Origin of the sequence: Pseudomonas sp. Irchel s3h9, assembly GCF_900187475.1 — a bacterium.
Taxonomy (GTDB): Bacteria; Pseudomonadota; Gammaproteobacteria; order Pseudomonadales; family Pseudomonadaceae; genus Aquipseudomonas; species Aquipseudomonas neuropathica.
In genome coordinates this window covers 115,343-169,684 of record NZ_FYDH01000016.1, presented here as the reverse complement: position 1 = coordinate 169,684, position 54,342 = coordinate 115,343, and the positions used below count along the sequence as shown (strand labels likewise).

Here is a 54,342-nt window from a genome sequence, read left to right as displayed (position 1 = left end):
CGAACAGCATGCTAACCCGACGGTGGACGGCACCGGCAATCTGCTGCCGTTCCACTTCTTCTTTACCCGCAAGTTGTTTTTCGTCAAAGAGGCCGACGCACTGGTTTTATGCCCCGGTGGCTTCGGCACGCTGGATGAAGCGCTGGAAGTGCTGACATTGATCCAGACCGGTAAAAGTCCATTGGTGCCGGTGGTGCTGTTGGATGCGCCAGGCGGCACGTTCTGGCAGGGCGCGATGGACTTTATCCGCCAGCAACTGGAGAGCAACCGCTACATCCTGCCGACCGACATGAAACTGATGCGACTGGTCTACAGCGTCGACGAGGCGGTGGAGCAGATCAACCAGTTCTACAGTAACTTCCACTCCAGTCGCTGGCTCAAGCGACAATTCGTGATCCGCATGAATCATAAACTCAGCGATCAAGCGCTGGAGCACATGCAGGAGGCCTTTGCCGATTTGTGCCTGAGCGATCGGTTTCATCAACAGGCCTACGCCGGCGAGGAACACGATGAAGCGCAGTTCAGCCATCTGGCGCGACTGGCCTTCGCTTTCAACGCGCGCACTCACGGGCGTCTGAGGGAGTTGATCGATTACATCAACCTGCCGGAAAACTGGGCAGATTCCCAACCGCAAACAGCGCAACGCAGCCGCGAACCGTCAAAGGCAATTTGAGGGCAAAAAAAAACGGCCCGCTATTTTCATAGCGGGCCGTTTTTATTGAATCGGTTTAATCGTCTATCCCTCGACCGCTGAACAAGCGGTTGATCATCTCCATCGAAAACCCCCGATAGGCCAGGAACCGGCCCTGTTTGGCCCGTTCTTTCGCATCAATCGGTAAATGCCCGGAGAACTTGCGTTGCCACGTCTCCTGCAATTGCTCCTGCCAACTGATACCGCTTTCGCGCAGGGCGAGTTCGATATCGGCGCGCTGCAAACCGCGCTGGCTCAGCTCTTCGCGAATCCGCAGAGGGCCATAGCCGGAACGGGCACGGTAGGAAACAAAGCTTTCAAGGTAACGGGCTTCGGAAAGCAGCCCCTCTTCCGTCAAACGGTCGAGGGCTGTTTCGATCATCTGCGCCTCAGCGCCGCGTTGACGCAGTTTGCGCGTCAACTCGACTCGACCATGCTCGCGACGTGCGAGCAGGTCCATGGCAGTTCGCCGCACCGCGACGAGGGTATCGAGTACTGCAGTGGTCATCGCTGCAATCAGATGTCAGCGTCGGCCAGGTCGTCTTCAGTCTCTTTGACTGCTGAGGCCTTGGAGTCGATCACGGCTGGAGTAAGCAGCTTGTCACGCAGTTGCTTCTCGAGCTTCGCGGCAATTTCCGGGTTGTCCGCCAGGAACTTGGCCGAGTTGGCCTTGCCCTGACCGATCTTGGTGCCTTCGTAGGCATACCAGGCGCCGGACTTCTCGACGAAACCGTGCAGCACGCCCAGGTCGATCATCTCACCGTTGAGATAAATGCCCTTGCCATAAAGAATCTGGAACTCGGCCTGACGGAATGGCGAAGCGACCTTGTTCTTCACAACCTTGACGCGGGTTTCGCTACCAACCACTTCGTCGCCTTCTTTCACCGCGCCAGTACGGCGGATGTCGAGACGGACCGAAGCGTAGAACTTCAGCGCGTTACCACCGGTAGTGGTTTCCGGGCTGCCGAACATCACGCCGATCTTCATACGGATCTGGTTGATGAAGATCACCAGGCAGTTGGCGTTCTTGATGTTACCGGTGATTTTACGCAGCGCCTGGGACATCAGACGGGCTTGCAGGCCCACGTGCATGTCACCCATTTCGCCTTCGATTTCAGCCTTTGGTACCAGAGCTGCCACGGAGTCGACGATGATCACGTCAACCGCGTTGGAACGCACCAGCATGTCGGTGATTTCCAGTGCCTGTTCGCCGGTGTCCGGCTGGGACACCAGCAGGTCGTCGACGTTGACGCCCAGCTTGCCGGCGTATTCAGGATCGAGGGCGTGTTCGGCGTCGACGAATGCGCAGGTCGCGCCGGCTTTTTGCGCCTGAGCGATCACGGACAAGGTCAGTGTGGTTTTACCGGAGGATTCAGGACCGTAGATTTCAACGATACGGCCTTTTGGCAGGCCGCCAATGCCGAGCGCGATGTCCAGACCCAGAGAGCCAGTGGAGATAGCCGGGATCGCCTGACGGTCTTGATCGCCCATACGCATCACGGCACCCTTGCCGAATTGACGTTCGATCTGACCCAGGGCCGCAGCCAAGGCTTTCTTCTTGTTGTCGTCCATTAAAGTCCTCACGTAATCAATAAGGCCTGACGGCCAACACCTGTATAAGTAGCCAGTATTATTCCACAGCGTTCGCGGATCGCCTACCCCTGATTTTCGATTTCTCGTGCCGCTAGTCGCAGGAGCCCCTCTAGCGCGGCCTTCACCGTTTGTCGGCGGACTTCATCGCGGTTGCCGGGGAAGTGCTGAACCTCAGTGATGACCGTCTCGCCAACGCCCCAGGCCAGCCACACCGTGCCGACCGGTTTGTTCGGCGAGCCGCCGTCCGGCCCGGCCACACCACTGACGGCTACGGCAAATCGCGCCAGGCTTTTGTCCTGAGCGCCACGCACCATCGCCTCGACGACCTCGCGACTGACCGCGCCCACCGTTTCGAACAACTCGGTCGGCACATTCAATTGCTGGGTTTTCTGCCGATTGGAGTACGTGACGTAGCCAGCCTCGAACCACGCCGAACTGCCCGGGATCCGCGTAATGGCTTCGGCAATTCCGCCACCGGTACAGGATTCAGCGGTGGTGACGTGGGCATTGAGCAGTTGCAGACGTCGGCCAAGGTCGGCGGCCAGTTGAGTGATCTCTTTCACGGCGTGCTCCGGATCGTGTGGAATGCCTCCACCGTACACGAGCCGGTTGCGCTTTCAATACACAGACTCATTCAAAATGTTCGGGCGCCAGCGCTCTGACATAGGCCTGACAAGCCTGCAAGGCGATCAGTCCACGGTCGCCGGTGTCGGTGATGGCGATAATTCGTTGAGCATGCGCCGGGTCAAGTCGGGCGCGTACGGTTGCATGATCCACGCCGCTGGCGCCGGCGGTGGCTGGCACGTTGCAGCCTGGGGCAACGTCGCTGGCGTCGAGAAGGACTGACAGGCGCACATCAGCAGTGGCAAGACGATCGCGCAGGCGATCCTGATCACGTTGGGCATCGCTCAGCGCTCGGTAGTGGGTTTGTTCACTGGTCGCGAGCCGTTGCTCCAGCGCCAGACGTTTATCCTGCTCAGCCTGTTGCGCAGTGGCGGCGGTCTGCGTCAGTTGATTAAGGGTTTCGGCGTTTAACCGGGCCTGCTCGGCCAGCTGTCGGCCGTAGCGCCACTCCTGAAACTGCCAGGCCGCTGCAAACGCACCAGCAGCCAGCAACACAACAGCGATCACTCGCCAGGGGATTGGCATAGCACCGCCCTCGCCCGTGCCCAGATTTCCAGGCGATCCTGTAAACCGTTCAACCCGCCGTTGATGCGACGGGTAATGGTGTTGAACTGATCGCGATCAGCCAGTTCGTTCAAGCCGTTCTGCTCCCAGAACCATGCCGCAGACTCGGCGGCCCATTGTGGCTGTTCGAGCAGTTCGGGCAGGGACAACAGACGCTCATCGCCGAACAGGCCAACGCTGCACTGGCGATAGTTGCTGCGGCCAGTGATCTGGATCAGCCCGCGCCCTCGGTATTTTTGCCCGTCGCCGTCAGCCTCTGGTGTGTTGCCCAGACGCAAGGCCAACGTACCGGTGTCGTATTTGCTCAGGTATTGGTTGTTGCCCAGTTCGCGCACGTAGCGCAATTGCCCGGACTCGTGACCGACTTGCGCAAGGAACGCCGCGACGCGTTTGGGCGAGTCGATATGACGGCGCGCCATCGCGCTGTTGAGTGCAGAAACAAAAACGCCCGCTTGGGAGCGGGCGTTAGGCATGATGTCGATAAGGTTGTTTTCAGTTATTTGCATAATGCTTGATCCTCCCTGGATATTGCCCCGATTAAATCACGGTTGACGGTTAATGCCTGTCAGCCATTTTTTTGCCAGAGTTTTCAGGGTGCTCTGCTCTACGGCCTCTCCAAGTGCTCCCCCGGGGGACTGCACTTGACCGCCCGATAAAAGCCACTCCTGATATTCAAGCCAGTCACGATTGGTTGGATCGGGTGGGATGAACGCGAAATCCTCCGTGCGCAGCACACCGCAAGCGGTCAACTGATAGGTCATGAATTCTCTCCTAGATTTCTGCGTCTGCTGTCCATTCCAGTTGCAAGGTTTGCCCAGGGGCACTTCCTACAGGCGTGACAGTTGCGAATGAGATACTGCGATCCGTTACACCTTGCAATGTAGTGCCAGTGCACGCCTTGCTAATTGTTTGATTCCAGACTTGATTGCTGCTGTCAGCCGGGCAATACGCGGTCACGGTGGGCTGAACTCTTTTCTGCACCAGAAAACCGATGGTCATACCGTATTGCCCCATGTTGCCTGACGGTACTTGGGTGAACGTCGAAATACAGGTGCTGGTTCCGTTGTTTGCCTTGACCGGTATTCCGCTCGCAAAAGACTTTTCGTAGTAGCGCTGACATAGCATCAGTTCTTCGACAATTGGTCGAACTTCGAAAGGCGTGGAAACAGGTCCCTCCTCTAGCTGCACAAGGGTCAGATCGACCGTCTGCAAAGCATTCAAAGGCAGGTCGAAAGACAATGTCAGGCAATCGCTGGCCCCTTGCATCTTTCCGGAAATGGCAGGCACTTGAAACGTTGCTGTATGTCGGCTCCACGTTGTACTTAGCTGAAAGACGTCAACAACCCTCACAACCGCGGCCGATCCTCCCACACCGAATTGTTGGGCGATGGCGACTTGTAATGGCCGCGCGGCATCGGATCGCGCCCAGAACGTCAATGTTGCAGTCCTACCGGCGAGTGTTCTGACCGATTCGATACTTTGTGAAATCCTGTGAGTCGTTGCCCCTGCGCCTGCCGCAGTTTGTTGCCAGCGCAAGAAGCAGGCAGGTTCACCAGGAACCTCCCCTTGGCCGAGTGGAAACGTCTGGCGAGTGATGCTTACCCCGGCGTTGCCGTTCCAGTCGCAACGAAAACGGTCCGCCACATAACCACCGATATTAGGAGCCTGATTGCTCGCCCCACGTTGCCAGATTCGGAAGTCGCCATTAATGAGCAAATTCCTGCGATACACCTGCACAGGGAATTGTTGCATCGGGTCGGGTCTGGACAACTGCCGGATCGCTTGAGCCAATTGGTCGGTCTGCTGCTCATCCGGGCTCAACCCCGCTGCGGTAATCGCGCTGAGAATTTCCTGGGTGACACTGTTGCCCCAGCTCGCTGGGATCAATGATCCCGGTGTTCCAGCGATGGCATCTTCATCGACAAACTTGCCGTCAACCAAGCCTGAGCCGGGGACACTTCTTGGGTAATCCATGTATATCTATCCTTGATTGAAGGGCGAAGCGCTCAGCCATTTGCCCGTAGCAAACCGTCAAGCCAGTCAGGTTCGAACGGGCGCGAGCGGGCATCCGGGAAGTCCGGCTGATTGGGCCAGTCGCGCAGTGCTTGCCGGTAGACCAGAAGCTCTTTGAACTCCTCGGTACGCAGGGTTGTGCCCTCGCCCATTTCCAGTTCTTCGGCATCGCGAAGGACTAGCCACTGAGTCAGCTCCAACGCCTTGTCGCGCCACATTCGTTCTTGCGCGTCACTGGACGGTTCCGCCAAAAAAAACCGCTCCGGTCGTCCTTCACTATTCAACGACAGAACCGTACCTTTCGGAGCATTCGATACCAGCCCGCAGTACTCACCTTCGCTGAGTGCAAACGCGTCGGAAGGAATACTCACTCCGTGTACATCCGAATGATAAAAACCAGAAGTTGCCGGCGAAAAATAATACATAGTCAGTACCCTATTCCTATGATTCGGGCGGAAATGGAAGAGTTGGAATAATCAGGACAGCGCACATTGATGCCCACTTTCCTACTTACTGTTGAAGTATCGTTCCACGTCAAGAAGGTTGCCGTTGAACCACCTTCATGGGTGGCGACCGCGAGAAACATCGCATTGGGAAATGCGAGTGGCCATAAATTCAGGTCACCACAATTGTTGTTGCCTGACTGACTGGCGCTGCCGTTAATCCACTGGATGATCAACCCTCCCATCCAAGAGGGAAAAACGATGTAGCCTGAAATGCCCAGATTTACCTTGAATCCAAGTCTAAGTTTTTTCGGAGTCACAATAGACGCGTCGCTAACGCCAGCATTGACCTCTGCCTGAGAAGCAACTCTTGCTATGCCTACGATGGACTCTGTCGCCTGTTGGATTTTCTTCGCAATGGATTGGACTACGCGCAACGGTGTCATTAACTTGGTGGTACTGGCACCAGACTCCGCGTCTTCTTGACTGGCCAGGCTTTCACTGTATTTCTTCGAGATCAGCGTATTAATTGCTGCTCTTAACTGAGTGTTATCGGCTTCGTCCGCGACTGCTCCCGAGGTTCTGATGACTTCAAGAATTTCCTGCGTAACGCTATTTCCCCAACTCGCTGGAATCAACGATCCCGGCCTACCACTCAGCGGGTCTTCATCGACAAACCGACCGTTTACAAGACCGGCACTGGGCACACTATTTGGGTAATCCATTAAATTTCTCCCGTTTTTTAAACAAGCCACTCTGGCCCTGAAGGCCGCCAATCTGCTGTCAACAAACGCGCATCGTTGCAGACCCTCCACGCCATAGCCTTCAAGCTCTGACAGGCAGCCGAATACCGACAGCACCAGGCCGTCTACGAGGCTTTAATCAATTGAGTTGCGCTTATGAGATTGGTGAAACAACCTGTTCGGCAGGCGTCGCGGGCTATTCACTCGCTTTTGAGTTCGTGTCGATGAGCGCGGAACATGTCCACCTGCCAACTACCAACCGAGCGACCGACATCAACCCCACGCCCCTCATCGCACACTCTGATGAGCTCACCTCGACCCTCCGGCCCGCGAAAGGTCCTCTGTGACCGCATTGCCCCATACCGCCGGAATCAAAGACCCCGGCGTTCCCGCCACCAGGTTTTCATCAACAAAACGGCCATCGACCAGACCGACGCTGGGGACGCTTACTGGGATAATCCATAGGTTGCTCGTTCCTTTGAAATGACAAATGACCGGCGCCGGCACAACGATCTCTGTGGACCTGTTCACGGTCTGTTTTCTGAAAAAAAGCCCACACGGGTGCGGGCGTTGAGTATTTTTTAATATTTCGACAACATCTTTCGGCCTTAAATAATGGAAGGTAGATTTTCAACACTTCACGATACTTTCAGCATAAGCAAAGCAGGTACTACCGGACGATGTGTTCGTACTGGAAAAAGCTCCGACCCAGGCCAATCCCGTAGGGTCTGTATATAAATAAGCAACTCAGTGAAGCTATTAGAGTCCAGCGTGCAAGCTCTGCCTATTTCGCTCTCATCCCGATGGCGCTCAAACAGCCACTGAACGCGCTGTATTTCTGCATTTCGCCATATCCTCTCAGCTTTACACAACTCAGAAAATTCGAAGTCACCGTTTTTAACCCACCCCTTACCATTCCAAATATGAAACTCTGTCGGTCGAGGCTCCAAGGTAAATTCAGACGGCAACTCACCTAGGATATCCAGTTCGACACGATCTCCATTATCCGTTCGATATGCAATGCCGTGATATTCAGGAACAATTTTCCACTGCCCCCCCTCTCGAACCGCACACTCGCGAACTCTGACAGACGGTGGGGGGTCAAGATAAGCATTTGCCGGAATAAGCCAGACACCCTCCTCCATCGGAGAAACATCAGCCTGACTTGAAAACAAAAACTTCCCTGTGGCGGGATCACAGTTATAAATAATTTTCATAAAAGCCCCTAGTATTTGATACAAGCAAGTAGCGCTATATTTCGCGGGCGAGTCTCCGCGCCTCCAACACTCGAGGTCGAAAAATTATAAGGCCCACTATAGAAATCATCCGTAGAAGTAATCCCACCTCCGGAATTAAAATCGTTTGCCTGATAAGCCGTGACGGTATGCGAATGACTTTGAATCGCATGAGCCTGACTGCTCCCAAATTGGCGACCACTATCCACAGCACGACCATCGTCCCAGCAACGCAAAAATTCACCGCGCAAATCCGGAAGCTTGAACGTACTTGTTCCATCACCCGTTCCATAAGTTGTGCCAACAGCAGAAAACAAAGAGGCGTACGCAACTCTATTGACCGATGCGCCATTTGCTTTCAACCAACCAGCGGGAGCCCCAGGCATTGCGAAATAAGCAACCATACCAGGTGGAGCCAATATGAGTGCTTGCCCGACCTCAAGCGCATCAGTAATCCCATACCCACCTAAAGTGACAGGTTTGTTCTTCATTATCGTAAAGTCAACAAACAACTTAACAGCCGAAACCAATTGATCCTCTTTAACCTCATCAGGTGTTAATCCTGCAGCTTTAACTACATTCAAAATCTCCTGTGTCACTAAGTTCCCCCAACCTGCCGGAATCAATGATCCCGGCGTACCCTTCTCCGGATCCTCATCAACAAACCGCCCATTAACCAAACCAGCACTCGCAACACTTTTTGGGTAATCCATATCTACTCCTAACCCACTATTCTTACACCATCAAAGATCGATCTACAGCGACAACTTCAAGAAAACGAACAACCAAAAGAAAATACCGCGCACACCCACTTTCCTTTTGACACCGTTTTCAACTTCCGTTGAAGGAAAAAACAATCTCCACTCACTTCCGTCATCACTCGCAATCCGTTCACCAGCCCAGAACCGGGCACACTCTTCGGATAATCCATCCCCTCATCCCTCCCTAGTCATAATTGATGTGCACCTTGGTATGCGCCGGTGCGCTGCGGTGAATCAGGCATTCCAGCGCCGAACCCGGGTTGACGCCAAAGCGCTCACCCCAATAGCTCGCGCCGAAACGCCGACCCAGCAACAAGCGCCCGCCGGTGTTGAGCGTCCACATGAACTGCGCTTCCCAGGTGCCCCAATGCGCCGAGCCGAAACGCGAACGGCCCATGCGCGGGGCTTCGAGTTCGGTGATGGTGGCGTTGGGGTAACCCTGGCTTTTGGCGATTTCGAGGTAATAGCCGACGGCCTGGCTGCCGACCGCGAGCAAGCGACGGCGGACGGCGAGGCGGCGGTCGTCGAACAGTGGCGTGGCGCCCAGGCACGGGTCGGGCAGGTTCATCACCCGCTCCCAGTCCGGCACCAGTTCGCTGACGCCGGCCGGGTCCATTTCGTTGAGCAGGTCGGCGGCGCGGGCATCGAGGCGGGCCAGTTCGACGGCGACGCCTTGCAGCACTTCTTCGAGTTCCGGCACGCGTTCCGGGTCCCACGCCGGGCCACTGGGCAGCAAGGCGCGCAGTTGCGCCTGATATTGCGCGGCGGTTCTTATGCCCCCCATACGCAGCCTCCGAAGGTGAGCAGTTCGCTTTGCCCGGCAGGCACGTCAGCGGCCGGCGCGGTCAGGGTGTGATCGTACTCACCACCGGCGCTGCTGATGGCTTCGCGGATATGGCTGATCAGCAACGGCACACCCAGATCGGCCTCACGGTTGTGCAGGTCGCGCAATTGCGCTTCAACGGCGGCACGCACGGCGGTGGTGTCCGGATTGACGCTCTTGAAGCGATACACCACCGGCACCTGAATCGGCCGCTGCACGTGCACTTCCGCAGTCACCGGACGCAGCGGTTCGATGTAGTCCTGAACCTCCGCCAATTGCTCATCGTTGGGCACCGGTTGCGGGTCTTCATCACGCATGATGAACACCGTCACCGTGCCCGGCCCGAGCAGGCCGCCACGACACCAGGCGCGCGTTACGCCCGGCACTTCCAGTGCCCAGGTCTCGTAGTCACTGGCCGAGCCGCCATGGGGAATAACGCGGTAGGAACGGATCACCCGCGAACGCAGCGACTCCAGACTTTCCCGCGCCACGCCGCCGCTGAGTCCCGGTGCCAGCACGACAAAGCTGTTGCCGACCACACCGGCAATCGGCTGCACCGGTGTCAGCGCCAGACCGGCGTCGGCATTGCCCAGACTGCCGGCATCGAGCGCGGCGATCGTGGTGGTGTTGCTGCCATTGACGGTCGTGCGTGCGGTGGTGACTTTGTAGGTGCGGCCATCGCTCGCTTGGAGCAGCGTGTCGACATCCAGCACGGCACCGGCCGTGGCGGTAAAGCTGACGCTGCCGGTGGCGACTTGCGCGGGTTTGCGCGGCTGGTTCAAACGCAGTGCGGCGATGCGCTCCAGGGTCGACTCATCAGCCTTGTCGGGCAGGATCTGCTCGGCAATCCAGTCGAGATAACCGTACAGACCATAAGCCGCACCACCGAGGGTACGGGCCAGCACTTGCGCATCGGACTGGCGCAGCGAATCGCCGGCCAGGTCGCTTTGGGTGCGCTTGATCAGCACCGGCAGCGAAGGGGTTTCAAACGGCATAGATCACCTGCCAACTGTTATCGGGGTTGATGTCCAGACGTTCGCCGTCGGCCAAGGTCAGGACCGTGCGCAGGTTCAGGCGCTGGGCGTCGAGGCTTTCGCTGATAATGTCGATGGCGCTGCAGTGGCCGTCGTCGATCAGCCATTGCAAGGCTTCGCGGGCATAGAACTCGGCGTCCATCTGCGTTTGTCGGGTCAGCTTGACCCGGCGCAACAGCCACAGCCGCGAGCCGATGCGATCGTCGGCGACGGTGGGAAAGGTATCGCCCCACCAGCCGAAACGTTCTTCGTCGTCGAGGGCGTCGTCATCGGCGGCGCGGCGCCAGGTGAACAGGCTGATGAGTACGGCGCGGGTCAGCGCGGCGTGGAGGTTCGGGCTGATCAGCATCACTTGCCTCCTGCCGGCGCGCCGGTCTGGCCGCTGCCGGCCTGTACGCCGACGTGCACGTGTTTGATCTGGCTGATGCCGCCGGCCAACTGATCGCCGGTGGAAACGATCTTGCCGGTCTGGTTGATCACCGGCGTATCGAAGTTCACCGCGCTGCTGGCGCGGATGTTCAGCGTGGCGGTTTCGATGTCGATGATCCGCCCGCGTTTGAAATGAATCTTGTCGCCCTCGTCGGTGTAGATCGCCACTTCGCCCGACGCCAGCGATTGCAGGCGATAGCGGCGGTCGGCGATGACCAGCGCGATGGCGTGGGAGCGGTCGCCACCGAGAAAAGTGACGACACCTTCGGCGCCGGCCAGCGGGTTACTGGTGAAGCCGTAGGGTTCGAAATGCTCCATGTCGTCGTTCACTTCGCCGGCGGTGAGGCGCATTTGCAGCGATTGCAGCTTGGATGCCGAATTGGCGAGCACGACAGTGCCGCGCGCCAGCAGGCGTGTCAGTAGGCTCATGGGGTGTCCTTCAAAGAGGCGGCCACGACGCGATCAACTGTAGGAGTGAGCCTGCTCGCGATGGCGGTGGGTCAGGCACTGTGATGTTGAGGCTGCCGACGCTATCGCGAGCAGGCTCACTCCTACAGGGTTCGGTGTCAGGCCGGGGATTTTTTCGGTGGCATTGGATTGGCGTCGAAGGTATGCGGCGGCGCCACTTGCAGCGTGGTCACCGAGCCTTGCGCCGACAGCGAATACGTGACTTTGGAAATCAGCATGTCGCCATCAAATCCAAGCACCGGATCCGTGACCTTGACCAGCGTGTTGTGGCGCCACAGATCGCCGTTGGACTGGCGCCAGCCCTGCACCTGATAAGTGGTGGTCTGCGCCCGCCCCATACGGGTGGCGCACTCCCACTGGGCGCGTTGCTGGGCCAGTTCGAACGTCAGCGCGGTGCCCTCGTTGATGATCGTGGTGCGTCGACGTTTGAAGCTCAGATCGGTCGCGCTGGATTCAACCTCGCTTACCGCCGCCCCGCTCTTCTTGTCCGAACCTTTCTGCTGGCCGATCACCCGGTATTCGGAAAACACCTGGCTCTGATCCATCGACGCGTTGGCGGACAAAATATTCTTGCCCAGCTCCAGCGCATCACTGGCCCGCCCACCGCTGCCCGGCTTGGCCAGCACCAGCCGACCCTGCTCGTCATCGGTGGAAAACACCCGCAGCAGCGAGAGCAAACGGTCGATCGACTGAAACACCGTTTCTCCCGGCACAATCGTGTGTTTGGTCAGCCGCGCGGTCTCGGGGATTTCATTGACCACCATCAGCCCGTACTCCATCGCCAGCGCCTGAACAATGCTCAGCAGCGGTTGTTCCTGCCACTGGTTCGGCGTGTTCCTGGCAGCGCAATCGACCAGATCCTGAGTCTTGGAACTGCCCTCGATGCTCAGGCTGATCTGGCGTCCGTCATAGCGAATCGGGGCCTTGAACACATAGCCGGTGAGCACCAGGTCCTGGCCGATTTTCACTTCGCAGGGGTCACCCGGTTTGATCCGCTGATCCACCGTCTGCCCTGGCCACTGCCAGGTGATGTCGAGTTTGAAGGTGCGGAACTGGCGCTCCAGATCAGCGGTGATTTCCACGCTTTTCCAGCCGCCGTATTCCATGTTGTTGACGGTCAGCGTGACATGGTTGTCCATTACGTCCATGACTACTCCCGAGAGACTTTCACGTCGTTGGGTGGCAGGTACAACGGGTTGGTCGCTCCGTTACGCTGGACCACTTCGGTCACCCGTGTCGCATCACTGAATTGTTTGTAAGCCACTACCAGTGCCGGCAAACTTTCCTGAAACGACTTGGTGACCAGACGCACCCCCGATGACGCTACGGCTTTGAGGTGCGCCACCAGAGCATCCTGCACGTCGCTGATAGCCTGATAGTGCGCTGGACCGGCTTTGTTTTTGGCCATTTGGAGCGCCTCGACCAAGTCCTTTTGAAGCGCCTGCAAATCGTCGGTAGCCGGCACTTCCTGTCGAGAGATCGGCTGCTTCGACTGCTGATCCAAGGAAGGGGTCGACAGCAACTTCACCGGTTTCGCCGCCACCGGCATTGAGGCAACCCATTGCGCCACTTTGACAATCAGAGTGTCCTGCACCAGATCGGCCATGGCTTGCGCCGCCGCATTGGTGTCCTTGCCCGTGGTGATCTTCGGCGCATCAGCCTTGCGGATCGCTTCGAGTTGTTGGGACACGTCGGCAATCACGCCACGGTAGCCCTCCTTCGCGAACGCCTTGAGCTCCTTGATATCGCCGAGCAACCCCTTGAACTCCGCCGCCACTTCCTTGGGCAACTCCTTGACGGCTCTGACCAGTTCAGTGATTTCCTTGTATTGCGCGATCAGTGGTTTCAGCTGTTCCTTAATCACATCGAACACCCCGGTCAGGCTGTTTCGCAGATTGTTAATGCCAATCCGTGCCGCTTGAATCCGGACAATGACCTCTTCGAAACGCGACACTGCTGACCCCAGCAAAGTGTCAGCCTTGGCCAACAGGACTTTTTGCGTACTGACGGTGGCAGTCGGAAACGGCAACGGCCGGTCGGGGTAGAACTTCAGGCTGAACGTCACCAGCCCGCCGTCCTGGCGGGTATGGGTCATGTCGCATTCACCGACCTTGACTTGCAGGCGCCCGAGCCACGGGTGCACCAGTTCACCATTGCCCGCTTCCAATGCCTTGAGCAGCTTGTCGCGCTGCTCCAGGCAATCGGCGCCGATGATGAATGCCGTGATTTCGTAAGTCTTGGCCTGCTGGCCCAGATCCTCGAAATACGGCAGGTCGCGTTGCGGGTATTCATGCAACTGACCTTTGCGACCGACCGGGGTTTTCGCCTGATCGATCCAGAAGCCGACACCACGAAAGGATGCCGGCAACAAACGGTCACGCCAGTTCATTGGAACCTCCTGCCGACAGCGAGCGATAGCCGATGCGCGAAGACAGCGCCAGCCCTGGTTGATTGGTTTGCGGTTGATCGGTACGCAGCCCTGCCGGCGCATTTTCGAAGCGCACGGTCAGGCCGCCTTCGAGTTGCGTGCGGTTGTTGATTGCGCTTTGTTGAATCAGTGCGCCAGAACTCTGTGGCAACGAACCACTTTGCAGTGCACCGTTGGCTGCTTGCGGTGTTGCTCCGAAGAACGCGGGTGCCAGTTCGCCTTTGCCTTCGGCATTGGTCTGGCGTTGCGCTTCGGTGAACGTTTCAACCTTGCCGGTGACCTTGGCGATCAGTCCGGCAAAGCCGCCGTCGAACAGCTCTTTGATCGGCGCAAGCACGGTTTGCAGTTTTTGCCACAACTCGCCGAACCACTCGGTGATCGGCCCCCAGTTCTTGATGATCTGCCCCAACGGCGTCCATTCGAACATGTTGTGCAAAAACTCGAGTACCGGTGCGGCCAACGCCTGCACCACGCCCCACAGCGCCGAAAAGACTTCGCTGATCGGTTGCCAGTACATCGCGATCTGTTCCAGCGGCGACCATTCGAACAGGCTCTGGAAGAAGCTTTTGATCTGCTGCGCCGAGGTTTGCAATGCGGCCCAGATCGGTTCGAAGAACGTGACGATGCTGCCCCAGTTGTTGACGATCATCCCCAGTGGGGAATAGTCGAACAACGTGCCGAAGAAGTCCTTGATCGCTTGCGCCGCAGGTTGCAGCGCCGCCCAGATCGAGGCGAAGAACCCGGTGATCGATCCCCAGTTGTTGATGATCATCCCCAACGGTGTCCAGTCGAACAGACCTTTGAGGAACGTCATCACCGGCACACTCAAGGCCTTGAGCAAGTCCCAGATTGCCGAAAACAGACCGGTCAGCGGCGCCCAGTTTTCCAGGATCATGCCGGCGGGCGTCCACGAGAACACCGATTTGAAAAAGTCGATCACTGGCGCGGTGACCGCTTTGACCTTGTCCCAGATCCCGGAGAAAAATCCCTCGATCGGTGACCACAGCGCCGCCAGCGCATCCAGCGGTCGCCAATCGAGGATCGAGCGCAACGTCGCCATCGCACTCACACCGATGTTTTTCACGCCCTCCCACATGCCTTTGAAGAAAGCGCTGATCGGCGTCCAGTTGGCATAAATCAAACCGGCTGCCACTGCGATACCCATGGCGATCAACATGATCGGATTGGTCTTGAGCACCATGCTCATGACGTCCATCACCTGGGTCATGCCGGTAACGGCGGTTTGCATGGCAGAGAAGGCAATCGCCCCCGCCGCCAGGCCTTCGACCAGTTTCGGGTTGTCGGCGAGCAGGCTGCCGACCTGGGTCAGCATCGGTTCCAGCCCGACCACCAATGCGCCCACCGCCGGCACCAGTGCGGCATCGACGGCTGCGGAAACCTTTTCCATCGATGCACTGAACACGTTCATGTTTTGCGCAGCGACTTTCGGCGTAGCGGGCAGGTCGACGGTTTTTGCCGTGTCGCTGACTTCGGTCAATTTGCCCTGAAACGCCGCCGCCGATTTGATCCCGTCCACGAACGGCGTGATCACGCTGCCGCCCTTGAACAGGCCACTGATGTCCAGCTTACCGAGGCCGGTCTGTTCGAGATTGTTCTTGAAGCTCTCGACCTTGACTCGCAGGGCGCCAAGTTTGGGCGACAGTTCATCGATGCCCGTAATCAGCACCGGCGTTTTCACTTTGTTTTCTTCGTCTGCCATCACTGCACCTGCTGCATCGCATTGATCCGTTGCGCGTGCTCCAGCGATTCGCGGAGCACATCCAGTGGCCTGGCCATCATCTGTTCGGGGTCAACCTTCCAGAACCAGGCCAGGTCATAGGCGACGGCGATCAGGTCGGTGATGGCGCCGACGCCGCACTCATGAAAAAACTCGCAACGGCCCAGCTCAGCGCATTGAGGTCAGCCAGATCCAACTGGTTGACCGACGACGGTGGAATACCGGCGCACACAGCGATGTATTTGGCCGCCACGTCCATGTCGAGGCTGACTTCTTCGCTCTTGTCGATCTTGTACGGCAGCGCCTTGATCGCTCGCACCTCCTGCACCGTCGGACGGCGCAGAAGGAGTTCGGTCAGGGGCTCGCCGTGAGCTTCGATCGCAACCTGAAGCTTCACGGCGCCGCTCATTGCCAGGTCCCCTTGATGCCTTCGAATTTCAGTTCGATGGTGGCGTCATCACCTTTGGAGACTGGCTCCTCGACCAGATAGGCGCCGGCCAGTACGTAGACTTTGCCGTTGCTGAATTCGCAGGTGACGGTGATGTCGGTGCCTTCAATCAGCTTCTTCAGCGGGAAGTCGGCGGTGTGCAGCGCGGTCACTTTGAACGACGGCGCAATGTCGGTTTCCTTGTAGAAGCCGGGTACGACGGTTTCGCGTTTGACCGCCATCAGCGGGGCTTCGCAGCCGCCATTGATGGTCAGTTGTGCGCCGTCGACTTTGACGTAGCAGGTGCCTGCAATCAGTTGACCCATGGTGTTACTCCCTTGAATAAAAAAGCCCACACGCGGTGGGCTGAATGCTGGTGGTCAAACGCGGCGATCAAGCCGCGTCGTCGTACTGCAGACGGAACTGGTTGAGCAGTGCGAACACGCGCAGACCGTTGATGTAATCCGGCGGGAACAGCACGTTCACGCGGCTCGGGTCCTGCACGTCGCGCTCGACGATCAGGTGCTCGGCGAACAGCTCGGCGTTCTCGACGTGACCTTCCAGTTCGAGCTTGGCGTACTGCGCGATCAGCTCGCCGCGAATGGTCGCTGGCGTCACGATTGGCTGGCCGGCGCCGAAGCGGGTGCCGTCGGAGGCCAGTTTGTGCCGGCCGTACTTGCTGGTGATCACGCTTTGCAGACGGCGCACGATGAACGCCGACTGGTGCATGGTTTCGCTGTCCAGGTAGGAGTTGTCGGCCTGACCGTAAGCGTTTTTCTGGTAAGTGGTAATCGAGCGCTGGATGCGCACGTAGCCGCCTTCGTAGTACGCGGTGGCGATGCCGTAGTTGAGCAGCGACTGACGCTCGGTCAGGGTGAAGCGCTCACTCGCCGGTGCCGGGTCGACACCCGGCAGGCTGCCGCTTTGGGTCGGACGGCTGGCGTCGGCGGAGATGAACACCGCGGTGCGTGCAGCCAGTGCCGCCGCTTGCACCCAAAACGGTTGCGGTACGCCCGGCTCCAGCGCCTGAATGGTCATGTGCTGGTCATTGCGTGCCTGGCCGGCGGCAACCAGAGTACCGACGGTGCCGCGCTTGGCGCTGTAGACGTGACCGAACAGTTGTTTGGCCCACGACCAGCGACCGGTGCTGTCATCCATGACCGCTTGCCAGGTGTTGAGGGTCGACAGATCGGACCATGGCAGTGCGATGAATTCGAACGGCTCGTCACCCAGCGCGGCAATGGCTTCAACCTGATCCGGCACACCGGCACCGCCGGTCATGGCAGTGACTGCAGTGGTCAGGCCAGCCGGGGTTTCTTCGCCGTTGCTCTTGCCCAGGCGATTGAATTGCAAGCTGATGTCGTTGCCGCTGTCGCCAGTCCATTTGGCGTTCAGGGTGACCACACCTTCGGCAGCGGCAGCGCTGACCGGCAGGTCGGCGGTGGCGTTGATTTTTTGCGCCAGGGCGGTGGCCGCTTGGGCAGCGGTGGCACCGTTGACCACGGTGGCTTGCACACGCACGCCGCCGACATACAGATTGAGCACGCCGGCCTGAGTGGCGGTGCCGGTCAGGGTCAGCACGCCTTTGGCGATCGCGCCTTCGGTGTTGTGCAGCGGCAGGCACCAGATCTCACCGATCGGGTCGGCCTTGCGGAAGGTCTCGTACATCGAGGCGAGCATCGAGCCTTGGCCGCCGATGCTCTTGGCCAGCGCAACGCTGGACACCAGCACCAGTTTGCCGACTTCCGTCGGCGCGATGTTGTCGTTGACCTGAGCGACGATCAGACGACGCAGGGTCGAACTCGCGCTATTGGCGGCCGAGTTGTCCATTTCGGCATAGAACAGCGGTACACGAATGTCCGCGGGGATGTTGCTGAATCCGATCGCCATTATTTGGCTCCCTTTTGTTTGGCTGGTGCGGTTTTGAGGGTGATATCGCCGTCGGCCAGACGTCGGCGCCACCAGGCGCTGTCCAGCACTTCACGGCCTTCGAGCGGCAGCAGATCGCCGGCCTCCGGGTCCGGTACGACACGGCCAGCGGCCGGCAGTACGGTGATGCGATTGCTCATGGGGTTACGTCTCCAGAGAAAGTCATTTCCACGCGCCCATCGGGGCCCGGGCGTTTCAGGTTGGGGTCGGCCGGGTCGATCGCATCGACCCGCACGGTGGCCCCGGTAAAGGACGACAAACCGTCCAGTTCACGTTCGTGCCAACTCTCCGCAGGCTGACTCGGCAGATTGCGGCCAAGCTGGAACTCGGCAAAAAAGCGCAGCCGGTAAAAGGCGCGGCTGCTGTTGATCGAGACCATCTCGCCGCCGTCGTAAACGATGGCGCTGTAGGTCGAATCTGGTTTGAAACCGACCAGCGCGCGCCACAACTCGGCGCGCAGGTCGTGCAACAGATCCAGCGCTTTTGTAGCGTCGGTGGCGTCAAGCACCAGGACGATTTCGAAGCGGTCGCGGATCGGTTGAGTGGTGAGGTTTTGGGTGGTGCTTTCACTCGCCAAGTCGGCCAGTGGCAGCATGTGGGCCGAAGGTGTCGGCAGATCCGGGTTGCCTTGTAGCAGCGCCAGATCGACACCCACCGAAATGTGATTGGCAAAGCCAGGGCATTGCCCACGCAATTGCGTGAGGATCGGGGTGATCTTCATGGGGGTGTTCCAAAATAGTGGGAGTTACCGCAGGCCCCTGTAGGAGTGAGCCTGCTCGCGATAGCGGTGTGTCAGGCGCGTTGGTTTTGAATGTGGCACCGCTATCGCGAGCAGGCTCACTCCTACAGGGTGGCTCGTGGGTCAGTCTTTGGACTCGGCTTTGGGGTCGAGGCACGACGCATCGATCAGGCAGCGATAGCTGTTCTCTCGATTGCCACTGGCGGTGACCCTGTCGATCGACCAGCGTCCGCGCATGAAGTCCGGCCAGGTGTCATCGAGCAGCACCAGGCCTTCGGCCGCCAACCGTGGATCGCCCGGGCAGGTGATCTTCACCTTGAACTTTTGCCGGAGCATCTTGCGCACTTCACCCTCGCCGACGGCGATGGCATCCGCTTCGTTGGGTTGCTTCTGGCGGATGGTCTTGAACGGCGCAAGCCCGGTTTCGACCCAGCGCAACACGCCTGTCGCCGCATCGACAAAACAGGTCTTGCAGCCTTTGGCCTGCTCGCGGGCGGATTCTTCCAGAGTGGCGCTGATAAAGGCATGATCGCCGGGGCGGTTGTTGCGGGTCACCGACAAGGTCACATCCGCCAGCGTCTGCCCCGACAACGATTTGGTCTGGCCGGACCGCGCCAGCACGTAAATCTGATCGTACGGTTTGGCGACCACGTTGTACTTCATCGCCAATCGAGTCAGAAAGCCCATGTCGGTTTCGTTGGTCTGATCAATGTGCTCGATACGGATCAACGACACATCGGGAGCGACCCGCGGTGAAAAGCCGTGTCGCAATACCAGCTCGCGAAACAATCCACCCAGCGTCGTTGGCCCGTGACTGGCGGTACGTCGCTGCTTGAAGCCGGTTTCATCATCCTTGCTGAATGGCGCCGCAGTGGCTACCAATGTCAGGCGGAACGGGAACAGCGTCGGCGTCAGGCGAGTGACTTTGAATTGGCCTTTGTCGACCATGCCCGATTCCAGGTAACCGACTTTCAGGCCGATTCGGCCACCGAGACTCGGCAAACCGTCGAGACCTTCAAGGTCCACCGTCAACGTCAGTTGGTCCGACTCGATGCCCGCGGCATCGATATGTTCCCAACTGATCAGACGCTGATTGAGCAGGGCCGCATGGGCGCCGTAGATTTCTACCGCCGGGGTAAAACCCAGTGTCATGCGACCTCCTTAATCCCAGGCTGTGAGCGGTTTGATTGCGGCGGGTTTGCTGTCGAGTTCAGGCAGTGCGATCCAGATGCCCGCAGGCAGGATCGGACCATGCTCGGCCAGCGTCGGATTAAGTTTCCACAGCGCTTCTTCAGCCACATCATCGCTGCGCCCCGTTTCGCGGTAGAGCAGCAGATTCACCGAATCACCGGCCACGCTTCGTACCTTACGCATTGTTGAACTCCGCCAATTCGATGACCCAATCGACCACCATCGCCGTACCGTCATCGATGATCTGGGTCTGGGTTTCCTGAACGCTGTTGATCCGCCACAAGCCCCAATTGCGACCGATGCCGTCAATCAATGGCAGCGGTATGCGCAGTGCCTGTAAGGCGCGCAATTCATCCAGCCGATCCATGGCCACGGCGTACATCGACTTGCCGGTGATGGTCAGGGTTTCCGGCTTCTGCCCGGTCTGACTGGATTTGGGTTTGCTAGTGAGAATCTGTATTTCTGTCCAGCCGCCATCGGACTTGCGCAACAACGAGTGGTACGCAAACTGGCGCGAGAGGCCAAAGATGAAACTGCCCAATGCCATTTGTTGTTTCATCAGGCGACTCCATCGGTCAGAGCTGCGTCACGGCGGGTGGCGAGAGGGTTGTTGGTCATCAGCGGTGTGAATTGGCTGTCGAACTGGCTTCGCAGGTGCTGTGTCACCAGCAATCCGATGTTTTCCGAACTACCCGGATCACTGCAGTACACCTGAACCGAAGGTGCGTAAGTGACATGCTGGTTGGCGGCCTGGGCGCTCGCCAGATCCTTGCTGACCTGGCCGGGCGCGGAGAGGGTGTCGGGAGCGAAGAACACGAGCCGATCACTCAATGCGGCTCCCGCAACTTTGTCCGAAGCTGGAGCAACCTGGGCAATCGTTTCCATGGCAACGCTCGGAGGCCCCAGGCGCGGCGTATTGAGCAAGGAGGAGGGTTCGCCGATGTCCATTTCCCTGGCAGTCGCGGGCGCCAGACTGGCGATCTCCACCACCGGCGCATCCGTTGGAAGCTGCACTGCAGAATCGCCGGTAGATGAAAGATCGGGAGGATTGCCCGGCGCGCCACCGGGTATCCGTTTGCCCAGCCGCTCTTTCCCCTCCTCGACAGCGGTGTCCAACAGCACATCGAATATCTTTTTCAAGGCCGTGCCGACAGTGATGATCACCGCAGCCGTCGTCGGATGGGCCTCGGCGAATTCACTCATTCTGTCGAGGCTGGCACCGGCAACACTTAGCGCCTCTGGAGAGGGCGCCACGGCATTGGCGCTGGCGATGGTCAACCGATCGCTTCGCGCATTCTGAGCGTTCCACTGTCCTTGCGGGGTATTGGAGAGCGCCAGTGCAGACTGGCGCACCGAACTCTGATCACCGACCTTCGACGTCGCGTATTGGTCTTTGTCCTTCACTTGCGAGAAGGCCTGATTGACGTCGCCAAGGTTCTGCGACAGCAACTGCACCGCATTACCGCCATCGGCAAAGAGTGTCTGCGCCAACTGGGCGCGTTGCTCGGCCGGTTGGGCGTTCAGCGCAGCCAGCACCGACAGTACCGCTCCCTGTGCACTTTGCTTGTCCGGGTCATGCATCGCCGCGGTCACGGCCGCGGGATCCAGCCCCAGTTGCTTCCAGGCGCCACGCTCGGTGGCGGACGCGTTGTCCCCCTTGTCCAGCGCGTGGGAAATGCGCTTCAACGCGTCGCCGGCATCGTCTTTTTTCGTCCCGCTGTTGAGCAAGGCTGCGGACAGCGCGGCGGCTTGCTCGGGTTGCATGCCTACCGCAATGGCCGCATCACCCGACTGTTTGAGAACGGCACCGATGTCTGCCGGTTTGGCACCACCCGGTATTTTGCCGAGCTGGTTTGTCGCATCCGCAAGGTCAAACGCCTGGTCGCGAGTGAGCTTCATCGAAGTGCGCCACACCGCCATCATTTCGGCGACTTCCACAGCCGGGACTTTGAAGGCTGATGCAACGATCGCAGCGTCGCCAGCAAAGTTGAGCAATTCAAAGGGTTTGTCCGCCGCATTCGTCAGCTCATTGCCAACCCCTGCGTCAGCCGCCAGCGTAGCGGCCTTGAGCAACTCTTGACCGCTGGTGCCGCCCGCGGCAACCAATGGCTTAGTGGCTATGATCAGGCTCGACAGCGCCATTTCGTTGGTCTGCTTTGGCGGCAGTTGCGCGGCGATGCCCAACTCGGCAGCAGCCGTGTACAAGTCAATCGCTGGCTTGAGACTCTCAGGCACCTTGGCCCGCTCACTGGCCTCACCCGGCGTAGTAGGTTCGCGGGTCGACCCGCTCTTCGCATTGTTGTTCAGCGAAATCGAACGCAGGCTGGACAACGCCAGCCTCAATGAGTCGATCGCGGCCGTCAGCGAGCCGATCTTGATACTCGCAGTGATGAGCGCCTGACTCAGGCTGGAAATCTGCTCGCGGCCGATCGCTCCTGTACCGGAGCTCACTGCTGCCATGTTCAAACTGATATTGCCGGCAGCCGCAACGCCGCTTTCACCGGCATTTATCGGCGCATATTTACTCTCTGCCATTGCCGCTCTACTCCTGTTTTACGCCAAGGCGAGTGATCGCTATGTCGTAGCGGCGCAACGCCTTTTCGGCGTCCCATTCCAGAATCTCCGCCTCACTTACCGGGTAAATGAGCGGGACGATATCGAGGATTACTTCGATGTCGCGTTCCGAAAGTAGGCCGCCGGCTGGTTTAAAAAATCGTCGATGCGCACCTGCAATTGCGTCCAGTCCGGGACGGTCATCAGGGCCAGATCGGGGATCATCAGGCCGGTGCAATGGGCGGTGATGAACTCGGCGCGTTCCTTGGCCGTTTTCAGTTTCTTCATCACTTTGGTTGCCCGCAGGGCCGGCATTTCCAGGCTCAGCGAAGTCACGGTGCGGCCGGTCACGGCGAGCGGTTGCAGCAGTTGCACCTGATCGGGATCGTCAGACTTTTGCGCGTCTTCGACCTGCTCCAGAAAGTACGACGCCGGTCGGGTCGACATCTCGTGCACGTACTGGGCGATGCTCACGTAGTCCGGGCGCTTGAGCTGGTCGAGTTCCTTGACCGACAGGCCGGTGGCGAGGAGTGCCAGTTCGAAGAACTGATCATCTTCGTCATCGCCGGCGCGTTCCAGCGCTTCTTTCTGTGCGGCGTAGAACAGCGGTTTGAGCTGGATCTGGTTGATCTGCGAACCATCATCGCCAGTGATCGGCGACAACAGGTCATGCTGGGGTGGCATCCACGACATGTATGAATTCCTTGGTGATTCTTGAGGGGGTGTTGCGCAAAGGGGCCAGTCAACCTGGCTCAATGTGGGAGCGAGCCTGCTCGCGAAAGCGGTCTTACAGTCATATAGGTAGCGAATGTGATGGCCTCTTCGCGAGCAGGCTCGCTCCCACAGGTTTTGCGGTGTAACGGGTTACGGCATCAACACCGCACGCCGCGCATCACCGAGGATGTCGACGCCGTTGAGCACGAACTTCTGGGTACGCACGTCGATGTCGATCACCGGCACGCCGTTTTCCAGGCGGTTGTAGGTGCGGCAGGACAGCTCCAGATTGGTCTTGGGTTTTTCACCCATTTTCACTGCGGTTTCTTCGAGGGATTTCAGCTTGCCGCCGACGGTGTGATAGGTGAACCAGGTGTTGCCATCCTGATCCTGACCGGCTTCACGCACGTTCAGCAGGATGTCGTCGCCCAGCTTCACACCCAGTGCGAGCATGACTTCGGCGCCGAGGCCTTGCAGGGTCAGCTTAGCGTTGAGCGCTTTGCCGCCCTTGGCCATTTCTTCGACGATGAAGCGGCCGCCACGCATTTCTTCCACATCGAATTCGATCTTCGGCGGGGTGAATTCTTCAACGGTTGCCGACAACGGCAGGCCTTGCAGGGTGGCCGCGATGGCCTGTCTTACGCGGTTGGTAAACATTAGAGAACGTCCTCCAGGAACTGCTCGATGATTTCATCGCGGGCGTTGAGTTGATAAACCATGTGTTCGTTCGGCGCGTAGCGGCCGTAGTCGATAACCACGTACCAGGTGCCGTTCTTGTACTTCTCGACGCTGTTGAGTTCCGGGTGCAGATAAACGCTGCCGCCAGGAATGGTTTCGTCGGCGACCAGGGTTTGCAGCCAGTCGTTGATGCGCTTGACCTCTTGATCCATGAAGGATTTGGTGAGGTTTTTCGCCATGGCTTTCTGGCCGGCCTTGACCAGCTTGCGGCTGATCGCATCTTCAAGGCCGACGTAGCTGATGAACTTGCCGGTGATCGAGCGGTTACCCAGCAGCGAGAAGCCGCCGAGCACGGTGCGGGCGTAGTAGCTGACGCCGTAGCGGTTGAGCAGATCGCCTTCGGTGGAGGTGTCGAGGATGTTGTATTCAACGACCCGCGAAACGTCTTCGGCGTAGGTCACCTGGTTGCCCGGGCTCTCCCACTGCTTGACCTTGGCCAGCGCGGCAATCGCCAGGCTGGAAGGCGACAGGAAGACGTTTTTCTTCGCCGCTTTCGAGTACACGGCCGGCATGTTGTGCACCACCAGGCAACGGTCGAAACCGAGGTCGGCGCCGCCGAGTTCCTGGCTGTACAGCACTTGATCGGCGACCGAAGCGTCCTTGCCGTCCAGCACCACACGGGCCTTGATGCGCTTGCCGAACGAAGCGAACTCGCTGGCCACCGCTTTGGTGCCGGTGAAGCCCGGCGCACCGATGATGGTCAGGTCTTCCGGGACACTGCCCAGCGCGGCCAGACCGAGCTTGCGACCGGTCAGTGGATCAACACCGCCGATCACCGCGTTAACGGTGTCAGCCGGGGTTGCGCCCGCTTCGACGATCACCACGTAGACCGGCACCTTGACCACTTTGAGGATCTGGTAAACCGCGTGATACAGGGTGCCCTCTTCCGAACCGGTCGGATCGAGCAGCGCGTGGGTGGTGAAGCTGTTGATGCGGAACGGTGCGTTACGCGGAATCAGCGGATCGGCTTTCGGCGCAGTGCCGACAAGACCGATGACGTTGTCACCCAGGCCACCCATGGCCTCGGGGGATTCGGTGGCATTGACGGTAATGCCGTTGTGCTCGAAGTTCAGAACCTCAGCCATAGTCAGTCAGCCTTCTTGGCAGCGGCCTTTTTGGCCTGGGTGGAGGGGGTTTTCAGTTCCAGTCGACCGGCGAAGTGCAGGGCACTGGCTTCGACGTCGAGCAGATCAAGGTCTTGACCGACGCTCGACCAGTGCCCACCGCCGGTGGGGAATGGGACGAGCACGGTGTAGGTTTGGCGGGTTGCCATTTTTCGTTTCTCCATAAACGGGAAAGCCCCTCGTGGGGAGGGGCTTTGGCGGGTGTTGAGTGCTTTTTAGGGAAAAAAAAACACCCCGGATTCAGGGCATTTATTGGAGCGCTGCGCTATCTAGGATGGCCCGTGAATAGACCACCAGGAGTTCATGGTTAACCTATTGCGGGTCTAACGTCGGCCGCCGCTGCTTGAATCGCAATGATTGCTTCATCAGCAATCTGCTTGGCCTCTATAGTGGCCCCCGTTGCGATCTTCTGTTTGATCTGCTCCTTCGCCTGCAGGCGATTCTCGCGGATAAAGTTTAACACCTGCACATATTGGCTGGCCTCAGCCAGCATACTGTCGGCGGCTTCACGTGGCGTTCGACCCGTGATCGCCCAAGCAGCAACCGTGCGCGGCACTGCATCACCCGGATAGCCATCATCCTTGAACTGCTGAGCCTCAGCAGTAGCACGTTCATACTCAACTGCACGCAATGGGTCGCCGGCAACGAGCCGCCGAATTTCGTCAGCATAGGTGTCTATCCGCAAACAAATCTCGTCGGCGGTTGGCACTGGCTCTCCGTCCTGCACCCACATGCCAGTCCATTCCCCAGTTTCCTTGTCTCGTGCTCCGGTAAATCGCGGGTTCCAGCAAGGCTGGGGAAGTGGAATGAGCGTCCAGTCAGAGTAATTTTTATTACTGGCGTCTGAGTAGAGAAATCCGCCTTTTGAATCCAGGATGTAATACATGGCTTGCCTTCACGCTAGTTGAGTGCAGAGGTGAATTTGAGCTTGGTAGGCGCTAGCTCCAGCCGACGCCCCCACTGACAGGTCGATACTGAGGTTCCCGTTGGTTTCAAGTGACCAGGAGAGGTAACCAAACGCCAAAGGTGACGACGTAACCCAATCCCCGGTACCACAACACCTGAATCGAGGCCTTGCTCCGGGCGGTAGAACACACAAAAGAGTTGATTGACCACCAATCGCGGTTCCACGGGCAAAGTCGATTGAGACATACAAGTTGCCGTTAGCCGTCCAATAGCGCGAAGTGTTCGCGTCGTAGAACCCGTTCAGAAAAGCCGGAGCGGCCAGGTTTTTAGTTGTCGAGAAGTCGGCAATGGCCTGATTGACGAGGCCCTGGGTACCCGCTGTGGTGTAGGCATCGGTTATCCCGTAACCCGCGAGAGTAGCCGGCTTGCCGGAGCCGATTTTCGACCAGTCAAGGAACGGGATGTCTGTCGCGGAAAGTGCTGCTCCCCCTGTCACCAAACCTTTGGTGTTAACGGTAACCTTTGTGTAAGTACCGGCAGCAGCGCCTGAGTCGGCAAACGCTATGGATATGCTGGCATTTGCCGATCCGTCAAACGACGCGCTACCGCTCGCCGCGCCGGAGACGGAAATACTCCGAGGTGTTTCAAGCTTTCGAGACGCGACTGCCGTTGCGTTGATTCCAAGGGCATCAGTGATCCCGAACCCCGCCAACGTATTGGGGTTGGCACCCGCAGTCGCACGGCCATATTCGTCAACGGTCAGACTCTTGTAAGTCCCGGCAGCAATCCCGGTGCGCCCAGCGAGCATCTTGAACGTCAGCGCCGTGGTGCCGAGGGTGATCGGCGCATTGGTGGTCAGGTGCCACAACGAATCTCCATTTGCTGTGCCCTCCTCGACCATGACTGTCAGGCCCGGCGTGACCTTGGCGTTACTGTTGGCATCGGTCGCCCGTACCCAGTCGCCATTGGCGACAATCCACAGGCCGTTATCCTTGGCCAGGGTCTGGTTCGCAACAAGCACGCGGTCGCCAGCAATCACTGCGACACCGTCAATTTGCTGCGCACCGTTCAACACAATGTTGCTGGATGCAGCAACACGCACCGACTGCTTACCATCCAGCTTGCCGAGTTCTTCGGCCAGATAACTCATGACCCAGGCACGCGTGGCTTTGACCACGGTGTCGTCGATCAGCAACGTCACCAGCGACGCATTGCTCGTCTCGAAAATCGAGCGAATGTAAAACTCTTTACCCGAACCCGACGTGGCCAGAACCGGTTTAAACGACTCCGGATATTTGACGATGGCGTAGAGAATCCCGGTGTCAGTCCACAGCCCCGCTTCTCGCACATACCAACCACCGACATCCGGCGGAATGGTGACTTCGGCGAGCAGCCAGCTCGGATTCTTCTCGTCCTGGAACAGCGCATTGAGCGGCCCACGCCAGACTTCGCGTTTCAGCGCGGTGGCGGTCGCGGCCGGGTTGTAGACCGTGCCGCCGCCGTCGCCGACGGAAATCTGCGTCAGCTTGATCGGCGTGCCTGCGGCCTTGCATGCCGTTTCGTAGGCAATCCCTGCGTTGGTGAGCAGGGTGTAATAGTCAGCCATTCAGGCCCCCTGAGGATAAATAGTGGATGTTTCGACGGTGTACATGCCGGCGGCCATGAATGCCTCTCCCGAGGTTTCGAGGCCTTCGATGAACACCGGATAAATCGTGGTCAGCTCTCCGCAAAAAGTCGCGGCACCGATGACGTGATTGCCGAAAGCGCTCAAGCCGACCGAGACCGTCAACACATCCCGTTCGCTCTTGGCATCCGCCAGGCGTCGGTCGAGACGGGCGTCGATTTCTTCGCTGTAGGGCTGGTCGCTAAAAGCTCGTACGGAAAAGCTGTACGGCGCACCGGGCGGTGTCTGTTCGTACCAGGCGCGGATCTCGGGTCTTAATTGCAAACCCTTGGCGGCGTTTTCCAGCGCCTTGCGGGTACCGGCCTGACGCGCGGTGGGCCAGGCCAGTTCAACGGTCAGGCGCTTTTCAGCTTCCGGTGCGGCGGTGCTCCATTCAGCAACACCGCGATCCGCTGCCAGATACGGCAGAAAGGCGACTGGTGTTTCTGCTGGGTTCATCAGTTCCGGGAACGGCGGCGCGATGCGGTCAAGCAGTGCGCCGAAGCCCAGATCCAGACCTCGTTCGAGTGCCGAGCTGTTGGCAGGCAGCAGCGTCGGACGCTGAGTTTGCTCACTCATAGCGTCAGCACCTCGACTTCGACTGCGGTGCAGTACGGCGCTTGAAACGCTGTCGTCACGATCGGTGTCAGCGGCTCGAGAATCTGCAATTGCACAGCGCCGGCGCTGTGCAGCGTGTAGTCGATCCAGCTTGGATCGACCCGGCCTTCAAGGCGATGACAGCTGTCGGCGTAAGCTTGCAATTGCTGCTGAGCGGCGACTTTGGTCAGGCCCGAATCAGGGCCGGAATTGATCTTGGCGACGACGCGAATCTTGTAGCGCTGAATGTCGGCAGCCTTGACGGTGACGAGGTCGGTTTCCGGTCGCACGTCCGGTCGTGCAAAGTGCTGACGAACGCCTTCAAGCAATGCCTGGGAAGGCGTGCCATCGCCGTCGCGGGACAGCACAGTGACCTGCACTTCGCCAGGTGCCGTGCGACGCCCGTTGCCATCCTTGACCTGCGCAGCGAGGCCGTCCGGGTTGAAGGTGTAAGTGACATTCACCACACCCGCCTCGGTGGATTCGACTTGCACCGTCGGACGCTCGCCGAGGGTGAAAACTTCGCGGCGATACTGCATCCGCGAACCTGCTGCCGGCGCATGCGGCGCCAGGTAATAACGCAGGCGGGCGTCGTCGTCGCTTTCGTAGATCGCCGGCACCGGTGGAAATGCTGCGGGATCGCCCGGGTCGAGCAGCTGCCGCTCAAGCCCCATGTCTGCCAGCCGCGCATCGAGATTGCTGCCCGTCGCCCACCACGCCAGCATCTGTTTGATGCGAGCGTTGTATTTGCGCTCGTGGGTTTGCAGTCGGACGCAGAAAGCTTCCAGCGCCAGGGTCAGCAGTTCGCTTTCGTTCTCGAGACTGGTCCTGAGTTTCGCAGCACTGTCCGGCGAACGCGCCCCGACGTATTCGACGACAAAAGTCTTGAACTCGGCGAGCAAGTCTTCAAAGGCTTCAACGGTGATCAGCGCGGGTTCGGCCAATTGGTTCTGGCCGGGGATCAACATGCTCATGTCACGACCTCGAAGGTTTGTTGACGGTTTTTCCAGGTGCCGGCGAAGCGCAGCAGCAGACCCGCGCCCTGGCGGCTGGCGACGATCACTTGTGGCTGAAAATCATCGATACCGTTTTGCTTGTTGTAGAACGCTTGCGCGGCGTGGCTCTGGGCCAACAGCAGAACGTCGTCACCGAGGTTCTGCCCCAGCAGCGTGGGGATCAACGATCCGTACAACGGGCGTTTTTGCCGGGTGCCCAGCGGTGTGGTCAGGGCCCGGGTCGCGCGCTGCACAAATTGCAGCCAGTCGTCGACCGTGGCCCCGCTGTCTCTATCGATTCCGATCATGTGGAGGCTCTTGAATCATGGGCTGATGACACGGCCCTGGTGATCGACCAATGGACCGCTGAAGTGCACGCCCGAAGGGTCGATGGTCATGCCGACGGCACCCAGTTGCAGGGTGATCAGTTGTGGCGTCATCGCCAGTCGCGCCGGGCCGATGCTCAGTTCCAGCGACTCGCGAGAACCGCTGAAAGCCGTTGGGCCGTTTTGCCAGTGGAGGGTGTGCGTGGCATAGTCGTAGCCGCTTTCGCTGCCGTCGACATGAACCCGCCGCGTCAGCGTGGGGACAGTCGAAACGGGTGGAAAGCGATCACCGTTCAGGCCGAACAGGGCGACACTTTGTGCGCCACTTTCGCCGCTGCCGTAGTTGAACAGCAGACACTGCTCACCCACGGTCGGAATCCGCGACTCACTCTGTGCGCCGGCGCTGGGGTTGAAAAACTTGATCGCTGGCGTGAGCAAGCCACCGTGGCTGACCTGGCAGGTATTGCTCGCCGCATCGACTGTCTGGCAAATGCCGATGCGGCAGAAGCTTTCAGCGCGGCGGTGCAGGTCGTCGATTTCCGCTTCCATTTCGGCCAGGCGTTCGATGATAGGACCCAGTTGCATGCGCAATAACGCGTCGAACATCGGTCAGGCCTCCAGCGCGGTGTATTGGTCTGGATCGTCGATGTTGCTGACTTCCCAGGTGCGGGCGAATTTCGGTGTGCCCAGCGGGTCGTCGAGCAAGGTCGGGCCGAGGTAGAGGGTCTGGTTGAACGTCAGGGTCCAGGCTTTGAATTGCTGGTCGGCGCGAATGAGCATGGACGGCAAACCATCCATGTTCATCGGCAGATCGCATTGATCGCCCGGCAGGCTCCAGCGATTGTCGGTAATCAGATTCTTCAGTACAGCGATCAGATCGCAGGCGGCAAAGGCACTGGCCGATAGCGCCGGAACAACTTGCAGCGACAATGTCAGGACATGAGCGATACGCCCATCTGCGGCACGCTGTCCTGATGCATTTCGGTCGAAGTCGATCAACACCCAAGCCTGATCGCCCGGTGCAGTGAAATCATCGTGATTGCCGACATTGATGTTGAGCCCGGCAGTGTTGCGCAGCGTCGTCGCGATGGCTGTGAACAGTTGCGACGGCTGCTGGATCGGTGTGGGCATACATGACCTCCTTTTCAATCGTCCACGCGCAGCCCTGCCGCCCAAAGGGCGGCACGAATCACATTCGAGGTTAAGGCTGGTCGCGGGGTGGGACTTCGCAGACGCCGATGCGCTTGGCGGCCCAGCGTTCGTACAGACCGATGGCCACATCGGCCCCGGCCATTGCGGTGAGACAGCCGAAGGCGCCAGCGGCCCAAATCGACATGCCAGCGGCGTACAGCAGCATGATTGCCGACACGCCGCAGATCATGCAGGCGCCAGAGCGCAAGGCCAGACGCCGCATAAGCGGCCAGCCGCGGGCGCCCTCCTTGTCCGCACGCCACATTTCGCCGGAGACCCCGCCTACCACTGCGAGCAGGATGACCAGCCAGATCGGCATGTCCGCCAACGCTTGTTGCTCGTTTGTCATGTCACGCCTCCGGGAGTGTTGGATGAATGGTGTGTGTAGGGTTCAATCGTTTTCTCTTGAGGTAGGCATTCCAAAAAGCCCGGCGCAGGGCCGGGCTTTTCAGTAATGCGCTCTCGATAGAGGCCATGAAGGTGATGATCGAATCAGAACGGTGCCACCGGCCAGTTGACGGTGGACGGATAGCCGGATTGTTTCTTCATGTCGCTGAGACCCACGCAGTACTGTTTGTAGGCGAGCAACAGCGCTTGTTCTTCAGGGGTGGCAACATCCAGGTCGACCTTGTAATGCAGAGAATTCGACATCAGCCACTGGCCAGCAGCAGACAGAAGCTCCAGCGCTTCTTGCGCCACATCCTTTTCGAGCTCTTGATAGGTGGGTTCACTGAACTCCCAATCAACGAAGTTTGTCGTCGCCCCCTTCCATCCCACCTGGACTGCCGGGTTTGCTGTGATATCCACCCAAAAACCATTCGACAACTGTGCTTCTACTGGCATGGCCGTAGGCTTCTCTACAGCGTCGACAATCACCAGAACTTTGTTGAAGGCTTTGGAATAGTTGAATCGAACAAAGGCATAGCGGTTCATAGTTTCTCCTGCGGGCACTCATCGCGACTGTTGGCTTTACGCGCTGAGTTAATATCGGGCAGGCATCGTTGAAGAGGCCCGGTTATCCACCGGGCTTTTCAGCGATGCACTGCGAATTTCGAAAGCGGTGCAGCAATCGCTGTTTATGGAACTTCAGGCCAGGTAACAGTCAGCGGGTAGCCCGGCTGTTTGTTGACGTTGCTCAGCGCAATGAAGAACTGCTTGTATTCCAGTAGCGCAGCTTCCTCAGCCGGCGTGGCCAGCCCCAGCTCAACCTTTTGCACCAAGGCCGACGTCGCCAGAGTGGTGTTGGCTTTATCAAGACGATTTGTTCTCGCGATACGCAATTGCATAGCCAGCAAGGACGGCTGGCCGTACATATCGCTGTCGGTAAATGTCCAGACGCCGTCGGTGTTCACCGCGTTCCAGGAATAGTCGATCTTGGGCAGTGCGCTGACATCCACCCAAACTTGATCCGCCGGAAACTCATCGGTGATCGGGTTAGCAGTTTCAAAAATGTTGTCGACTTTGCCCGCAACAACACGTACGTACTTCTTCATATTCATCATCCTTATTGAATGCCGACGTTTCGGCCTCTCAGTTCCTGCCCGGGTAGGCATTCCAAAAAGCCCGGCACCAGTGCCGGGCTTTTCAGTAATGCGCTCCTTCGCCTTCCTTCAAATCCTGTGTTCAAGAAGGAAGCTGACTTTTCGGCGCTACTGGCGCGGTACGAGTCCGTTCAAATTGTTTTTCCGACCGCGGTCCCTGCCCGCCGGATAACTGCTTCTGGTGCTTTACGCTGCACACCCGGGTCAGTTGCCAACCCTCTGAACCGTTGAGGCCGGTTCATCGCTGCCTGTTCTTGTGGAACTAAAGAGCTTTCTTGCCAGCCGCTTTGTCGAGCGGCTTGGTGGCAATGATATGCATGTATGCATATCCAGTCAATGCGCAAATGCATTTATTTATGCATGAAAAATGCGCAGATGCATGGAGGCCCCGCAACTCAAGGGTTTGGCGGTTTCATCAAGGCGAAAAAAAACCCGCCTGCGAGGCGGGTTTATCTGAGAAGGGTCGGGTTAGCGGGCGTACATGCCCCACCAGAAGACGTGACCGAGGATGACGATCTGCTCTTCCTGGATTTCCTGGAAGCTGTAGTCCTCGTCCGGATGCTCATCGCGATTGAAGCTGCGCAGACGAATGCCGGTAGGCAAGCGGTAAAGCTGCTTTACGCGTAACTGGCCGTTGTGATTGATCGCGTACAGGTCGCCATCAATGATGTCGCCGATGCCGCACTTGCCCGCATTCACGCCGACAGTGGCGCCATCACGCAACACCGGCAACATGCTGTTGCCGCGTACAGTCACGCATTTGGCCTGGTCGAACTGCACACCATTATGGCGCAGGCTGCGCTTGCCGAAGCGCAGGCTAGAGCGCTCGCTCTCTTCGATGACGAATCTTCCTGATCCAGCAGCCAATTCAACCTCGCGAAGGAACGGCACCGATACTTCGTCATCATCGACAGGCGTATCGTCGTCCCACAGCATTATGTCCTTGAGTTCCGCGTGTACGTCATCACGCGCGGCACCGGCCGACGGCGCGACATCCGCGCGCCCGCGCAATTGATCGGTGCTCACGGCGAAGTACTCGGCGATCTTCGAGATGTGTTTATCCGAGGGATCGACGATCTTCCCGCTGAGAATCCGCGAGAGAGTTGATTGAGGCACGCCGGTGCGACGGTGGAGCTCCGTGGGGGAGATCCCGTGCTGGTCGAGCAGTGCTCTTAAGACGGAGGCTACGTTGCGTTTTTGCATAACGCGCATAGTGCTTGAAGTTATTCGTTAAGACAAATGCTGATTTGCATAATTAACGCATAAATATGAATTCAGCTGCAAAATGATATCGCCGAGCCATCACTCTGCATTGAATAACGGCCCGGCTCCAACGTGTGGTCAGCCTTTGACGCGACGCGCGGCAGCATTGGCTTTTTTAAGCCGATCAGTTCTGGCCTTTCTGTCGTAATCGTCCTTGGCGCCCATGATTCCACCGGCAGCATGCACCCAGTCGGTGGCGGTACAACCAGAGATCAGCACAGCAGAAGTAAAGACTGAAGCAAAGATAAGGATGTTTTTCATATTCGATTTTCCGGTGTCGCTGATGAGCGCGTTGAATTGCAGAGTTGAAAAAGAACACCTGCTGCGGTTTGTTGGCCGTGGTTGCCCCTTTACTCATCCATGAGCTTTTGCAGTTTTGTCTGAGCTCGTTCGAGCCTCGCTTCCTGTTTCTTGATGACTTTCACATCGCCATACTGACGCGCGGCCTTCAGATAGTTCTGTCTGCGCCGTACTTCGGCTTCGGCCTTTTCGATAGCGCTCGAACGGTCATCCTGTGCAGAAGGCTCGCGACAGTAACGCTCCACATTGGCAAGCGCCTGTTCCAGACCGGACTTGCGATAAACATTGTCCGCCTTATCAGCACGTTCAATTTGGAATACAAGTTCGGCGCGACGCTGCGCACAATTTTCTCGCGCGCCGGCCCAAGAACTATCGACGATCAAAACACCACCAACTAACAGAGATAGATTCCAGAGCAGAGTCGATCTCATGAGACAACCCCCAGATAACTTTTTTCTCCAGCGCGGCCACGGAAGTTGCTCACCCGAGACCATGCATTACGACAAACTAATGTTTCTTGTAAGCCAGAAAGTGCTGCGATCATCATGTCGCGACAGCGAGCTCTGCACGTTGGATAGTGTTCGACCATCCACGCTACTGGTACGTAAACATGATCGAAACACAGCAGAACAGGAGTGCGATCAAACAATGTGGAAATACTCACATCCTTTTCTTTTCCAGCAATAACCGCCGGCACAAACACAACACCTTCCCGGCTTATTGCAATCGATCGCTTCCAGGCGGGAGACTTGATCCCATGAGAACTGCGCACGCAAAACCAGAGCATTTATAACGTTCCTCAACAGCCTAAACATCATCATGTTATTCAAGGCAACTAAACAGCCGCACTGCGCTGACTCTCCGTTAGTCGCAGGAGCTGTTGGCTTGACTCGAATCACATTAACAACGCGGGGGGCGTCGAGGCCTTACTGACGTCTTACTCAGTCTTACTTAGTCGCCCAGAGGCCTTGCACCCTGGGGTTTTGCGCTAGCGAGGAACGTGGCATACGCCATTGATCAGATTATTGATATTGTAGTAATACTCGGCATCGGAGAAGTAATTGAACGTCACCATACCGCCTTGAAAACCTCTTTCCATAAACGGAAGTTCATCGCCCGCAGTGTCCGCGTCAAACTTTACAATCGAACGCGTCTTGAACAGAAACCTGGAAGTATCCAGATGGGTTAATGCAATCTCGAACTTGCGATCATAGGTGTAAACTTTGCCTTCAGGGGTTTTGACGACGTAGTACACATAAAGAGCGCCTTCCCTTGGATCGATCGTCATATCACCGACACCATGCCAACGAACTTTATGATCATGAGTATGGACAAAATCGATGGATGCGAAACAGGGGGCGCGTGGAATATCGCGACTGATCAAATAAAAATGCTTGATAACCAGAGCACCGAAGATACAGACGGACGAGACGCCAAACAGTGCTACTATTTTTTTCCAACGAGTTGATAGTTTACGCATATAGCCTCCCCCTTACTTTCCGGCTTGACGCACTTTACCAGCAATTGGGAGAGCGGCTTTCGCACATAATAATTGATATCGGTAAGTATAATCGGCGGCTCAAACTCGCTGAGCGCTTTGACAATATCCTCTTTGGACATTCTTTCATTTTCTTCTACATACAACTTCGCTTCGCCTTCTTGCCAGATGAGTTTCCACTCCTCCAGATCGGCAGGTTTTTTAAACACCAGATAGGCGTAAAAGACCGGAAGAGCAATCGCCGGCACTACCGTTGCAGGCAGAAGGAAACGCCAGTAACGCTTTGCAGACGTCTTCACTGTAGGAGCGTCGCTGATTGCCGCCGCATCGCTTACGACCGCAAGTGGGGGTTCAGGGGGTTGAATCTCCGGGCTGAGCAAGCGGATTTCACATAACAGCACCACGCCACGGCGAGGCAAGGTCTTGAGACTGTCCCGAGGTAACCCGACATCAGCGAAATGCGCGCGGAGCATGTGCAGGGTCTTGTAATAACTGCTGTCGGAAATCACCAGCCCGCGCTCCCCCCAGACTCGGGAGATAAGCTGCTCCTTATCGGTCACGCCGGCTATGAGGGCCAGCAGCAGGTCACCTTCATTGCTGCCTAGCAAGGCTGACTGCCCCGACCGGCTGAGGGTCATTTTTTCCGCATCGTAGTAACAACCGCTCGCTGATGCTCCTGAGCCGATGCCCTCTGACTGTTCCAAGCTGACTCCTCGACTGGCCTTCACCCACGCATTCTGATCATTCGATAGCTTTTCGGCACTATAGGACACAATGCCAACCCAAGCGGCGGTGCGTTGCTGCATCCACCTCAAAAAAACTTCATACTCGGCTCCACTGAATCAACTCACGGGCCGCATCGCTGGCAAACACTCGCCATTTCGTAGATGCAAACGACCCCGTTTTTGCCTTGTCACTTTTTCCGGTAAAGCTAAACCCCTGATGAATAAAGCTATTTCAGACCTGTCCTCCCACACCCCGATGATGCAGCAGTACTGGCGCCTGAAGAATCAGCATCCAGATCAGCTGATGTTCTACCGCATGGGCGACTTCTACGAGATCTTCTACGAAGACGCGAAGAAGGCAGCCAAGTTGCTGGACATCACTCTGACCGCGCGCGGACAGTCGGCGGGGCAGGCGATTCCGATGTGTGGGATTCCTTACCACGCGGCGGAAGGCTATCTGGCGAAGCTGGTGAAGCTTGGCGAGTCCGTGGTGATTTGTGAGCAGGTCGGCGATCCGGCCACCAGCAAAGGCCCGGTTGAGCGGCAGGTCGTACGGATCCTTACGCCGGGTACGGTCAGTGATGAAGCGCTGCTTGATGAACGCCGCGACAACCTGATTGCAGCCCTGCTGGGTGACGAACGTCTGTTCGGCCTTGCCGTGCTGGACATCACCAGCGGCAGTTTCAGCGTGTCGGAAATCAAAGGCTGGGAAAACCTGCTGGCGGAACTGGAGCGGATCAACCCGGTGGAGCTGCTGATACCAGATGACTGGCCAAGAGACCTGCCAGCGGAAAAACGCCGTGGCGTCAGTCGTCGTGCGCCGTGGGATTTCGAGCGTGATTCAGCACTGAAAAGCCTTTGCCAGCAGTTCTCCACCCAAGACCTGAAGGGTTTTGGCTGCGAGAACCTGACCCTGGCAATCGGCGCGGCCGGTTGCCTGTTGGCCTACGCCAAGGAAACCCAGCGCACCGCCCTGCCCCACCTGCGCAGCCTGCGCCACGAACGCCTGGATGACACCGTGGTGCTGGACGGTGCAAGCCGTCGCAACCTCGAACTCGACACCAACCTGGCCGGTGGTCGCGATAACACCCTGCAATCGGTGGTTGATCGCTGCCAGACCGCCATGGGCAGTCGCCTGCTGACCCGCTGGCTGAATCGTCCGTTGCGCGATCTGACCGTACTGCTGGCGCGCCAGACCTCGATCACGTGCCTGCTCGATCGCTATCGTTTCGAAAAGCTGCAACCACAGCTCAAGGAAATCGGCGACATCGAGCGAATTCTCGCGCGGATCGGCCTGCGCAACGCACGTCCTCGTGACCTTGCTCGCTTGCGCGACGCCCTCGGTGCCCTGCCTGAACTGCAAGTGGCGATGACTGACCTGGAAGCACCGCACCTGCAAAGTCTGGCGACCATCACCAGCACCTACCCGGAACTGGCGGCACTGCTGGAAAAGGCCATCATCGACAATCCGCCGGCGGTGATCCGTGACGGCGGCGTGCTGAAAACCGGTTACGACAGCGAACTCGACGAGCTGCAATCACTGAGCGAAAACGCCGGCCAGTTCCTCATCGATCTCGAAGCCCGCGAGAAAGCTCGCACCGGTCTTAGCCACCTGAAAGTCGGTTACAACCGCATTCACGGCTACTTCATCGAATTGCCGAGCAAGCAGGCCGAGTCGGCACCGGCGGACTATATCCGTCGGCAAACCCTGAAAGGCGCCGAGCGCTTCATCACGCCGGAACTGAAAGAGTTCGAAGACAAAGCCCTCTCTGCCAAGAGCCGTGCCTTGGCGCGCGAGAAGATGCTTTACGAAGCCCTGCTGGAAGACCTGATCAGCCAGTTGCCACCGCTGCAGGACACCGCCGGCGCGCTGGCCGAACTGGACGTGTTGAGCAACCTCGCCGAGCGTGCGCTGAATCTTGACCTGAACTGCCCGCGCTTCGTCAGCGAGCCGTGCATGCGCATCTCCCAGGGTCGTCACCCGGTGGTCGAGCAAGTGCTGACCACGCCGTTCGTGGCCAACGACCTGAGCCTGGATGACAACACCCGTATGCTGGTGATCACCGGCCCGAACATGGGTGGTAAATCCACCTACATGCGCCAAACCGCATTGATCGTGTTGCTCGCTCACATTGGCAGCTTCGTGCCCGCAGCCAGTTGCGAACTGTCGCTGGTCGACCGCATCTTCACTCGAATCGGTTCCAGCGATGACCTGGCCGGTGGCCGTTCGACCTTCATGGTTGAGATGAGCGAAACCGCCAACATCCTGCACAACGCCACCGAGCGCAGTCTGGTGCTGATGGACGAAGTCGGGCGCGGCACCAGCACCTTCGACGGTCTGTCGCTGGCATGGGCGGCGGCCGAGCGTCTGGCGCATCTGCGCGCGTATACGCTGTTTGCCACCCACTACTTCGAACTGACCGTGTTGCCGGAAGCCGAGCCGTTGGTGGCCAACGTCCACCTCAATGCGACCGAGCATAACGAACGCATCGTCTTCCTGCACCACGTGCTGCCGGGACCTGCCAGCCAGAGCTACGGTCTGGCGGTGGCGCAACTGGCCGGTGTGCCAAGCGAAGTGATCGTGCGTGCCCGTGAGCATTTGAGCCGACTGGAAGAAACCGCTTTGCCGCATGAAGCGCCGAAACCTGCCGCCAAGGGCAAACCGGCGACGCCACAGCAAAGCGACATGTTCGCCAGCCTGCCGCACCCGGTGCTCGATGAGCTGGCTAAACTGGATCTGGATGACCTGAGCCCGCGTCGTGCGCTCGAAATGCTCTATGCACTGAAGAACCGGATATAAGCACTGAAGAAGCGGATATAACGCAAACGGCTTCAAGCTGTTAGAATCTCGCGCGGTTTGGGATGCTGCTGGCTAATAGCCTGGCCAGCAGGTATCGCTCCCGAACCTGGCGACCCCAACCGTGAAGGGGCAACGCTGCCGCCGCCTGAGGAGAAAATTAGAAATGACCTTCGTCGTCACCGACAACTGCATCAAGTGCAAGTACACCGACTGCGTAGAAGTGTGTCCGGTGGACTGCTTTTACGAAGGCCCGAACTTCCTGGTGATTCACCCGGATGAGTGCATCGACTGCGCCCTGTGCGAACCGGAATGCCCGGCCGTAGCCATTTTCTCCGAGGACGAAGTTCCGGAAGAGATGCAGGAATTCATTCAACTCAACGTTGAGCTGGCTGAAATCTGGCCGAACATCACCGAGAAGAAAGAATCGCTGCCGGATGCCGAAGAGTGGGATGGCGTCAAAGGCAAGATCAAAGACCTCGAACGCTGATCTGTCGCGCGTTCAATAAAAGGCCCCTTGCGGGCCTTTTTGCTTTTTGCGGGTTCTACTATTCTGCAGGCGAAAAAAGGGGCGGTATGACCCGCCCACATTTTTTCCCTATTCCCTGTATTCCTTTTCATCGTCCTGATGAATCGCGTCCTGCGATGTCCGTTCCCCTCTTCCTTGAAGGGCGTGTCTGTCCGTCGACACAACCCAGATACTAAAGAGTTCCCTGCCAAGAGCAATCGGCCGCAGGAGCGAAAGAGCGCTGTAATAAGCACTTCACATTAAAAAATATATATAAAATTCAATAAGTTAGAGTTAGCCATCTAGAGCAATCGACGTCTGCTCCCGCGTAAAGATAGTGAACACTTACGAAAGAGTAAGCCAAGGCTTACACCGCGAGACTACAAACGATGGAAATGCCAACCATACGTCCGGCAATGCGCAGGGTGGTGCTGGATTGCCAGCAAACTCAGGTCAACAAAAAACCCCGAACCAGTCGGGGCTTCTTGCGGGCACGCGTGGAAGGCGCTTACTGGAACAGCGACTCGCTCGACAGGCCATTCTTCTCGAGGATTTCACGAAGGCGCTTGAGACCTTCTACCTGGATCTGCCGCACCCGTTCCCGGGTCAGGCCGATCTCCAGGCCTACATCTTCCAGCGTGCTGCTCTCATGGCCGCGCAGGCCGAAGCGGCGTACGACCACCTCGCGCTGCTTGTCGGTCAACTCCGACAGCCATTGATCGATGCTCTGCGACAGGTCGTCATCCTGCAGCAATTCACAAGGATCGGTCGGACGATCGTCGGTAAGGGTGTCCAGCAGGGTTTTATCCGAATCCGGACCCAGCGAGACGTCGACCGAAGAAACCCGCTCGTTCAGGCCAAGCATGCGCTTGACCTCGCCCACCGGTTTTTCCAGCAGGTTGGCAATTTCTTCGGGTGAAGGTTCGTGGTCGAGCTTCTGCGTCAGCTCCCGTGCAGCCCGCAGGTACACGTTGAGCTCCTTGACCACATGGATCGGCAACCGGATGGTCCGGGTCTGATTCATGATCGCGCGCTCGATGGTCTGACGAATCCACCAGGTCGCGTAGGTCGAGAAGCGGAAGCCGCGCTCGGGATCGAACTTTTCCACCGCCCGGATCAATCCGAGGTTGCCCTCTTCGATCAGATCCAGCAGCGACAGCCCCCGATTGACGTAACGCCGGGCGATTTTGACCACCAGCCGCAGGTTACTTTCAATCATGCGCTTGCGTCCGGCCGGATCGCCACTTTGCGACAGTCGCGCAAAATGAACTTCTTCTTCCGGAGAGAGCAGTGGGGAAAAGCCGATTTCGTTGAGATACAACTGCGTGGCATCAAGTGCACGCGTGTAGTCGATGTACTTATGTTGTTTAAGTGAAGCGGAGTGTTTGGATTTGGAACGAACGGAAGGTGGAGCAGCCCCTTCATCATTCGACATCGAAGATTCCGAATCGATGCCGGTCTCCATAAGGAGAACCTCATCGTCGATGTCAAACTCCGGCACTTCTTTACTGAGAGCCATTGTTATAGTCCTTTGGTGAGTTCGACCCCAAGCTCAAGCGACGCCTTTATCCTTGGCAGCGCTGGAGCCTGTCCCCTCTACGCGACGGAACAGGCTGGCTTACAAATCAACGTCTTGGCAGGAACTGCAGCGGATCTACAGGTTTACCTTGGCGGCGAATCTCAAAATGCAGTTTCACCCGGTCTGTACCCGTTGACCCCATTTCGGCAATTGTCTGTCCGACCTTGACCTGCTGTCCCTCCCGAACCAACAGCCTGCGGTTATGTCCGTAGGCACTGACGTAGGTTTCGCTGTGTTTGATGATGACTAATTCGCCGTAGCCCCTTAAGCCACTCCCGGCGTATACCACCGTCCCATCAGACGCAGCTAAAACAGGCTGTCCCAAATCTCCGGCGATATCAATTCCTTTATTCAAACTACCGTTTGAAGAGAATTTTCCAATCAGAATGCCATTAGATGGCCATCCCCAGCCGGTCGGGGCTGGGCCTGCCGGAGGCAACGGCGCGGGCGCTTGCTTGTTGGCGACGGACGGTACAGCCCCCGTAGAACCGGTGGTTGTAGTGGTAGTGGTGCCATTTGCCTGGCGCCGGATTACCGTGGTTTTACTCGACGAAGAAGGTGAAGAACTGCTGTTGCTCACCACCGCCGTCGGCGTTGAACCGGTGCGGCCGTCAAAGCGAATTGTCTGACCCGGATGGATCGTATACGGCGTAGGAATATTGTTCCGGGCAGCGAGGGCTTTGTAGTCCCAGCCGTAGCGAAATGCGATCGAAAACATCGTATCGCCCGGACGGACTACATATTGTCCGGTCGTCACCGTAGGACGCTGGGCCACCGCGTTGTTGCGATCGACCACCCGCACATTGCTCGATTTGGTGCTGGAGCAACCGACCAGCAAGGTGCTCAAGACGAGGCCAGTCACCAGGCGCTGAAAGCTCGTGTTACCCATACGCTGCGCAATGACTGTGAGACTCACCCGCCGCTCCCTTTGTGGTGGCTGAAAAATGTGGAATGCCGGATTTCGGCATGAGGTGTCGCAAGTATAACGGGCCGGATCGGCTTTACCTTTAATGAAGCGAAATCGCTTCACGCACACGTTTGCCAGCTGACAATCTGCTGCGTTTAAACCATCGTCGCCGAAGTAAGACACAAGCGAACGAAAGGAATTCAGCGCACGCAAACAAATGCTCAGGCCAGTGGCCCATTGAGCAACGGCACAAAACGGACAGCCCCGAGAACATGCCGGGAAAAGCCGTTTTCCTCACGCACGATCAGCAACAATTGCTGCACTTCCCCGGAGCCCACCGGAATCACCATGCGTCCGCCCGGAGCTAGTTGGTCAAGCAAGGCTTGCGGTACATCCGTGGCCACGGCGGTGACGATAATACCGTTATAAGGTGCCAGCGCCGGCCACCCTTCCCAACCATCGCCCCAGCGGAACACCACGTTGCGCAGGTTAAGTTCAACCAAACGTTCCTTGGCGCGATCCTGCAGTACCTTGATGCGCTCAACCGAGAACACCCGCTCAACCAGTTGTGACAACACCGCCGTCTGGTAACCGGAACCGGTGCCGATCTCCAGCACCTTATCCAGTGGGCCCGCCTCCAGCAGCAGCTCGCTCATGCGCGCCACCATATAAGGCTGGGAAATCGTCTGGTTATTGCCGATCGGCAGCGCCGTGTCTTCATAAGCACGGTGTGCCAGCGCTTCATCGACGAACAGATGACGCGGCGTACGCCGGATCACTTCCAGCACCTTGGCGTTGGACACGCCCTCTTCGTACAGGCGCTGGATCAGCCGCTCGCGGGTACGCTGAGAGGTCATGCCGATCCCGCTGCGCAGCCTGTCTTCATGTTCACGGGCCATCAGCGCAGTCCCTCCAGCCAGCCGTCGAGGCTTCTGAACGCATCGTTGAAGGTGCGATCGAGCTGCAACGGCGTGATGGAAACATAGCCCTGCATCACTGCGTGAAAATCAGTGCCCGGGCCGCCATCTTCGGCATCACCGGCCGCGGCAATCCAGTAACCGGCCTTGCCCCGTGGATCGACCACTTTCATCGGCGCCGCTGCACGGGCGCGATGGCCGAGGCGGGTCAATTGAATACCGCGAATATGGTCGATCGGCAGATTGGGAATGTTCACGTTGAGCACCGTGCGCGGTGGCAGATCAAGCCCGGCATGGGCCTCGACCAGTTTGCGCGCAAAGTAGGCCGCCGTCGGCAGATTATCCACCTGCCGCGAGACCAGCGAAAAAGCGAACGACGGACGCTCGAGAAAACGTCCCTCAAGGGCGGCCGCCACTGTCCCGGAATACAGCACGTCATCGCCAAGATTGGCGCCGAGGTTGATCCCGGAAACCACCATGTCCGCCTCGCGCTCCAGCAAGCCGTTGAGGCCCAGGTGCACGCAGTCGGTCGGGGTGCCGTTGAGGCTGATAAAGCCGTTGGCCAGGTATTGCGGGTGCAGCGGACGGTCGAGCGTCAGCGAACTGCTGGCGCCGCTTTTGTCCTGCTCCGGGGCGATAACCACGCACTCGGTGTAATCCGCCAGCGCAGCATAAAGCGCGGCGAGACCGGGTGCGGTTACCCCATCGTCGTTAGAAATCAGAATACGCATGGGCTGTCCGTCTGCCCCACCGGCACCAGATCAACAAGCTCGCGCACCAATACGGTGGCGAAGCATCCGGCCGGGAGGACGAATTCCAGTTGCAGAATGTCAGGCTGGGGATAATGCCACGTCAACCCGGCAATGGGCAGCCGCAGGATGCGACGTTCGTGGCTCATGCCGGCATGAATCAACCAATCGCGCAGCTCTGCTTCATCGGCGGCGATCCCCTGCTCCAATTCATGGACAACGCCTGCGGTCGGCGAGTCACCTTCGCCCCACTGAGGACCGGTCGGGTGCAGATCGAGAATCGCCAGACGCGGGTCGCTGCATTCAGCTTCTCCGGCCGGGAAAAAACTGCGGCTGTCGGTGAACGCGAGCAGGTCGCCGACCTGGGCTTTTTGCCAGGTGCCATCGGCCACTCGTGCGGCGAGCACCTTGTTGAAGAGAAAACTGCGCGCGGTCGAGAGCAGGCGCGAACGAACATTGCGTTGCTCCGGCAACGCCTTGCGCGCCGCCCAAGAACGCGCATCAACAACATTGCCGCCGTCGTGGCCGAAACGCTGGGCGCCGAAATAATTGGGGATGCCTTGTTGGGCTATCAGCTGCAGACGCTGCTCAATCGCTGCTTTGTCGCCATCGAACTGAGTCAAACGCAAGGTGAAACCGTTGGCCGAATGCGCACCGCGTTGCAGTTTGCGTTTGTGGCGAGTGGTCTTGAGAATCTTCAGCGTGTCGTTTTCCGCCGCCGACAGATCCGGATCGGCCTTGCCCGGCAATTGCACGCTGAACCACTGGCGAGTCAGCGCCTGACGATCCTTGAGACCGGCATAGCTGACGGTGCGCAACGGCACGCCGGCAGCCTTGGCGATACGCCGCGCGGCTTCTTCAGTGTTCAGGCCGCGTTTTTCGACCCAGATCCACAGATGTTCGCCATCGCCGCTGAACGGAATATCGAGGACTTCATCGACCTGAAAGTCTTCAGCGATGGCTTTCAGTACCGCCGTGCCGAGGGGTTCACCATAGGCACGCGGGCCGAGCAATTGCAGTTCATTCATGCGCGCAGCAACAAGGCAACGGAGTGCACGGCGATGCCTTCTTCGCGACCGACAAAGCCGAGCTTTTCGGTGGTGGTAGCTTTCACGTTCACTTGATCCAACTCAACTTGAAGATCCGCCGCGATCAGCGCGCGCATCGATTCGATATGCGGGGCCATTTTCGGTGCCTGGGCAACGATAGTGTTGTCGACGTTGCCGACTTTCCAGCCTTTGGCATGGATCAGCGCGACCACATGACGCAGCAACACACGGCTGTCGGCGCCCTTGAATTGCGGGTCGGTGTCCGGGAAATGCTTGCCGATATCACCCAGCGCAGCGGCGCCGAGCAAGGCATCGCTCAAGGCGTGCAGCAGGACGTCACCGTCGGAATGAGCGAGCAGCCCGAAGCTGTGTGCGATGCGCACGCCGCCCAGAGTAATGAAATCGCCTTCAGCGAAACGGTGCACATCATAGCCGTGGCCAATACGCATAAAAAAACGCCCCGATTTTTGTCAGGGCGTGATTCTACCTGCATTAGTCCCGAAGGGCTTGTGCGTGATGCTGCAAGTGGTCGTCTATGAAGCTTGAGATGAAGAAATAGCTGTGGTCGTAGCCCGGTTGCAAGCGCAATGTCAGCGGATGACCCGCTTGTTTTGCCGCTTGTTGCAGAGCTTCGGGTTTGAGCTGGGTGGCGAGGAAGTCATCGCGATCCCCTTGATCGACCAGCAGCGGCAGTTTTTCATCCGCCTCGGCAATCAGTGCGCAGGCATCCCACTCTTTCCATTTGGAACGGTCTTCGCCCAGGTAGCGCGAAAAGGCTTTCTGACCCCACGGGCAATCCATCGGGTTGTTGATTGGCGAGAACGCCGACACCGATTGATAGCGTCCCGGGTTACGCAGCGCGCAGACCAGCGCACCGTGACCGCCCATGGAGTGACCGCTGATGCTGCGTTTGTCCGAGGCGGGGAAATGCGCTTCGACCAGTGCAGGCAACTCATGCACGACATAGTCATGCATCCGATAGTGGCGCGACCAAGGTTCCTGCGTGGCATTCAGATAGAAACCGGCACCGAGGCCGAAATCCCACGCGCCATCCGGATCACCCGGCACATCCGGCCCACGAGGGCTGGTGTCCGGCGCAACGATGATCAGACCCAGTTCGGCAGCCATGCGCATCGCGCCGGCCTTTTGCATGAAATTCTCGTCGGTGCAGGTCAGGCCTGACAGCCAGTACACCACCGGCAACTTGCCGCCCTGTTCCGCCTGCGGCGGCAGGTATACGGCGAACACCATGTCGCAACCGAGCACGTCTGAGCGATGGCGATAACGCTTGTGCCAACCGCCGAAACTCTTCTGACAGGAGATGTTTTCCAGACTCATGGGATTCTCCCAGCTGCAAGTGGCAAGCTTCGAGCTTCAAGAAAGGGCAAAAGCGCCTTTGCTTGCAGCTTGAAGCTTGTACTTGGCTCTGCTTTTAGAAATGAATGACGGTACGGATGCTCTTGCCTTCGTGCATCAGGTCGAAGGCCTTGTTGATGTCTTCCAGGCCCATGGTGTGGGTGATGAAAGTATCCAGCGGAATCTCGCCGCTCTGGGCCATGTCGACGTAGCTTGGCAACTCGGTACGACCGCGCACGCCACCGAATGCCGAACCGCGCCAGACGCGACCGGTCACCAACTGGAATGGACGGGTAGCGATTTCCTGACCGGCACCGGCAACACCGATGATGACCGACTCGCCCCAACCTTTGTGGCAGCACTCAAGGGCGGCGCGCATCAATTGCACGTTGCCGATGCACTCGAAGGAGAAGTCGACACCGCCATCGGTCATGTCGACGATCACTTCCTGGATCGGACGATCGAAATCTTTCGGGTTTACGCAGTCGGTAGCGCCGAGTTGTTTGGCGATCTCGAACTTGGCCGGGTTGATGTCGATGGCGATGATTCGCGCAGCCTTGGCTTTCACCGCGCCAATGACTGCGGACAAACCAATGCCGCCCAGACCGAAGATGGCCACGGTGTCACCGGGTTTGACCTTGGCAGTGTTGAGTACCGCACCGATACCGGTGGTGACGCCGCAGCCCAGCAGGCAAACCTTTTCCAGCGGCGCATCTTTGGAGATCCTGGCCACGGAGATTTCCGGTAACACGGTGTATTCCGAGAATGTCGAAGTACCCATGTAGTGGAAAATGGTTTCGCCCTTGTAGGAAAAACGCGAAGTGCCGTCCGGCATCAAACCCTTGCCCTGAGTCGCGCGAATCGCCTGACACAGGTTGGTCTTGCCCGACTTGCAGAATTTGCACTGGCCGCATTCCGGGGTATACAGCGGAATGACGTGATCGCCCACCGCAACCGAGGTCACGCCTTCGCCGATCGCTTCGACGATGGCGCCGCCTTCGTGGCCGAGGATCGACGGGAAGATACCTTCCGGGTCTGCACCGGACAGGGTGTAAGCGTCTGTGTGGCAAACCCCGGAAGCCACTACGCGCAGCAGGACTTCACCGGCCTTGGGCATGGCGACATCGACTTCTACGATTTCCAGCGGCTTCTTGGCCTCGAAGGCAACGGCGGCGCGCGACTTGATCATGCTGACTCTCCAGTGAATCCAATGAATAAAAAACCAGACAAGGAGTGTAATACATGGCTTCACGATGAATAATCAGGACAAAAGCAAAACATTATTGCCATACAGGGATAATCCCGATGTCCGAAAATCGCTGGGAAGGCATCGACGAGTTCGTCGCCGTCGCTGAATGCAGCCAGTTCACTGCCGCTGCCGAGCGTCTTGGAGTTTCGTCCTCGCACATCAGCCGACAAATCGTACGGCTGGAAGAAAGACTTCAGACGCGACTTCTCTATCGCAGCACACGCCGGGTGACACTGACTGAGGCCGGGCAGACCTTCCTGCAACATTGCCAACGCTTGCAGGACGGTCGCGAGGAAGCATTGCGCGCCGTCGGCGATCTGACCAGCGAACCGAAGGGCATGCTGCGCATGACCTGCGCAGTAGCCTACGGCGAGCGTTTTATCGTGCCGCTGGTGACGCGGTTCATGGGGCTTTATCCACAACTGCGCATCGATATCGAACTGAGCAATCGCCAGCTCGATCTGGTACATGAAGGCCTTGATCTGGCGATTCGCCTGGGCCGCTTGCAGGACTCGCGGTTGGTCGCGACACGCCTGGCGCCACGGCGAATGTATCTGTGTGCGTCACCGTCCTACGTCGAGCGGTACGGTCGCCCACATAGCCTGTCGGAATTGAGTCGGCACAATTGCCTGATTGGCAGCTCGGACATCTGGCAGCTTGAGCAAAACGGACGGGAGTTTTCCCAGCGCGTGCAGGGCAACTGGCGCTGCAACAGCGGGCAAGCGGTGCTGGATGCGGCGTTGCAGGGGGTTGGGCTGTGTCAGTTGCCGGATTATTACGTGCTGGAGCATTTGCACAGCGGCGCGCTAATTTCGTTGCTGGAGGCGCATCAGCCACCAAATACGGCGGTGTGGGCGCTATACCCGCAACAGCGGCACTTGTCGCCGAAGGTGCGCAAGTTGGTGGATTTTCTCAAGGAAGGATTGGCTGAGCGGCCGGAGTATCAGGAATGAGTGTTGCGTTGGCTGTAAATGCGCTATCGCGAGCAGGCTCACTCCTACAGGGGAACGCATTTCAAAATGTAGGAGTGAGCCTGCTCGCGATGGCGATTCAACAGGCACCACAAAAATTCAGCGGCGATTCGCCCAACGCTGACGCAACCACTCCAGATCTTCCGGCCGGGTCACCTTGAGGTTATCCGCCCGCCCTTCAATCAGACGAGGCTTAAGCCCCGCCCACTCCATCGCCGAAGCTTCATCAGTGATCACAGCATCCGCCACCAGACTGTCCGCCAACGCCCGATACAACGCGCCGAGGCGAAACATCTGCGGCGTATACGCCTGCCAGATCACGCTGCGATCCACGGTCTCCAGCACACGACCGTGCTTGTCGACTCGCTTCAAGGTGTCGCGCGCCGGAACGGCGAGCAGGCCGCCGACCGGATCGTCCGCCAGTTCATCCAGTAACTTGTCGAGATCTTCGCGACTCAGATTCGGTCGTGCCGCATCGTGCACCAGCACCCAATCCTCATCATCGGCACCCTGCGCATGCAAATGCAGCAAAGCATTGAGCACCGAGCCGGAACGCTCGGCGCCGCCCTCGACGCGCTGAATACGCGAATCGCCAGCGCACGCCAGGTTCGGCCAATAAGGATCATCAACAGCAAGACTGACCACCAGGCCCTTAAGGCTTGGGTGATCGAGGAAGCAGCCGAGGCTGTGTTCGAGAATTGTGCGTCCGCCCAGTTGCAGGTATTGCTTGGGACGGTCCGCGGCCATTCGGGCACCGATGCCCGCAGCAGGAATCACGGCCCAGAAGGCCGGCAGGGAATTGATCATTGGGCCAACTGGTAAAGGGTTTCGCCGTCCTTGACCATGCCCAGTTCGTGACGAGCCCGCTCTTCAACGGTCTCCATGCCCTTTTTCAACTCGCTGACTTCAGCGTCCATCACGCGATTGCGCTCCAGCAAACCTTCGTTCTCGGCGTGTTGATCAGCTATCTGCTGATTCAGCTCGGCGACTTGCGCCAGACTGCCATTGCCCACCCACAGGCGGTACTGCAAACCGGCCAGTAGCAAGAGCAAAACGAGAAACAACCAGTAAGGACTGCGCATCGAATATCAGGTATCCAGTGAAAAAAGACAGCCACGCCAAAACTTTGAAGCATCTGATAGCACGAAGCCTGGAAGACCCAGGCTTGTGCTGTTAAGGCATCAGATTAGTGGCAAATCCATCGCTGTCACGACTTTTTCGACACAATCCGGTGTCCTTCCATCGATTTGTACTTAGCCGCGGAACTCGCTGCGACCGTTGTACTTGGCCTTGCCATTCAACTGCTCTTCGATACGCAGCAGTTGGTTGTACTTGGAAACGCGGTCGGAACGGCACAGGGAACCGGTCTTGATCTGGCCAGCCGAGGTGCCCACAGCCAGGTCGGCAATGGTCGAATCTTCGGTTTCGCCCGAACGGTGCGAGATCACTGCGGTGTAACCGGCAGCCTTGGCCATCTGGATGGCTTCCAGGGTTTCGGTCAGGGTGCCGATCTGGTTGAACTTGATCAGGATCGAGTTGGCGATCTTTTTATCGATGCCTTCTTTCAGGATCTTGGTGTTGGTTACGAACAGGTCGTCGCCCACCAGCTGAGTCTTCTCGCCGATCTTGTCGGTGAGGATCTTCCAGCCAGCCCAGTCGGACTCGTCCAGACCGTCTTCGATCGAGATGATCGGATAACGTTCGGTCAGGCCTTTGAGGTAATCGGCGAAACCTTCAGCGGTGAACACCTGGCCTTCGCCGGACAGGTTGTACTTGCCGTCTTCGTAGAATTCGCTAGCCGCGCAGTCCAGCGCCAGGGTCACGTCGGTGCCCAGCTTGTAACCGGCGTTGGCCACAGCTTCCGAGATCACTTTCAGCGCGTCTTCGTTGGACGCCAGGTTCGGTGCGAAACCGCCTTCGTCGCCAACGGCAGTGCTCAGGCCACGGGCCTTCAGCACAGCTTTCAAGTGATGGAAAATCTCGGTGCCCATGCGCAGACCTTCCGAGAACGACTTGGCGCCAACCGGCTGCACCATGAATTCCTGGATGTCGACGTTGTTATCGGCGTGCTCGCCACCGTTGATGATGTTCATCATCGGTACCGGCATCGAGTAAACACCCGGAGTGCCGTTGAGGTTGGCGATGTGTGCGTACAGCGGCAGGTCCTGATCCTGTGCAGCAGCCTTGGCCGCAGCCAGGGACACGGCGAGGATGGCGTTGGCGCCCAGGGTTGCCTTGTTTTCGGTACCGTCGAGCTTGATCATCGCGTGATCCAGGGCTTTCTGGTCACTTGGGTCGGTGCCCAGCAGCAGATCGCGGATCGGACCGTTGATGTTGGCTACCGCTTTGAGCACGCCCTTGCCCAGGTAACGGCTCTTGTCGCCATCACGCAGCTCGAGTGCTTCACGCGAGCCAGTGGATGCACCGGACGGCGCGCAAGCGCTGCCGATGATGCCGTTGTCGAGAAGCACGTCCGCTTCCACGGTGGGATTGCCACGGGAGTCGAGAACTTCACGACCTTTGATGTCGACGATTTTTGCCATTGTTGTAAACACTCCAAAGTTGACGAAAACGACGCAGCTAGAGGAAATCTTTTTACCGTCGGCAAGGGGTGTGCAGCGGGCAGGCTTGCAGACGATAACGCTCATGCCCGAGGGCATGAGCGACAAATCGTGCGGTACTTTACCGGAGAATTGAGTGTTACGCGGTTTCTACCGTCGGAAAACTCTTCACCAGTTCGTCCAAAGCCTTGAGCTGGGCCAGGAATGGCTCCAGTTTGTCCAGACGCAAGGCGCAAGGGCCGTCGCATTTGGCATTGTCCGGATCCGGGTGCGCTTCGAGGAACAGACCTGCCAACGACTGGCTCATGCCCGCCTTGGCCAGATCCAGAACCTGGGCACGGCGACCGCCAGCGGAGTCGGCACGACCGCCAGGCATTTGCAGCGCGTGGGTCACGTCGAAGAATACCGGGTACTCGAACTGCTTCATGATGCCGAAGCCGAGCATGTCGACCACGAGGTTGTTGTAGCCGAAGCTCGAACCACGCTCGCAGAGGATCAATTGATCGTTACCCGCTTCCACACACTTGTTCAGGATGTGTTTCATTTCCTGAGGCGCGAGGAACTGGGCTTTCTTGATGTTGATCACTGCATTGGTCTTGGCCATCGCGACGACCAGATCGGTCTGGCGCGACAGGAAGGCCGGCAGTTGAATGATGTCGCAGACCTCAGCGACGACCGCGGCCTGATCAGGCTCGTGGACGTCGGTGATGATCGGCACGCCAAAGGCTTGTTTGATGTCCTGGAAGATGCGCATGCCCTCTTCCAGGCCAGGACCACGATAAGAGGCCACAGAAGAACGGTTAGCCTTGTCGAAACTGGCCTTGAACACGTAAGGGATACCGAGTTTTTCGGTGACCTTTACGTACTCTTCGCAAACCTGCATGGCCATGTCACGGCTTTCCAGCACGTTCATGCCGCCGAACAGCACCATGGGTTTGTCGTTGGCAATTTCGATGTCGCCGACGCGGATGATCTTCTGTGCCATCGGGGTTACGCCTTCTTCTGGTGTTGAGCCAACGCTGCTTTGACAAAACCGCTGAACAGCGGATGGCCATCACGTGGTGTCGAGGTGAACTCAGGGTGGAACTGGCAAGCAACGAACCATGGGTGATCGGCCGCTTCAACCACTTCAACCAGCGCCGCATCAGCGGAGCGACCGGAAATTTTCAGGCCAGCTTCGATCAGCTGTGGCAGCAGGTTGTTGTTCACTTCGTAACGGTGACGGTGACGCTCGACGATCACGTCCTTGCCGTAGCAGTCGTGGACCTTGGAACCGGCTTCAAGCAGGCAGTCCTGAGCGCCAAGGCGCATGGTGCCGCCCAGGTCGGACGATTCGGTACGAACTTCAACGGCACCGGTCGCGTCTTCCCACTCGGTGATCAGACCGACAACCGGATGGCCGCTGGCGCGATCGAACTCGGTGGAGTTGGCGTCTTTCCAGCCCATCACGTTACGGGCGAACTCGATGACCGCCACTTGCATGCCCAGGCAGATACCCAGGTATGGAACCTTGTTTTCGCGAGCGTACTGAACGGCAGTGATCTTGCCTTCCACGCCGCGCAGACCGAAGCCGCCCGGTACGAGGATCGCGTCAACACCTTCGAGCAGCGCAGTGCCCTGGTTTTCGATGTCTTCGGAATCGATGTAACGCAGGTTGACCTTGGTGCGGTTGCTGATGCCGGCGTGACTCATCGCTTCGATCAACGACTTGTAAGCGTCCAGCAGCTCCATGTACTTGCCGACCATGGCGATGGTCACTTCGTGTTCCGGATTCAGCTTGGCGTCAACCACCGCGTCCCACTCGGACAGATCCGCGCTGCCGCATTGCAGGCCGAAACGCTCAACGACGAAATCGTCCAGACCCTGCGAGTGCAGGATGCCCGGGATCTTGTAGATGGTGTCGGCGTCTTCCAGTGCGATCACCGCACGCTCTTCAACGTTGGTGAACTGAGCGATCTTGCGACGCGACGAGATGTCGATCGGGTGATCGGAACGGCACACCAGCACGTCTGGCTGCAGGCCGATCGAACGCAGTTCTTTTACCGAGTGCTGGGTTGGTTTGGTCTTGGTTTCGCCAGCGGTGGCGATGTACGGCACCAGTGTCAGGTGCATCAGCATCGCGCGCTTGGCGCCGACTTCGAAACGCAGTTGACGGATGGCTTCGAGGAACGGTTGCGACTCGATGTCACCGACGGTGCCACCGATTTCAACCATCGCCACGTCAGCGTCACCGGCACCCTTGATGATGCGGCGCTTGATTTCGTCGGTGATGTGCGGGATCACCTGGATGGTTGCACCCAGGTAGTCACCACGGCGCTCTTTGCGCAGCACGTGCTCGTAGACACGACCGGTGGTGAAGTTGTTGTTCTGGGTCATGGTCGTGCGGATGAACCGCTCGTAGTGCCCCAGGTCCAGGTCGGTCTCGGCGCCGTCGTGGGTGACGAACACTTCACCGTGCTGGAACGGGCTCATGGTGCCCGGATCGACGTTGATGTACGGATCCAGCTTCAGCATGGTGACCTTAAGTCCCCGCGCCTCCAGGATGGCTGCCAATGAAGCCGATGCAATGCCTTTCCCCAATGAAGAAACAACACCGCCCGTGACGAATATGTAGCGCGTCATGAAAAACCCTAGAAGTCTGCGTTAAAGCGGTACGAGCCGCCGGGGAAAGCGAAGGAAGGCCGAAGCCCCCGATCACCTGCATTAATCACAGTGCACCTTTCAAAAAAACCGCCGCGTTGGGACAGACCGGCAGGTGAAACACCGGTACGTTGCTCGCTACACATTTTTTGGAATCGCCCAGCAAAGACTGCTTGGTAATCGGCAACTCCTGCAATTCAGGCGAATCCACAGAAGTTGTATCAAGAAGGGAGCGTAGTCTACCGGAATGCTCCTTTCAGCTCAAACCTTGATCTTCGTCTGTTGGCAGCCAATGCAATTTCCAGCCGTCCTGTGCATGACCATCAAGTCCCGGCAGGTTCGCCACCGCGAGCAATTCATCGCCGCGAAACAGCAGCGGCAATCTGCCACGCATGAAGCCCGGGACCGCGCGCTCATTGAGCAGGCGCTTGAGGTCACGGTGGCCGCGATCCGCCAGTTGCATGACTTCACCGCCCTGACGATAGGCAATGCGCAAAGGCCCGACGGGAGTCTGCCCGCTGAACGTGACATGTCCGTTATCGGCCAAGCGTAGCGCTGACGCCGGACTCTGCCACTCGACGCCGATCATCGGCGTGCGTAGCCAGTTGCCACTCAGCCACCACAGACGCCCGGCGCTGCGATGAAGCTCGCCATCGGCCAGACGCCATACTGGTGAAGCATCGTGAGCGGCGTCGCACAGATTTTTCCAACCCGACCAGTGGTCGGTATCTGGCAGTTGCGTGAAGGGTTCGAGCCAATGGCTGATCGCGTTTCGTTGCCGGGCAGCAGACAGTGCGGCGAGCGGCGCCAGTTCCAGCGACGGTAAAACCAGCCATTCATAATCATGAGCAGTCGCGGCTTGCGCCAGATCGATCTGCGCCAACTCATCGAGCAGCCCCTGAGCTTCACGCAGATGCGCGGCGCTGCGGGCCATGTTCGCCTGCGCTTGCGGCCAGCGCTCGCTCAGCACCGGCATGACCTGATGGCGCAGGTAATTGCGCGAGAACTGTCGATCCTGATTTGACGGATCTTCGATCCAGCTTAACGAGTGA

At 58.3% G+C, this 54,342-nt stretch carries 65 protein-coding genes and 1 pseudogene (2 of these 66 only partly in view); 4 read left to right on the top strand and 62 right to left on the bottom strand.

The genetic code is table 11. From position 1 onward, the window contains the following. Window positions 1–673, top strand: the 3' portion of a protein-coding gene (locus tag CKW26_RS24285; protein WP_095050443.1) for a TIGR00730 family Rossman fold protein. 446 nt of this gene lie to the left of the window's left edge; the window shows 673 of its 1,119 coding nt (coding positions 447–1,119); its start codon lies off the left edge, out of view; its stop codon occupies window positions 671–673. 55 nt (window positions 674–728) lie between these two features. On the opposite strand, the gene recX is transcribed toward CKW26_RS24285, so the two are convergent. The 48 genes and pseudogenes from recX to CKW26_RS24050 all read right to left on the bottom strand — a co-directional run bounded on the left by recX (window position 729) and on the right by CKW26_RS24050 (window position 35,986). After that, a complete protein-coding gene (recX, locus tag CKW26_RS24280) occupies window positions 729–1,199 on the bottom strand; it encodes a recombination regulator RecX (RefSeq protein ID WP_095050442.1) in 471 nt (156 codons plus the stop codon). A gap of 8 nt (window positions 1,200–1,207) precedes the next feature. After that, window positions 1,208–2,263, bottom strand: coding sequence for a recombinase RecA (recA, locus tag CKW26_RS24275; protein WP_007908746.1), 1,056 nt, complete (start codon window positions 2,261–2,263; stop codon window positions 1,208–1,210). Between the two features lie 83 nt (window positions 2,264–2,346). Beyond that, window positions 2,347–2,847, bottom strand: a complete 501-nt coding sequence (locus CKW26_RS24270; RefSeq protein ID WP_095050441.1) for a CinA family protein — start codon at window positions 2,845–2,847, stop codon at window positions 2,347–2,349. 67 nt (window positions 2,848–2,914) lie between these two features. Next, complete coding sequence (locus tag CKW26_RS24265; RefSeq protein ID WP_095050440.1) at window positions 2,915–3,433, bottom strand: lysis system i-spanin subunit Rz; 519 nt, start codon at window positions 3,431–3,433, stop codon at window positions 2,915–2,917. Continuing rightward, on the bottom strand, window positions 3,412–3,978 hold the full coding sequence (locus CKW26_RS24260) for a glycoside hydrolase family 19 protein (RefSeq protein ID WP_095050439.1): 567 nt from the start codon (window positions 3,976–3,978) through the stop codon (window positions 3,412–3,414). The genes CKW26_RS24265 and CKW26_RS24260 overlap by 22 nt, the downstream gene beginning before the upstream one ends. A 36-nt stretch (window positions 3,979–4,014) precedes the next feature. Then, window positions 4,015–4,233: a hypothetical protein gene (locus tag CKW26_RS24255; protein WP_095050438.1), complete on the bottom strand. Its 219-nt coding sequence runs from the start codon at window positions 4,231–4,233 to the stop codon at window positions 4,015–4,017. 10 nt (window positions 4,234–4,243) lie between these two features. After that, window positions 4,244–5,446 carry a carbohydrate-binding protein CenC gene (locus CKW26_RS24250; RefSeq protein WP_095050437.1) on the bottom strand — a complete coding sequence of 401 codons (1,203 nt, stop codon included), beginning with the start codon at window positions 5,444–5,446 and terminating at the stop codon, window positions 4,244–4,246. A 32-nt stretch (window positions 5,447–5,478) separates the two neighbouring features. Then, window positions 5,479–5,910, bottom strand: a complete 432-nt coding sequence (locus tag CKW26_RS24245; RefSeq protein WP_095050436.1) for a phage tail assembly chaperone — start codon at window positions 5,908–5,910, stop codon at window positions 5,479–5,481. Between the two features lie 2 nt (window positions 5,911–5,912). After that, window positions 5,913–6,653 (bottom strand): hypothetical protein, encoded by a 741-nt coding sequence (locus tag CKW26_RS24240; protein WP_095050435.1) that lies wholly within the window; start codon window positions 6,651–6,653, stop codon window positions 5,913–5,915. Between the two features lie 351 nt (window positions 6,654–7,004). Next, window positions 7,005–7,134, bottom strand: a pseudogene (locus CKW26_RS30310) (phage tail protein); the annotation flags it as partial. Between the two features lie 175 nt (window positions 7,135–7,309). Further along, window positions 7,310–7,888, bottom strand: a complete 579-nt coding sequence (locus CKW26_RS29835) for a phage tail assembly chaperone (RefSeq protein WP_141231839.1) — start codon at window positions 7,886–7,888, stop codon at window positions 7,310–7,312. Window positions 7,889–7,896: 8 nt separating this feature from the next. Continuing rightward, window positions 7,897–8,619, bottom strand: coding sequence for a phage tail protein (locus CKW26_RS30155; RefSeq protein ID WP_218233222.1), 723 nt, complete (start codon window positions 8,617–8,619; stop codon window positions 7,897–7,899). A 232-nt stretch (window positions 8,620–8,851) separates the two neighbouring features. Then, complete coding sequence (locus tag CKW26_RS24220; RefSeq protein ID WP_016985041.1) at window positions 8,852–9,451, bottom strand: YmfQ family protein; 600 nt, start codon at window positions 9,449–9,451, stop codon at window positions 8,852–8,854. After that, window positions 9,439–10,485 (bottom strand): baseplate J/gp47 family protein, encoded by a 1,047-nt coding sequence (locus CKW26_RS24215; RefSeq protein WP_093436475.1) that lies wholly within the window; start codon window positions 10,483–10,485, stop codon window positions 9,439–9,441. The genes CKW26_RS24220 and CKW26_RS24215 overlap by 13 nt, the downstream gene beginning before the upstream one ends. Next, window positions 10,475–10,873, bottom strand: coding sequence for a phage GP46 family protein (locus CKW26_RS24210; RefSeq protein WP_095050434.1), 399 nt, complete (start codon window positions 10,871–10,873; stop codon window positions 10,475–10,477). Before CKW26_RS24210 ends, CKW26_RS24215 begins: the two co-directional genes overlap by 11 nt. Then, window positions 10,873–11,382, bottom strand: a complete 510-nt coding sequence (locus tag CKW26_RS24205) for a phage baseplate assembly protein V (protein WP_093436481.1) — start codon at window positions 11,380–11,382, stop codon at window positions 10,873–10,875. Before CKW26_RS24205 ends, CKW26_RS24210 begins: the two co-directional genes overlap by 1 nt. A gap of 137 nt (window positions 11,383–11,519) precedes the next feature. Beyond that, window positions 11,520–12,569, bottom strand: coding sequence for a phage baseplate assembly protein (locus tag CKW26_RS24200; RefSeq protein WP_095050433.1), 1,050 nt, complete (start codon window positions 12,567–12,569; stop codon window positions 11,520–11,522). A gap of 2 nt (window positions 12,570–12,571) precedes the next feature. After that, complete coding sequence (locus tag CKW26_RS24195; protein WP_095050432.1) at window positions 12,572–13,810, bottom strand: DNA circularization protein; 1,239 nt, start codon at window positions 13,808–13,810, stop codon at window positions 12,572–12,574. After that, the gene (locus CKW26_RS24190) at window positions 13,797–15,569 is read right to left on the bottom strand and encodes a phage tail protein (RefSeq protein WP_095050431.1); all 1,773 of its coding nucleotides are present in this window, start codon (window positions 15,567–15,569) and stop codon (window positions 13,797–13,799) included. The genes CKW26_RS24195 and CKW26_RS24190 overlap by 14 nt, the downstream gene beginning before the upstream one ends. A gap of 130 nt (window positions 15,570–15,699) precedes the next feature. Continuing rightward, window positions 15,700–15,996 carry a phage tail assembly protein gene (locus CKW26_RS24185; protein ID WP_095050430.1) on the bottom strand — a complete coding sequence of 99 codons (297 nt, stop codon included), beginning with the start codon at window positions 15,994–15,996 and terminating at the stop codon, window positions 15,700–15,702. Continuing rightward, window positions 15,993–16,340, bottom strand: a complete 348-nt coding sequence (locus tag CKW26_RS24180; protein WP_007908779.1) for a phage tail tube protein — start codon at window positions 16,338–16,340, stop codon at window positions 15,993–15,995. Before CKW26_RS24180 ends, CKW26_RS24185 begins: the two co-directional genes overlap by 4 nt. 67 nt (window positions 16,341–16,407) lie before the next feature. After that, a complete protein-coding gene (locus CKW26_RS24175; protein ID WP_095050429.1) occupies window positions 16,408–17,904 on the bottom strand; it encodes a phage tail sheath subtilisin-like domain-containing protein in 1,497 nt (498 codons plus the stop codon). Beyond that, entirely contained in the window at window positions 17,904–18,083 is a 180-nt protein-coding gene (locus CKW26_RS24170; protein ID WP_034154909.1) for a DUF2635 domain-containing protein, read from the bottom strand. Before CKW26_RS24170 ends, CKW26_RS24175 begins: the two co-directional genes overlap by 1 nt. Beyond that, complete coding sequence (locus CKW26_RS24165) at window positions 18,080–18,664, bottom strand: hypothetical protein (RefSeq protein ID WP_095050428.1); 585 nt, start codon at window positions 18,662–18,664, stop codon at window positions 18,080–18,082. The genes CKW26_RS24170 and CKW26_RS24165 overlap by 4 nt, the downstream gene beginning before the upstream one ends. Window positions 18,665–18,805: 141 nt before the next feature. After that, window positions 18,806–19,834 (bottom strand): phage tail protein, encoded by a 1,029-nt coding sequence (locus CKW26_RS24160; RefSeq protein WP_095050427.1) that lies wholly within the window; start codon window positions 19,832–19,834, stop codon window positions 18,806–18,808. 9 nt (window positions 19,835–19,843) lie between these two features. Next, window positions 19,844–20,056, bottom strand: a complete 213-nt coding sequence (locus CKW26_RS24155; protein WP_095050426.1) for a tail protein X — start codon at window positions 20,054–20,056, stop codon at window positions 19,844–19,846. Beyond that, the gene (locus CKW26_RS24150) at window positions 20,049–20,432 is read right to left on the bottom strand and encodes a phage tail protein (protein ID WP_095050425.1); all 384 of its coding nucleotides are present in this window, start codon (window positions 20,430–20,432) and stop codon (window positions 20,049–20,051) included. Before CKW26_RS24150 ends, CKW26_RS24155 begins: the two co-directional genes overlap by 8 nt. Continuing rightward, on the bottom strand, window positions 20,432–22,408 hold the full coding sequence (locus CKW26_RS24145; protein WP_095050424.1) for a phage tail tape measure protein: 1,977 nt from the start codon (window positions 22,406–22,408) through the stop codon (window positions 20,432–20,434). The genes CKW26_RS24150 and CKW26_RS24145 overlap by 1 nt, the downstream gene beginning before the upstream one ends. A 129-nt stretch (window positions 22,409–22,537) precedes the next feature. Then, window positions 22,538–23,119: a phage tail assembly protein gene (locus tag CKW26_RS24140; protein WP_095050423.1), complete on the bottom strand. Its 582-nt coding sequence runs from the start codon at window positions 23,117–23,119 to the stop codon at window positions 22,538–22,540. A 171-nt stretch (window positions 23,120–23,290) separates the two neighbouring features. Beyond that, window positions 23,291–23,797, bottom strand: a complete 507-nt coding sequence (locus tag CKW26_RS24135; protein ID WP_016985055.1) for a phage major tail tube protein — start codon at window positions 23,795–23,797, stop codon at window positions 23,291–23,293. Beyond that, window positions 23,797–24,963 (bottom strand): hypothetical protein, encoded by a 1,167-nt coding sequence (locus tag CKW26_RS24130; protein ID WP_064120771.1) that lies wholly within the window; start codon window positions 24,961–24,963, stop codon window positions 23,797–23,799. Before CKW26_RS24130 ends, CKW26_RS24135 begins: the two co-directional genes overlap by 1 nt. Window positions 24,964–24,965: 2 nt before the next feature. Next, the gene (locus tag CKW26_RS24125) at window positions 24,966–25,151 is read right to left on the bottom strand and encodes a hypothetical protein (RefSeq protein WP_095050422.1); all 186 of its coding nucleotides are present in this window, start codon (window positions 25,149–25,151) and stop codon (window positions 24,966–24,968) included. A gap of 158 nt (window positions 25,152–25,309) precedes the next feature. Next, on the bottom strand, window positions 25,310–25,888 hold the full coding sequence (locus CKW26_RS24120; protein ID WP_141231882.1) for a hypothetical protein: 579 nt from the start codon (window positions 25,886–25,888) through the stop codon (window positions 25,310–25,312). A 9-nt stretch (window positions 25,889–25,897) separates the two neighbouring features. Then, the gene (locus tag CKW26_RS30305) at window positions 25,898–27,514 is read right to left on the bottom strand and encodes a phage tail protein (protein ID WP_256579958.1); all 1,617 of its coding nucleotides are present in this window, start codon (window positions 27,512–27,514) and stop codon (window positions 25,898–25,900) included. After that, entirely contained in the window at window positions 27,515–28,150 is a 636-nt protein-coding gene (locus CKW26_RS24110; protein WP_095050420.1) for a phage tail protein I, read from the bottom strand. Then, window positions 28,147–29,142, bottom strand: a complete 996-nt coding sequence (locus tag CKW26_RS24105) for a baseplate J/gp47 family protein (RefSeq protein WP_095050419.1) — start codon at window positions 29,140–29,142, stop codon at window positions 28,147–28,149. The genes CKW26_RS24110 and CKW26_RS24105 overlap by 4 nt, the downstream gene beginning before the upstream one ends. Beyond that, window positions 29,139–29,471 (bottom strand): phage baseplate protein, encoded by a 333-nt coding sequence (locus CKW26_RS24100; protein ID WP_016985063.1) that lies wholly within the window; start codon window positions 29,469–29,471, stop codon window positions 29,139–29,141. Before CKW26_RS24100 ends, CKW26_RS24105 begins: the two co-directional genes overlap by 4 nt. A 15-nt stretch (window positions 29,472–29,486) precedes the next feature. Beyond that, window positions 29,487–30,095: a phage baseplate assembly protein V gene (locus CKW26_RS24095; RefSeq protein ID WP_095050418.1), complete on the bottom strand. Its 609-nt coding sequence runs from the start codon at window positions 30,093–30,095 to the stop codon at window positions 29,487–29,489. A gap of 3 nt (window positions 30,096–30,098) precedes the next feature. After that, window positions 30,099–30,620: a hypothetical protein gene (locus tag CKW26_RS24090; protein ID WP_095050417.1), complete on the bottom strand. Its 522-nt coding sequence runs from the start codon at window positions 30,618–30,620 to the stop codon at window positions 30,099–30,101. Between the two features lie 70 nt (window positions 30,621–30,690). Next, window positions 30,691–31,029, bottom strand: coding sequence for a phage holin family protein (locus tag CKW26_RS24085; RefSeq protein ID WP_095050416.1), 339 nt, complete (start codon window positions 31,027–31,029; stop codon window positions 30,691–30,693). 143 nt (window positions 31,030–31,172) lie between these two features. Beyond that, the gene (locus tag CKW26_RS24080; RefSeq protein ID WP_095050415.1) at window positions 31,173–31,613 is read right to left on the bottom strand and encodes a tail fiber assembly protein; all 441 of its coding nucleotides are present in this window, start codon (window positions 31,611–31,613) and stop codon (window positions 31,173–31,175) included. 143 nt (window positions 31,614–31,756) lie between these two features. Then, window positions 31,757–32,173, bottom strand: coding sequence for a tail fiber assembly protein (locus tag CKW26_RS24075; RefSeq protein WP_095050414.1), 417 nt, complete (start codon window positions 32,171–32,173; stop codon window positions 31,757–31,759). Between the two features lie 516 nt (window positions 32,174–32,689). Continuing rightward, the gene (locus tag CKW26_RS24070) at window positions 32,690–33,424 is read right to left on the bottom strand and encodes an XRE family transcriptional regulator (protein WP_007908821.1); all 735 of its coding nucleotides are present in this window, start codon (window positions 33,422–33,424) and stop codon (window positions 32,690–32,692) included. Window positions 33,425–33,562: 138 nt separating this feature from the next. Beyond that, window positions 33,563–33,745, bottom strand: a complete 183-nt coding sequence (locus CKW26_RS24065; protein ID WP_007908822.1) for a hypothetical protein — start codon at window positions 33,743–33,745, stop codon at window positions 33,563–33,565. 89 nt (window positions 33,746–33,834) lie between these two features. Next, window positions 33,835–34,215: a DUF1090 domain-containing protein gene (locus CKW26_RS24060; protein ID WP_095050413.1), complete on the bottom strand. Its 381-nt coding sequence runs from the start codon at window positions 34,213–34,215 to the stop codon at window positions 33,835–33,837. Next, window positions 34,212–34,571 carry a hypothetical protein gene (locus CKW26_RS29825; protein ID WP_141231881.1) on the bottom strand — a complete coding sequence of 120 codons (360 nt, stop codon included), beginning with the start codon at window positions 34,569–34,571 and terminating at the stop codon, window positions 34,212–34,214. Before CKW26_RS29825 ends, CKW26_RS24060 begins: the two co-directional genes overlap by 4 nt. Before the next feature lie 201 nt (window positions 34,572–34,772). Then, entirely contained in the window at window positions 34,773–35,264 is a 492-nt protein-coding gene (locus CKW26_RS24055) for a hypothetical protein (RefSeq protein ID WP_095050412.1), read from the bottom strand. After that, complete coding sequence (locus CKW26_RS24050) at window positions 35,231–35,986, bottom strand: DNA-binding protein (protein WP_095050450.1); 756 nt, start codon at window positions 35,984–35,986, stop codon at window positions 35,231–35,233. The genes CKW26_RS24055 and CKW26_RS24050 overlap by 34 nt, the downstream gene beginning before the upstream one ends. Window positions 35,987–36,236: 250 nt before the next feature. Between CKW26_RS24050 and mutS the strand changes: the two genes are divergently transcribed. Together mutS and fdxA are read left to right on the top strand one after the other, a co-directional pair. Next, on the top strand, window positions 36,237–38,807 hold the full coding sequence (mutS, locus tag CKW26_RS24045) for a DNA mismatch repair protein MutS (RefSeq protein ID WP_176471349.1): 2,571 nt from the start codon (window positions 36,237–36,239) through the stop codon (window positions 38,805–38,807). A gap of 163 nt (window positions 38,808–38,970) precedes the next feature. Next, entirely contained in the window at window positions 38,971–39,294 is a 324-nt protein-coding gene (fdxA, locus tag CKW26_RS24040; RefSeq protein WP_007908827.1) for a ferredoxin FdxA, read from the top strand. Window positions 39,295–39,820: 526 nt separating this feature from the next. On the opposite strand, the gene rpoS is transcribed toward fdxA, so the two are convergent. The 8 genes from rpoS to CKW26_RS24000 form a co-directional block, all read right to left on the bottom strand. After that, a complete protein-coding gene (gene rpoS, locus CKW26_RS24035; RefSeq protein WP_038357938.1) occupies window positions 39,821–40,831 on the bottom strand; it encodes an RNA polymerase sigma factor RpoS in 1,011 nt (336 codons plus the stop codon). A 106-nt stretch (window positions 40,832–40,937) separates the two neighbouring features. Further along, on the bottom strand, window positions 40,938–41,807 hold the full coding sequence (locus CKW26_RS24030) for a peptidoglycan DD-metalloendopeptidase family protein (protein WP_093436549.1): 870 nt from the start codon (window positions 41,805–41,807) through the stop codon (window positions 40,938–40,940). A gap of 212 nt (window positions 41,808–42,019) precedes the next feature. Further along, window positions 42,020–42,655 carry a protein-L-isoaspartate(D-aspartate) O-methyltransferase gene (locus CKW26_RS24025; RefSeq protein ID WP_171057346.1) on the bottom strand — a complete coding sequence of 212 codons (636 nt, stop codon included), beginning with the start codon at window positions 42,653–42,655 and terminating at the stop codon, window positions 42,020–42,022. 41 nt (window positions 42,656–42,696) lie between these two features. Further along, on the bottom strand, window positions 42,697–43,446 hold the full coding sequence (gene surE, locus CKW26_RS24020) for a 5'/3'-nucleotidase SurE (protein ID WP_007908831.1): 750 nt from the start codon (window positions 43,444–43,446) through the stop codon (window positions 42,697–42,699). Beyond that, a complete protein-coding gene (truD, locus tag CKW26_RS24015; RefSeq protein WP_095050410.1) occupies window positions 43,434–44,492 on the bottom strand; it encodes a tRNA pseudouridine(13) synthase TruD in 1,059 nt (352 codons plus the stop codon). Before truD ends, surE begins: the two co-directional genes overlap by 13 nt. Next, on the bottom strand, window positions 44,489–44,962 hold the full coding sequence (ispF, locus tag CKW26_RS24010) for a 2-C-methyl-D-erythritol 2,4-cyclodiphosphate synthase (protein WP_038979164.1): 474 nt from the start codon (window positions 44,960–44,962) through the stop codon (window positions 44,489–44,491). Before ispF ends, truD begins: the two co-directional genes overlap by 4 nt. A 43-nt stretch (window positions 44,963–45,005) precedes the next feature. Beyond that, window positions 45,006–45,851: an S-formylglutathione hydrolase gene (gene fghA / locus CKW26_RS24005; protein WP_095050409.1), complete on the bottom strand. Its 846-nt coding sequence runs from the start codon at window positions 45,849–45,851 to the stop codon at window positions 45,006–45,008. A 94-nt stretch (window positions 45,852–45,945) separates the two neighbouring features. After that, the gene (locus tag CKW26_RS24000; protein WP_093436558.1) at window positions 45,946–47,058 is read right to left on the bottom strand and encodes an S-(hydroxymethyl)glutathione dehydrogenase/class III alcohol dehydrogenase; all 1,113 of its coding nucleotides are present in this window, start codon (window positions 47,056–47,058) and stop codon (window positions 45,946–45,948) included. 116 nt (window positions 47,059–47,174) lie between these two features. On the opposite strand from CKW26_RS24000, the gene CKW26_RS23995 reads away from it, so the two are divergent. Further along, complete coding sequence (locus CKW26_RS23995; RefSeq protein WP_095050408.1) at window positions 47,175–48,071, top strand: LysR substrate-binding domain-containing protein; 897 nt, start codon at window positions 47,175–47,177, stop codon at window positions 48,069–48,071. Between the two features lie 117 nt (window positions 48,072–48,188). Here the strand turns inward: CKW26_RS23995 and ispD are convergent, their stop codons facing one another. From ispD to tilS, 6 genes are all read right to left on the bottom strand, one after another. After that, window positions 48,189–48,896 carry a 2-C-methyl-D-erythritol 4-phosphate cytidylyltransferase gene (gene ispD, locus CKW26_RS23990; RefSeq protein WP_095050407.1) on the bottom strand — a complete coding sequence of 236 codons (708 nt, stop codon included), beginning with the start codon at window positions 48,894–48,896 and terminating at the stop codon, window positions 48,189–48,191. Continuing rightward, a complete protein-coding gene (ftsB, locus tag CKW26_RS23985) occupies window positions 48,893–49,171 on the bottom strand; it encodes a cell division protein FtsB (protein WP_007908838.1) in 279 nt (92 codons plus the stop codon). Before ftsB ends, ispD begins: the two co-directional genes overlap by 4 nt. Before the next feature lie 171 nt (window positions 49,172–49,342). Beyond that, window positions 49,343–50,632 carry a phosphopyruvate hydratase gene (eno, locus tag CKW26_RS23980; RefSeq protein ID WP_093436567.1) on the bottom strand — a complete coding sequence of 430 codons (1,290 nt, stop codon included), beginning with the start codon at window positions 50,630–50,632 and terminating at the stop codon, window positions 49,343–49,345. A gap of 157 nt (window positions 50,633–50,789) precedes the next feature. After that, window positions 50,790–51,635: a 3-deoxy-8-phosphooctulonate synthase gene (gene kdsA / locus CKW26_RS23975; RefSeq protein ID WP_095050406.1), complete on the bottom strand. Its 846-nt coding sequence runs from the start codon at window positions 51,633–51,635 to the stop codon at window positions 50,790–50,792. Between the two features lie 5 nt (window positions 51,636–51,640). After that, window positions 51,641–53,272, bottom strand: a complete 1,632-nt coding sequence (locus CKW26_RS23970; protein ID WP_093436570.1) for a CTP synthase — start codon at window positions 53,270–53,272, stop codon at window positions 51,641–51,643. Window positions 53,273–53,546: 274 nt separating this feature from the next. Continuing rightward, a protein-coding gene (tilS, locus tag CKW26_RS23965) for a tRNA lysidine(34) synthetase TilS (protein WP_095050405.1) crosses the window boundary here: on the bottom strand, window positions 53,547–54,342 show its 3' portion. It continues 533 nt past the right edge of the window; 796 of the gene's 1,329 nt are visible here — the last part of the coding sequence; its start codon lies beyond the right edge, outside the window; its stop codon occupies window positions 53,547–53,549.

Bases quoted from the DNA above. Each gene is read 5' to 3' on its own strand.
- truD (WP_095050410.1), bottom strand. From the start codon at position 44,492: ATGAATGAACTGCAATTGCTCGGCCCGCGTGCCTATGGTGAACCCCTC.
- CKW26_RS24175 (WP_095050429.1), bottom strand. From the start codon at position 17,904: ATGGCGATCGGATTCAGCAACATCCCCGCGGACATTCGTGTACCGCTG.
- CKW26_RS24110 (WP_095050420.1), bottom strand. From the start codon at position 28,150: ATGAGTGAGCAAACTCAGCGTCCGACGCTGCTGCCTGCCAACAGCTCG.
- CKW26_RS24150 (WP_095050425.1), bottom strand. From the start codon at position 20,432: ATGAAACAACAAATGGCATTGGGCAGTTTCATCTTTGGCCTCTCGCGC.
- CKW26_RS24205 (WP_093436481.1), bottom strand. From the start codon at position 11,382: ATGAGCCTACTGACACGCCTGCTGGCGCGCGGCACTGTCGTGCTCGCC.
- CKW26_RS24165 (WP_095050428.1), bottom strand. From the start codon at position 18,664: ATGAAGATCACCCCGATCCTCACGCAATTGCGTGGGCAATGCCCTGGC.
- CKW26_RS24160 (WP_095050427.1), bottom strand. From the start codon at position 19,834: ATGACACTGGGTTTTACCCCGGCGGTAGAAATCTACGGCGCCCATGCG.
- CKW26_RS24090 (WP_095050417.1), bottom strand. From the start codon at position 30,620: ATGCCCACACCGATCCAGCAGCCGTCGCAACTGTTCACAGCCATCGCG.
- ispD (WP_095050407.1), bottom strand. From the start codon at position 48,896: ATGATCAATTCCCTGCCGGCCTTCTGGGCCGTGATTCCTGCTGCGGGC.
- CKW26_RS24075 (WP_095050414.1), bottom strand. From the start codon at position 32,173: ATGAAGAAGTACGTACGTGTTGTTGCGGGCAAAGTCGACAACATTTTT.
- CKW26_RS24025 (WP_171057346.1), bottom strand. From the start codon at position 42,655: ATGACCTCTCAGCGTACCCGCGAGCGGCTGATCCAGCGCCTGTACGAA.
- CKW26_RS24100 (WP_016985063.1), bottom strand. From the start codon at position 29,471: ATGATCGGAATCGATAGAGACAGCGGGGCCACGGTCGACGACTGGCTG.
- eno (WP_093436567.1), bottom strand. From the start codon at position 50,632: ATGGCAAAAATCGTCGACATCAAAGGTCGTGAAGTTCTCGACTCCCGT.
- CKW26_RS24135 (WP_016985055.1), bottom strand. From the start codon at position 23,797: ATGTTTACCAACCGCGTAAGACAGGCCATCGCGGCCACCCTGCAAGGC.
- CKW26_RS24240 (WP_095050435.1), bottom strand. From the start codon at position 6,653: ATGGATTACCCAAATAGTGTGCCCAGTGCCGGTCTTGTAAACGGTCGG.
- CKW26_RS24195 (WP_095050432.1), bottom strand. From the start codon at position 13,810: ATGAACTGGCGTGACCGTTTGTTGCCGGCATCCTTTCGTGGTGTCGGC.
- ispF (WP_038979164.1), bottom strand. From the start codon at position 44,962: ATGCGTATTGGCCACGGCTATGATGTGCACCGTTTCGCTGAAGGCGAT.
- CKW26_RS24145 (WP_095050424.1), bottom strand. From the start codon at position 22,408: ATGGCAGAGAGTAAATATGCGCCGATAAATGCCGGTGAAAGCGGCGTT.
- CKW26_RS24085 (WP_095050416.1), bottom strand. From the start codon at position 31,029: ATGACAAACGAGCAACAAGCGTTGGCGGACATGCCGATCTGGCTGGTC.
- fghA (WP_095050409.1), bottom strand. From the start codon at position 45,851: ATGAGTCTGGAAAACATCTCCTGTCAGAAGAGTTTCGGCGGTTGGCAC.
- CKW26_RS30155 (WP_218233222.1), bottom strand. From the start codon at position 8,619: ATGGATTACCCAAAAAGTGTTGCGAGTGCTGGTTTGGTTAATGGGCGG.
- recX (WP_095050442.1), bottom strand. From the start codon at position 1,199: ATGACCACTGCAGTACTCGATACCCTCGTCGCGGTGCGGCGAACTGCC.
- CKW26_RS24260 (WP_095050439.1), bottom strand. From the start codon at position 3,978: ATGCAAATAACTGAAAACAACCTTATCGACATCATGCCTAACGCCCGC.
- ftsB (WP_007908838.1), bottom strand. From the start codon at position 49,171: ATGCGCAGTCCTTACTGGTTGTTTCTCGTTTTGCTCTTGCTACTGGCC.
- CKW26_RS24070 (WP_007908821.1), bottom strand. From the start codon at position 33,424: ATGCAAAAACGCAACGTAGCCTCCGTCTTAAGAGCACTGCTCGACCAG.
- CKW26_RS30305 (WP_256579958.1), bottom strand. From the start codon at position 27,514: ATGGCTGACTATTACACCCTGCTCACCAACGCAGGGATTGCCTACGAA.
- CKW26_RS24095 (WP_095050418.1), bottom strand. From the start codon at position 30,095: ATGTTCGACGCGTTATTGCGCATGCAACTGGGTCCTATCATCGAACGC.
- CKW26_RS24140 (WP_095050423.1), bottom strand. From the start codon at position 23,119: ATGTCGTGGATGCCACCCCAGCATGACCTGTTGTCGCCGATCACTGGC.
- CKW26_RS24055 (WP_095050412.1), bottom strand. From the start codon at position 35,264: ATGCGTAAACTATCAACTCGTTGGAAAAAAATAGTAGCACTGTTTGGC.
- recA (WP_007908746.1), bottom strand. From the start codon at position 2,263: ATGGACGACAACAAGAAGAAAGCCTTGGCTGCGGCCCTGGGTCAGATC.
- CKW26_RS24130 (WP_064120771.1), bottom strand. From the start codon at position 24,963: ATGGCTGAGGTTCTGAACTTCGAGCACAACGGCATTACCGTCAATGCC.
- CKW26_RS24190 (WP_095050431.1), bottom strand. From the start codon at position 15,569: ATGGCAGACGAAGAAAACAAAGTGAAAACGCCGGTGCTGATTACGGGC.
- CKW26_RS24210 (WP_095050434.1), bottom strand. From the start codon at position 10,873: ATGCTGATCAGCCCGAACCTCCACGCCGCGCTGACCCGCGCCGTACTC.
- CKW26_RS24155 (WP_095050426.1), bottom strand. From the start codon at position 20,056: ATGCGTAAGGTACGAAGCGTGGCCGGTGATTCGGTGAATCTGCTGCTC.
- CKW26_RS24060 (WP_095050413.1), bottom strand. From the start codon at position 34,215: ATGAGATCGACTCTGCTCTGGAATCTATCTCTGTTAGTTGGTGGTGTT.
- kdsA (WP_095050406.1), bottom strand. From the start codon at position 51,635: ATGGCACAGAAGATCATCCGCGTCGGCGACATCGAAATTGCCAACGAC.
- CKW26_RS24080 (WP_095050415.1), bottom strand. From the start codon at position 31,613: ATGAACCGCTATGCCTTTGTTCGATTCAACTATTCCAAAGCCTTCAAC.
- CKW26_RS23995 (WP_095050408.1), top strand. From the start codon at position 47,175: ATGTCCGAAAATCGCTGGGAAGGCATCGACGAGTTCGTCGCCGTCGCT.
- surE (WP_007908831.1), bottom strand. From the start codon at position 43,446: ATGCGTATTCTGATTTCTAACGACGATGGGGTAACCGCACCCGGTCTC.
- CKW26_RS24220 (WP_016985041.1), bottom strand. From the start codon at position 9,451: ATGGGGGGCATAAGAACCGCCGCGCAATATCAGGCGCAACTGCGCGCC.
- fdxA (WP_007908827.1), top strand. From the start codon at position 38,971: ATGACCTTCGTCGTCACCGACAACTGCATCAAGTGCAAGTACACCGAC.
- CKW26_RS29835 (WP_141231839.1), bottom strand. From the start codon at position 7,888: ATGAAAATTATTTATAACTGTGATCCCGCCACAGGGAAGTTTTTGTTT.
- CKW26_RS24120 (WP_141231882.1), bottom strand. From the start codon at position 25,888: ATGTATTACATCCTGGATTCAAAAGGCGGATTTCTCTACTCAGACGCC.
- CKW26_RS24000 (WP_093436558.1), bottom strand. From the start codon at position 47,058: ATGATCAAGTCGCGCGCCGCCGTTGCCTTCGAGGCCAAGAAGCCGCTG.
- CKW26_RS24180 (WP_007908779.1), bottom strand. From the start codon at position 16,340: ATGGGTCAACTGATTGCAGGCACCTGCTACGTCAAAGTCGACGGCGCA.
- CKW26_RS24125 (WP_095050422.1), bottom strand. From the start codon at position 25,151: ATGGCAACCCGCCAAACCTACACCGTGCTCGTCCCATTCCCCACCGGC.
- CKW26_RS24245 (WP_095050436.1), bottom strand. From the start codon at position 5,910: ATGTATTATTTTTCGCCGGCAACTTCTGGTTTTTATCATTCGGATGTA.
- CKW26_RS24105 (WP_095050419.1), bottom strand. From the start codon at position 29,142: ATGAGCATGTTGATCCCCGGCCAGAACCAATTGGCCGAACCCGCGCTG.
- rpoS (WP_038357938.1), bottom strand. From the start codon at position 40,831: ATGGCTCTCAGTAAAGAAGTGCCGGAGTTTGACATCGACGATGAGGTT.
- CKW26_RS24170 (WP_034154909.1), bottom strand. From the start codon at position 18,083: ATGAGCAATCGCATCACCGTACTGCCGGCCGCTGGCCGTGTCGTACCG.
- CKW26_RS24185 (WP_095050430.1), bottom strand. From the start codon at position 15,996: ATGAGCGGCGCCGTGAAGCTTCAGGTTGCGATCGAAGCTCACGGCGAG.
- CKW26_RS24265 (WP_095050440.1), bottom strand. From the start codon at position 3,433: ATGCCAATCCCCTGGCGAGTGATCGCTGTTGTGTTGCTGGCTGCTGGT.
- CKW26_RS24255 (WP_095050438.1), bottom strand. From the start codon at position 4,233: ATGACCTATCAGTTGACCGCTTGCGGTGTGCTGCGCACGGAGGATTTC.
- CKW26_RS24215 (WP_093436475.1), bottom strand. From the start codon at position 10,485: ATGCCGTTTGAAACCCCTTCGCTGCCGGTGCTGATCAAGCGCACCCAA.
- CKW26_RS29825 (WP_141231881.1), bottom strand. From the start codon at position 34,571: ATGCTCTGGTTTTGCGTGCGCAGTTCTCATGGGATCAAGTCTCCCGCC.
- CKW26_RS24250 (WP_095050437.1), bottom strand. From the start codon at position 5,446: ATGGATTACCCAAGAAGTGTCCCCGGCTCAGGCTTGGTTGACGGCAAG.
- CKW26_RS24065 (WP_007908822.1), bottom strand. From the start codon at position 33,745: ATGAAAAACATCCTTATCTTTGCTTCAGTCTTTACTTCTGCTGTGCTG.
- CKW26_RS23970 (WP_093436570.1), bottom strand. From the start codon at position 53,272: ATGACGCGCTACATATTCGTCACGGGCGGTGTTGTTTCTTCATTGGGG.
- CKW26_RS24200 (WP_095050433.1), bottom strand. From the start codon at position 12,569: ATGGACGTAATGGACAACCATGTCACGCTGACCGTCAACAACATGGAA.